The organism is Amycolatopsis sp. CA-161197 (assembly GCF_050942255.1).
Lineage (GTDB): Bacteria > Actinomycetota > Actinomycetes > Mycobacteriales > Pseudonocardiaceae > Amycolatopsis.
The window spans coordinates 6,535,623-6,590,458 of sequence record NZ_CP192059.1 but is presented as its reverse complement, the minus strand read 5'-3'; the positions used below and the strand labels follow the sequence as shown (position 1 = coordinate 6,590,458).

56 protein-coding genes and 1 pseudogene (1 of these 57 only partly in view) are annotated in these 54,836 nt (G+C 70.0%); 16 read left to right on the top strand and 41 right to left on the bottom strand.

The window, feature by feature from the left end; translation table 11 throughout:
* The first annotated feature begins 121 nt into the window (after positions 1-121).
* The 4 genes from ACQPXB_RS30740 (at position 122) to ACQPXB_RS30725 (ending at position 3,735) form a co-directional block, all read left to right on the top strand.
* The gene (locus ACQPXB_RS30740) at positions 122-784 is read left to right on the top strand and encodes a Type 1 glutamine amidotransferase-like domain-containing protein (protein WP_366581285.1); all 663 of its coding nucleotides are present in this window, start codon (positions 122-124) and stop codon (positions 782-784) included.
* Between the two features lie 278 nt (positions 785-1,062).
* Complete coding sequence (locus ACQPXB_RS30735) at positions 1,063-2,055, top strand: hypothetical protein (protein ID WP_432845346.1); 993 nt, start codon at positions 1,063-1,065, stop codon at positions 2,053-2,055.
* 106 nt (positions 2,056-2,161) lie between these two features.
* Positions 2,162-2,977 (top strand): ABC transporter ATP-binding protein, encoded by an 816-nt coding sequence (locus ACQPXB_RS30730; RefSeq protein WP_432845345.1) that lies wholly within the window; start codon positions 2,162-2,164, stop codon positions 2,975-2,977.
* Entirely contained in the window at positions 2,974-3,735 is a 762-nt protein-coding gene (locus ACQPXB_RS30725) for an ABC transporter permease (protein WP_432845344.1), read from the top strand. Before ACQPXB_RS30730 ends, ACQPXB_RS30725 begins: the two co-directional genes overlap by 4 nt.
* Before the next feature lie 26 nt (positions 3,736-3,761).
* Here ACQPXB_RS30725 and ACQPXB_RS30720 read toward each other — a convergent pair whose 3' ends face one another.
* The gene (locus ACQPXB_RS30720) at positions 3,762-4,733 is read right to left on the bottom strand and encodes a response regulator transcription factor (protein ID WP_432845343.1); all 972 of its coding nucleotides are present in this window, start codon (positions 4,731-4,733) and stop codon (positions 3,762-3,764) included.
* A 127-nt stretch (positions 4,734-4,860) separates the two neighbouring features.
* Here ACQPXB_RS30720 and ACQPXB_RS30715 point away from each other — a divergent pair, with 127 nt between their 5' ends.
* Positions 4,861-6,294, top strand: a complete 1,434-nt coding sequence (locus tag ACQPXB_RS30715) for an amidase (protein WP_432845341.1) — start codon at positions 4,861-4,863, stop codon at positions 6,292-6,294.
* 81 nt (positions 6,295-6,375) lie between these two features.
* Here ACQPXB_RS30715 and ACQPXB_RS30710 read toward each other — a convergent pair whose 3' ends face one another.
* The 4 genes from ACQPXB_RS30710 to ACQPXB_RS30695 all read right to left on the bottom strand — a co-directional run bounded on the left by ACQPXB_RS30710 (position 6,376) and on the right by ACQPXB_RS30695 (position 10,142).
* A complete protein-coding gene (locus ACQPXB_RS30710; RefSeq protein WP_432845340.1) occupies positions 6,376-7,824 on the bottom strand; it encodes a PP2C family protein-serine/threonine phosphatase in 1,449 nt (482 codons plus the stop codon).
* Positions 7,821-8,543 (bottom strand): GAF domain-containing protein, encoded by a 723-nt coding sequence (locus ACQPXB_RS30705; RefSeq protein WP_432845339.1) that lies wholly within the window; start codon positions 8,541-8,543, stop codon positions 7,821-7,823. The genes ACQPXB_RS30710 and ACQPXB_RS30705 overlap by 4 nt, the downstream gene beginning before the upstream one ends.
* 173 nt (positions 8,544-8,716) lie before the next feature.
* Complete coding sequence (locus ACQPXB_RS30700; protein WP_432845338.1) at positions 8,717-9,382, bottom strand: HAD family hydrolase; 666 nt, start codon at positions 9,380-9,382, stop codon at positions 8,717-8,719.
* Between the two features lie 154 nt (positions 9,383-9,536).
* The gene (locus ACQPXB_RS30695) at positions 9,537-10,142 is read right to left on the bottom strand and encodes an HSP18 transcriptional regulator (protein ID WP_386949821.1); all 606 of its coding nucleotides are present in this window, start codon (positions 10,140-10,142) and stop codon (positions 9,537-9,539) included.
* Between the two features lie 103 nt (positions 10,143-10,245).
* On the opposite strand from ACQPXB_RS30695, the gene ACQPXB_RS30690 reads away from it, so the two are divergent.
* The 4 genes from ACQPXB_RS30690 to ACQPXB_RS30675 all read left to right on the top strand — a co-directional run bounded on the left by ACQPXB_RS30690 (position 10,246) and on the right by ACQPXB_RS30675 (position 12,062).
* Positions 10,246-10,695 carry an Hsp20/alpha crystallin family protein gene (locus ACQPXB_RS30690; RefSeq protein WP_386949818.1) on the top strand — a complete coding sequence of 150 codons (450 nt, stop codon included), beginning with the start codon at positions 10,246-10,248 and terminating at the stop codon, positions 10,693-10,695.
* A 78-nt stretch (positions 10,696-10,773) separates the two neighbouring features.
* Positions 10,774-11,199 (top strand): DUF6292 family protein, encoded by a 426-nt coding sequence (locus tag ACQPXB_RS30685; RefSeq protein ID WP_432845337.1) that lies wholly within the window; start codon positions 10,774-10,776, stop codon positions 11,197-11,199.
* The gene (locus ACQPXB_RS30680; protein WP_432845336.1) at positions 11,199-11,645 is read left to right on the top strand and encodes a hypothetical protein; all 447 of its coding nucleotides are present in this window, start codon (positions 11,199-11,201) and stop codon (positions 11,643-11,645) included. Before ACQPXB_RS30685 ends, ACQPXB_RS30680 begins: the two co-directional genes overlap by 1 nt.
* Before the next feature lie 135 nt (positions 11,646-11,780).
* On the top strand, positions 11,781-12,062 hold the full coding sequence (locus ACQPXB_RS30675) for an ANTAR domain-containing protein (RefSeq protein ID WP_432845335.1): 282 nt from the start codon (positions 11,781-11,783) through the stop codon (positions 12,060-12,062).
* 39 nt (positions 12,063-12,101) lie between these two features.
* On the opposite strand, the gene ACQPXB_RS30670 is transcribed toward ACQPXB_RS30675, so the two are convergent.
* A complete protein-coding gene (locus ACQPXB_RS30670; RefSeq protein ID WP_386949809.1) occupies positions 12,102-12,419 on the bottom strand; it encodes a cytochrome P450 in 318 nt (105 codons plus the stop codon).
* Between the two features lie 94 nt (positions 12,420-12,513).
* On the opposite strand from ACQPXB_RS30670, the gene ACQPXB_RS30665 reads away from it, so the two are divergent.
* A complete protein-coding gene (locus tag ACQPXB_RS30665) occupies positions 12,514-12,864 on the top strand; it encodes a hypothetical protein (RefSeq protein ID WP_432845334.1) in 351 nt (116 codons plus the stop codon).
* Positions 12,865-13,056: 192 nt separating this feature from the next.
* Here the strand turns inward: ACQPXB_RS30665 and ACQPXB_RS30660 are convergent, their stop codons facing one another.
* From ACQPXB_RS30660 to ACQPXB_RS30640, 5 genes are all read right to left on the bottom strand, one after another.
* Positions 13,057-13,743, bottom strand: coding sequence for a glycosyltransferase (locus ACQPXB_RS30660; RefSeq protein ID WP_432845333.1), 687 nt, complete (start codon positions 13,741-13,743; stop codon positions 13,057-13,059).
* On the bottom strand, positions 13,740-15,017 hold the full coding sequence (locus ACQPXB_RS30655; RefSeq protein WP_432845332.1) for a bifunctional PIG-L family deacetylase/class I SAM-dependent methyltransferase: 1,278 nt from the start codon (positions 15,015-15,017) through the stop codon (positions 13,740-13,742). Before ACQPXB_RS30655 ends, ACQPXB_RS30660 begins: the two co-directional genes overlap by 4 nt.
* Complete coding sequence (locus tag ACQPXB_RS30650; protein ID WP_432845331.1) at positions 15,014-15,979, bottom strand: acyl-CoA dehydrogenase family protein; 966 nt, start codon at positions 15,977-15,979, stop codon at positions 15,014-15,016. Before ACQPXB_RS30650 ends, ACQPXB_RS30655 begins: the two co-directional genes overlap by 4 nt.
* A gap of 33 nt (positions 15,980-16,012) precedes the next feature.
* On the bottom strand, positions 16,013-16,867 hold the full coding sequence (locus tag ACQPXB_RS30645) for an SDR family oxidoreductase (protein WP_366581321.1): 855 nt from the start codon (positions 16,865-16,867) through the stop codon (positions 16,013-16,015).
* A 127-nt stretch (positions 16,868-16,994) separates the two neighbouring features.
* The gene (locus ACQPXB_RS30640; protein WP_432856852.1) at positions 16,995-17,795 is read right to left on the bottom strand and encodes an FAD-dependent oxidoreductase; all 801 of its coding nucleotides are present in this window, start codon (positions 17,793-17,795) and stop codon (positions 16,995-16,997) included.
* Between the two features lie 248 nt (positions 17,796-18,043).
* Between ACQPXB_RS30640 and ACQPXB_RS30635 the strand changes: the two genes are divergently transcribed.
* Positions 18,044-18,688 carry a phosphate signaling complex PhoU family protein gene (locus ACQPXB_RS30635; RefSeq protein WP_432845330.1) on the top strand — a complete coding sequence of 215 codons (645 nt, stop codon included), beginning with the start codon at positions 18,044-18,046 and terminating at the stop codon, positions 18,686-18,688.
* Between the two features lie 15 nt (positions 18,689-18,703).
* Here the strand turns inward: ACQPXB_RS30635 and ACQPXB_RS30630 are convergent, their stop codons facing one another.
* The 12 genes from ACQPXB_RS30630 to ACQPXB_RS30575 all read right to left on the bottom strand — a co-directional run bounded on the left by ACQPXB_RS30630 (position 18,704) and on the right by ACQPXB_RS30575 (position 25,907).
* Positions 18,704-19,207 (bottom strand): DUF2231 domain-containing protein, encoded by a 504-nt coding sequence (locus ACQPXB_RS30630; protein ID WP_366581327.1) that lies wholly within the window; start codon positions 19,205-19,207, stop codon positions 18,704-18,706.
* 505 nt (positions 19,208-19,712) lie between these two features.
* Complete coding sequence (locus ACQPXB_RS30625) at positions 19,713-20,558, bottom strand: mechanosensitive ion channel family protein (RefSeq protein ID WP_366581330.1); 846 nt, start codon at positions 20,556-20,558, stop codon at positions 19,713-19,715.
* A 220-nt stretch (positions 20,559-20,778) separates the two neighbouring features.
* Complete coding sequence (locus ACQPXB_RS30620; protein WP_366581332.1) at positions 20,779-21,066, bottom strand: gas vesicle protein K; 288 nt, start codon at positions 21,064-21,066, stop codon at positions 20,779-20,781.
* Positions 21,059-21,244 carry a gas vesicle protein gene (locus ACQPXB_RS30615; RefSeq protein ID WP_366581333.1) on the bottom strand — a complete coding sequence of 62 codons (186 nt, stop codon included), beginning with the start codon at positions 21,242-21,244 and terminating at the stop codon, positions 21,059-21,061. The genes ACQPXB_RS30620 and ACQPXB_RS30615 overlap by 8 nt, the downstream gene beginning before the upstream one ends.
* Entirely contained in the window at positions 21,241-22,011 is a 771-nt protein-coding gene (locus ACQPXB_RS30610) for a GvpL/GvpF family gas vesicle protein (protein WP_366581334.1), read from the bottom strand. The genes ACQPXB_RS30615 and ACQPXB_RS30610 overlap by 4 nt, the downstream gene beginning before the upstream one ends.
* Entirely contained in the window at positions 21,998-22,354 is a 357-nt protein-coding gene (locus ACQPXB_RS30605; protein WP_432845329.1) for a gas vesicle protein, read from the bottom strand. The genes ACQPXB_RS30610 and ACQPXB_RS30605 overlap by 14 nt, the downstream gene beginning before the upstream one ends.
* Positions 22,355-22,357: 3 nt before the next feature.
* Complete coding sequence (gene gvpO / locus ACQPXB_RS30600) at positions 22,358-22,687, bottom strand: gas vesicle protein GvpO (RefSeq protein WP_366581337.1); 330 nt, start codon at positions 22,685-22,687, stop codon at positions 22,358-22,360.
* 6 nt (positions 22,688-22,693) lie between these two features.
* Positions 22,694-22,960, bottom strand: coding sequence for a gas vesicle protein GvpG (locus tag ACQPXB_RS30595; protein ID WP_366581338.1), 267 nt, complete (start codon positions 22,958-22,960; stop codon positions 22,694-22,696).
* A gap of 4 nt (positions 22,961-22,964) precedes the next feature.
* Positions 22,965-23,744, bottom strand: coding sequence for a GvpL/GvpF family gas vesicle protein (locus ACQPXB_RS30590; protein WP_432845328.1), 780 nt, complete (start codon positions 23,742-23,744; stop codon positions 22,965-22,967).
* A 5-nt stretch (positions 23,745-23,749) separates the two neighbouring features.
* Positions 23,750-24,142 carry a gas vesicle protein GvpJ gene (gene gvpJ / locus ACQPXB_RS30585; RefSeq protein WP_366581342.1) on the bottom strand — a complete coding sequence of 131 codons (393 nt, stop codon included), beginning with the start codon at positions 24,140-24,142 and terminating at the stop codon, positions 23,750-23,752.
* Positions 24,139-25,278 carry an SRPBCC family protein gene (locus ACQPXB_RS30580; protein ID WP_432845327.1) on the bottom strand — a complete coding sequence of 380 codons (1,140 nt, stop codon included), beginning with the start codon at positions 25,276-25,278 and terminating at the stop codon, positions 24,139-24,141. The genes gvpJ and ACQPXB_RS30580 overlap by 4 nt, the downstream gene beginning before the upstream one ends.
* Complete coding sequence (locus ACQPXB_RS30575) at positions 25,275-25,907, bottom strand: hypothetical protein (protein ID WP_432845326.1); 633 nt, start codon at positions 25,905-25,907, stop codon at positions 25,275-25,277. Before ACQPXB_RS30575 ends, ACQPXB_RS30580 begins: the two co-directional genes overlap by 4 nt.
* Before the next feature lie 268 nt (positions 25,908-26,175).
* On the opposite strand from ACQPXB_RS30575, the pseudogene ACQPXB_RS30570 reads away from it, so the two are divergent.
* Positions 26,176-26,394, top strand: a pseudogene (locus tag ACQPXB_RS30570) (hypothetical protein); the annotation flags it as partial.
* A gap of 92 nt (positions 26,395-26,486) precedes the next feature.
* Positions 26,487-26,729, top strand: a complete 243-nt coding sequence (locus ACQPXB_RS30565; RefSeq protein WP_432845325.1) for a DUF6766 family protein — start codon at positions 26,487-26,489, stop codon at positions 26,727-26,729.
* 352 nt (positions 26,730-27,081) lie between these two features.
* On the opposite strand, the gene ACQPXB_RS30560 is transcribed toward ACQPXB_RS30565, so the two are convergent.
* Positions 27,082-28,581, bottom strand: coding sequence for an FAD-dependent oxidoreductase (locus ACQPXB_RS30560; RefSeq protein WP_432845324.1), 1,500 nt, complete (start codon positions 28,579-28,581; stop codon positions 27,082-27,084).
* Positions 28,582-28,952: 371 nt separating this feature from the next.
* Between ACQPXB_RS30560 and ACQPXB_RS30555 the strand changes: the two genes are divergently transcribed.
* Positions 28,953-30,200: a serine hydrolase domain-containing protein gene (locus ACQPXB_RS30555; protein ID WP_432845323.1), complete on the top strand. Its 1,248-nt coding sequence runs from the start codon at positions 28,953-28,955 to the stop codon at positions 30,198-30,200.
* Positions 30,201-30,253: 53 nt separating this feature from the next.
* Here ACQPXB_RS30555 and ACQPXB_RS30550 read toward each other — a convergent pair whose 3' ends face one another.
* The 4 genes from ACQPXB_RS30550 to ACQPXB_RS30535 all read right to left on the bottom strand — a co-directional run bounded on the left by ACQPXB_RS30550 (position 30,254) and on the right by ACQPXB_RS30535 (position 36,338).
* On the bottom strand, positions 30,254-30,541 hold the full coding sequence (locus ACQPXB_RS30550; protein WP_366581354.1) for an acyl carrier protein: 288 nt from the start codon (positions 30,539-30,541) through the stop codon (positions 30,254-30,256).
* Between the two features lie 141 nt (positions 30,542-30,682).
* Complete coding sequence (locus tag ACQPXB_RS30545; protein ID WP_432845322.1) at positions 30,683-32,278, bottom strand: acyl-CoA ligase (AMP-forming), exosortase A system-associated; 1,596 nt, start codon at positions 32,276-32,278, stop codon at positions 30,683-30,685.
* Positions 32,279-32,446: 168 nt separating this feature from the next.
* Positions 32,447-33,451 (bottom strand): TauD/TfdA family dioxygenase, encoded by a 1,005-nt coding sequence (locus tag ACQPXB_RS30540; protein WP_366581357.1) that lies wholly within the window; start codon positions 33,449-33,451, stop codon positions 32,447-32,449.
* Positions 33,452-33,521: 70 nt separating this feature from the next.
* Positions 33,522-36,338: a Pls/PosA family non-ribosomal peptide synthetase gene (locus ACQPXB_RS30535; RefSeq protein WP_432845320.1), complete on the bottom strand. Its 2,817-nt coding sequence runs from the start codon at positions 36,336-36,338 to the stop codon at positions 33,522-33,524.
* Positions 36,339-37,487: 1,149 nt separating this feature from the next.
* On the opposite strand from ACQPXB_RS30535, the gene ACQPXB_RS30530 reads away from it, so the two are divergent.
* Positions 37,488-37,868: a twin-arginine translocase TatA/TatE family subunit gene (locus ACQPXB_RS30530; RefSeq protein ID WP_432845318.1), complete on the top strand. Its 381-nt coding sequence runs from the start codon at positions 37,488-37,490 to the stop codon at positions 37,866-37,868.
* A 69-nt stretch (positions 37,869-37,937) separates the two neighbouring features.
* Here ACQPXB_RS30530 and ACQPXB_RS30525 read toward each other — a convergent pair whose 3' ends face one another.
* On the bottom strand, positions 37,938-39,938 hold the full coding sequence (locus ACQPXB_RS30525; RefSeq protein ID WP_432845317.1) for an APC family permease: 2,001 nt from the start codon (positions 39,936-39,938) through the stop codon (positions 37,938-37,940).
* Between the two features lie 213 nt (positions 39,939-40,151).
* Positions 40,152-40,802 carry an RNA polymerase sigma factor gene (locus ACQPXB_RS30520; RefSeq protein ID WP_432845316.1) on the bottom strand — a complete coding sequence of 217 codons (651 nt, stop codon included), beginning with the start codon at positions 40,800-40,802 and terminating at the stop codon, positions 40,152-40,154.
* Positions 40,803-40,895: 93 nt separating this feature from the next.
* Between ACQPXB_RS30520 and ACQPXB_RS30515 the strand changes: the two genes are divergently transcribed.
* Positions 40,896-41,339 carry a hypothetical protein gene (locus tag ACQPXB_RS30515; protein ID WP_366581369.1) on the top strand — a complete coding sequence of 148 codons (444 nt, stop codon included), beginning with the start codon at positions 40,896-40,898 and terminating at the stop codon, positions 41,337-41,339.
* A 378-nt stretch (positions 41,340-41,717) separates the two neighbouring features.
* Here the strand turns inward: ACQPXB_RS30515 and ACQPXB_RS30510 are convergent, their stop codons facing one another.
* The 11 genes from ACQPXB_RS30510 to ACQPXB_RS30460 all read right to left on the bottom strand — a co-directional run.
* A complete protein-coding gene (locus tag ACQPXB_RS30510) occupies positions 41,718-41,936 on the bottom strand; it encodes a hypothetical protein (RefSeq protein WP_366581371.1) in 219 nt (72 codons plus the stop codon).
* Entirely contained in the window at positions 41,933-43,780 is a 1,848-nt protein-coding gene (locus ACQPXB_RS30505) for a hypothetical protein (RefSeq protein ID WP_432845315.1), read from the bottom strand. The genes ACQPXB_RS30510 and ACQPXB_RS30505 overlap by 4 nt, the downstream gene beginning before the upstream one ends.
* A complete protein-coding gene (locus ACQPXB_RS30500) occupies positions 43,777-44,130 on the bottom strand; it encodes a hypothetical protein (RefSeq protein ID WP_432845314.1) in 354 nt (117 codons plus the stop codon). Before ACQPXB_RS30500 ends, ACQPXB_RS30505 begins: the two co-directional genes overlap by 4 nt.
* Positions 44,127-46,289, bottom strand: coding sequence for a glycosyltransferase (locus ACQPXB_RS30495; protein WP_432845313.1), 2,163 nt, complete (start codon positions 46,287-46,289; stop codon positions 44,127-44,129). The genes ACQPXB_RS30500 and ACQPXB_RS30495 overlap by 4 nt, the downstream gene beginning before the upstream one ends.
* Positions 46,289-47,071, bottom strand: coding sequence for a glycosyltransferase family 2 protein (locus tag ACQPXB_RS30490; RefSeq protein WP_366581378.1), 783 nt, complete (start codon positions 47,069-47,071; stop codon positions 46,289-46,291). The genes ACQPXB_RS30495 and ACQPXB_RS30490 overlap by 1 nt, the downstream gene beginning before the upstream one ends.
* Before the next feature lie 400 nt (positions 47,072-47,471).
* Positions 47,472-48,740, bottom strand: coding sequence for a hypothetical protein (locus ACQPXB_RS30485; protein ID WP_432845312.1), 1,269 nt, complete (start codon positions 48,738-48,740; stop codon positions 47,472-47,474).
* Positions 48,737-49,555: a polysaccharide deacetylase family protein gene (locus tag ACQPXB_RS30480; RefSeq protein ID WP_366581382.1), complete on the bottom strand. Its 819-nt coding sequence runs from the start codon at positions 49,553-49,555 to the stop codon at positions 48,737-48,739. The genes ACQPXB_RS30485 and ACQPXB_RS30480 overlap by 4 nt, the downstream gene beginning before the upstream one ends.
* Complete coding sequence (locus ACQPXB_RS30475; protein ID WP_432845311.1) at positions 49,539-50,480, bottom strand: alkaline phosphatase family protein; 942 nt, start codon at positions 50,478-50,480, stop codon at positions 49,539-49,541. Before ACQPXB_RS30475 ends, ACQPXB_RS30480 begins: the two co-directional genes overlap by 17 nt.
* Positions 50,438-51,748: a lipopolysaccharide biosynthesis protein gene (locus tag ACQPXB_RS30470; protein ID WP_432845310.1), complete on the bottom strand. Its 1,311-nt coding sequence runs from the start codon at positions 51,746-51,748 to the stop codon at positions 50,438-50,440. Before ACQPXB_RS30470 ends, ACQPXB_RS30475 begins: the two co-directional genes overlap by 43 nt.
* Positions 51,745-53,952 (bottom strand): phosphotransferase, encoded by a 2,208-nt coding sequence (locus tag ACQPXB_RS30465; protein WP_432845309.1) that lies wholly within the window; start codon positions 53,950-53,952, stop codon positions 51,745-51,747. The genes ACQPXB_RS30470 and ACQPXB_RS30465 overlap by 4 nt, the downstream gene beginning before the upstream one ends.
* Positions 53,953-54,017: 65 nt before the next feature.
* Positions 54,018-54,836 carry the 3' portion of an HAD family hydrolase gene (locus ACQPXB_RS30460; RefSeq protein WP_432845308.1) on the bottom strand. The gene runs 1,839 nt beyond the window's last position, so 819 of the gene's 2,658 nt are visible here — the last part of the coding sequence; the start codon falls outside the window, past its right edge; it ends in the stop codon at positions 54,018-54,020.

The following is a 54,836-nucleotide window of genomic DNA, read 5'->3' as shown; positions in this document are numbered from 1 at the left end:
TGTAAGCCGCTGGTCCCGCGGCCGAGTTCTCCGACGAGGCCGGCGAACCGGACGCGCGGACTACGATCTGTTCCTGATCTTCAGGGACATCCACCTTCCGCGCGCGAATCCGGAGGCACCGTTGAAGTTCTTGCTCACCTCAGGCGGCGTCACGAACCCGAGCATCCGCTCGGCGCTCGTGCAGCTTCTCGGCAAGCCGATCTCCGAGTGTCACGCCCTCTGCGTCCCGACCGCGCAGTGGGGGCATCCGATGTGCGGTCCGACCTCGGTGCGGGGGTTCGTCGCCGCCGAGCCCACCTGGCAGCATTTCTCCGGCCTGGGCTGGGCGTCGCTCGGGGTCCTCGAGCTCACCGCGCTGCCCACCATCGGCGCGGAGCGATGGGTGCCCTGGGTCCGGGAGGCGGACGTGCTCCTGGTCGAAGGCGGCGACGCGACGTACCTGTGTCACTGGATGCGGGAGTCCGGGCTGGCCGATCTGCTGCCTTCGCTGCCCGACACGGTCTGGGTGGGCGTCAGCGCCGGAAGCATGGTGCTGACGCCGCGGATCGGCTCGTACTTCGTCGAGTGGCGGTCCGCGCCGGACGACCGCACTCTGGGCGTCGTCGACTTCTCGATCTTCCCGCACCTGGACCTCTTTCCCACCAACACCCTGGCCGACGCCCAGCGGTGGGCCGCCGAAATCGGCGTCCCGGCCTACGCCATCGACGAGCAGACGGCCATCAAGGTCCTCGACGGCTCAGTCGAGGTGATCTCCGAAGGGCGATGGACGAAGCTGGGGTCGTAGCCGGACAACCCTTGCGGCAGCCCGGCGGCCTCACCTCGACGGGGTGATGCACGAGCGCGGCGAGCCCTGTGATGGTGCAGGCGCATCGCCACGCTCCCCAGGGAGGGTTTGCCATGAGCACACCCGGAGGCGCACAGGACCCGGACCAGCGCGCAGCCCACGCGGACGCACCGCCGGCGCACTCGGAAGCCCCGACAGCCCCTGCACCCCAACACGCGCGGCAGGAAGCATAAGCTCGCCGGCCGGACGGGGCCGCGACGGAGGCGAGGGCCCCGCAGGTGCGGAAGGTGCTCGTCGGCCTGCTGATCGCCCTGGTGATGGGCACGATCATGGTGACCACCTACGTCTCGGCGAACCACGGTGTCGTCGCCCGCAACCTGCCCTGGGGCGTGACCGGATCCTCGGCGCTGACCAGCGCGGTGCAGCAGGACGTCAGCATGAAGATCTACCCCTACGCCGACCAGGCCGACCTGGAGAACGCGGCCGGCCAGACCACCATCTACGGCGGTTTCAACGCCCAGACGAACACGGTGGTGATCTCGGAGGCGGCGAGCCTGTGGGCGCCCGGGGTCATGCCCGCGGAATACCTCAAGGCGAGCCGGGTGCTTGGGCAGCCGGTCCACTTCAGCGTGATCAACACGCTGCCGCAAGAGGATCCCGAAGGCGTGGTTCCCGGACTGGTGGTGTTCGTGCTGATGGTGGCCGGCTACCTCGGGTCCACGATGGCGATGCAGCGCACGGGGAAGGCCGCCGCGCACCTCCGGGTCACCATCATGGCCGGGTACGCCGTCGTCGCGAGCCTGGTGTTCAACCTGATCGTCGGCCCGGGGCTGCACGCCTACCCGGAGGTGGGAGCCAACTTCTGGCCGTTGTGGGGCGAATTCGCCCTGGTCCTGCTCGCGGTGGCGATGCTGACCGGGACACTGCAGAGCCTGATCGGGCCGCTGGGCACGCTGCTGACGGTGGTCCTGGTCGTGTTCCTCGGCAACCCCTCCACCGGCGGCGTGAACGGGACGGCGTACCTGCCCGCGTTCTGGCAGTTCATCGGCCCGATCCTGCCACCGTGGAACGGCGTCACCCTGATCCGCAACACCCTGTACTTCCACGGGAACTCGATCACCCAGCAGCTCATCGTGCTGAGCCTCTACGTCGTCGTCGGGGCGATCCTGATGACCGTGTTCGGCTGGGGGCGGGTGCTGTGGTGGCGCGGCCCGAAGAACACGATCGACCGCGCCGAAGAGACCGGAATCGCCGCAATACCACCAGGGTGACCGCCCGTCAGAGCCGTGTCAGCCGGATGTCAGCTCCGTGGGGAATCGTGGCCGCCGACGCCACGAAATCCGCATCCACCACGGAGCTGAGAGAACGGACACCGGGATGACAGCCGATCAGGGGCACCGGCCTGCGATCCGCGTGCAAGGCCTGAAGAAGTCCTACAAGAGCCTGGAGGTGCTGCGCGGGGTCGACTTCGACGTGGCGCGCGGCAGCATCTTCGCCCTGCTCGGTTCCAACGGGGCGGGCAAGACCACGATCGTGAAGATCCTCTCCACGTTGCTCAAAGCCGACGCGGGGACCGCCGACGTCAACGGCTTCGACGTCGCCACGAAGGCGGCGAACGTGCGGGAATCCATCAGCCTCACCGGGCAGTTCGCGGCCGTCGACGAAATCCTGAGTGGACGGGAGAACCTGGTGCTGGTCGCCCGGTTGCGGCACCTGAACAACCCGGGCGGGATCGCCGACGACCTGCTCCGGCGGTTCTCGCTGACCGACGCGGCAGCGCGGAAGGTCTCCACGTACTCCGGTGGCATGCGCCGCCGGCTCGACATCGCGATGAGCCTCATCGGGAACCCGGACGTCATCTTCCTCGACGAGCCGACGACCGGGCTCGACCCGCAGGCGCGCATCGAGGTGTGGCAGGCCGTCAAGACTCTCGCCGAGCACGGGACGACCGTGCTGCTCACCACGCAGTACCTGGACGAAGCCGAACAGCTCGCCGACCGGATCGCGATCCTGCACGAGGGCCGGATCATCGTGAACGGCACGCTGTCCGAGCTCAAGCAGCTGCTCCCACCCGCCAAGGTCGAATACGTCGAAAAGCAGCCGACCCTCGAAGACGTCTTCTTCGCGATCGTCGGCCAGAACGGCACCGCAGACGACGCGGCGCCGGCCCGGATCGGTGAGGAACGACGATGACCCGACACTTCTTCGGTGACACCACTGTCCTGCTGGGACGGTCGCTGCGCCACATCACGCGCAGCGTGGACACCATCATCACGACCACGATCATGCCGATCGCGTTCATGCTGCTGTTCGTCTACGTGTTCGGCGGCGCGATCAAGACCGGCTCGGGCTCGTACGTGAACTACCTGCTGCCCGGCATTCTCCTCATCACGATCGCCTCGGGCGTCTCCTACACCGCGTTCCGGCTCTTCCTGGACATGAAGAGCGGCATCTTCGAACGCTTCCAGTCCATGCCGATCGCCCGTTCGTCCGTGCTGTGGGCCCACGTGCTGACCTCGCTGGTCGCCAACCTGATCTCGGTCGTGGTCGTGGTGCTCGTCGCCCTCGTGATGGGCTTCCGCTCGGGCGCGGGTGTGCTGGCGTGGCTCGCGATCGCCGGCATGCTGATCCTGTTCACCCTGGCGCTGACCTGGATCGCCGTGATCCCCGGCCTTTCCGCGAAATCCGCGGACGGCGCGAGCGCGTTCGCCTACCCGCTGATCTTCCTGCCGTTCATCAGCTCGGCCTTCGTCCCGACCGACACGATGCCCGGCCCGGTGCGTGCCTTCGCCGAGCACCAGCCGGTGACGTCGATCGTCAACGCCATCCGCGACCTGTTCACCGGGCAACCGGTCGGCAGCGACATCTGGGTCGCGCTGGCCTGGTGCGTCGGCATCCTCGTCGTGGCTTACTTCTTCGCCATCCTGGCGTACCGCCGCAAGATCTCCTGACCGGCGACGGCAGGAGCTGCAGTGCGTCAGCGGTTCGGCGTGACCAGCAGTCCCCACCGAGAGGCCAGCCGGGCGGCCTCGATGCGGTTGCGGCAGCCCGTCTTCGCGAGGATGTGCTCGACGTGGGTGGCCACCGTGCGGGAGCTGACGCAGTGCGCGGCGGCGATCTCCCCGTTGCTGAGGCCCTCGGCCACGTCGGCGAGCACGTGCAGCTCGCGCTGGGTCAGGCCGGCGGGCGGTGGGGTTTCCCGGTGCAGGACCACGACCGCGGGCGGCGACGGGTGCAGTTCGACGGCGACCACGCTGTCGTTGAGGACGACGTGCAGCACCGGGGCCGAGGGCGGCAGGCCGGCGCGGACCTGCGCCACCGCGGCGTGCAGGGGCGAGGGCGGGGTGAGCAGGTCCGGCCGCGCCCCGGGGGAGAGCGGCGTGATCGCGCCGCCCGGGCCGACGACGAACCCGTCCAGTTCTCCGTCGGCCAGCCGGGCGGTGGCCGGGCGTGGCGCCGGGACCGGGTCCAGAGCGGCGCCGAGGTCGGGGGCCAGCAGTTCGAGCAGGGCGACCGTGTCGTCACCGGCGTGATCGACGTCGAGCGAGCTCGCGTTCAGCATGCCGACGTAGCGCCCGTCTGTCGCGAACAGGCACTGGGTGAAGCCTTCCCGGAAGCCCAGCGGGGTGATGACCTGCTCGAAGGTCCGGCCGTTGCGCAGCGGGGGAGCGAGGTCCCGGATTCGGACGAGCGTCCGCCCGGCCTGCACGAAGGTGAAGACCGGATCGGTGTGCATGAGGGCGTCGAGGAAGGTCGTGGCCACCGGCGGGTACGACGAGGCGAGCGATCGGTGGTGCCGGGCCACGGGGTCCCAGACCGACAGCGCCGAGCACTCGGAGGGCACCACGGCGTGCAGCCCGTCGAGGGCTGCCGTCGCCGCGCCGGGGGAGCGGCTGCCGTTTCGGCGCAGGAATGAGCGCAGCTCACGGGCCGCGCTGAGGGCGGTCACCCGCGCAAGCTACCCCGGCGGCGGGCTCTCGAACAGCCGACGACGGTGACGAAACATCCGTCAACCTACCGATGTTTTCTTGAACGCCCGCTCCTACGGTCGCGCCTTCGACACATCGGAGGACGCCATGAAGCCCCACGAATACGCCGATTTCGACGCCACCTCCCTCGCAGAGCTGATCCGGTCCGGCGAGGTGACCACGGACGAGGTCCACGCCGCCGCGACGGCGGCGCTCGATGCCGTTCAGCCGACGGTGAACGGGCTGGTCGGCGAGCGTTTCGCCGCACCGCTGGACTATGCCGCCGACGGGCCGTTCGCCGGCGTCCCCTTCGCCATCAAGGACCTCATCCTGCACGCCGAGGGCGTCACGCAGGCCGCCGGCACTCGGCTGCTCGGCGAGGGTGTGCCGATGCCGTCCGACACCCACCTGATGGCGCGCTTTCGGCGTGCCGGCCTGGCCACCTTCGCCCGCACGGCCACGCCGGAGCTCGGCTTCAACGCCAACACCGAGCCGCTGACGTCCGGTTCCGTCCGCAACCCGTGGGACCTGACGCGCAGCGCGGGTGGTTCGAGCGGCGGGTCTTCCGCCATGGTCGCGGCCCGCGCGCTGCCGGTCGCGCACGCGAACGACGGCGGCGGGTCCATCCGCATCCCGGCCGCGGCCTGCGGACTGGTGGGCCTCAAGCCCAGCCGCGGGCGGGTGTCGGTGGGTCCTGACTACGCCGACCCGCTCATGGGCCTGGGCGTCGAGTTCGCGGTGACCCGGACGGTGCGGGACTGCGCGGGTCTGCTCGACGCGGTGCACGGGTACGAGCCCGGCGACCGGTACCAGCTGCCGGGTCTGCCGCGCAGCTACGTGGACGAGGCCCGGTCGGGTTGCCGGCCGCTGCGGATCGCGCTGACCACCACACCGTTCTGTGGCAACGGTGCCGTCGACTCGCGCTGTGTCGCGGCAACGGAGAAGGTGGGCCGCGCACTGGAGGCGCTGGGGCACACGGTCGAGCCGGCCGCGCCCGGGATCGCCAAGGCGGAGCTCGACGACGCCAACTTCGTCGCCTGGACCAGTTTCCTCGCCGACGGCGTCGACGGGTTGTGCGCCGCCCTGGGCGTGTCGGCCGGACCCGAGCACCTCGAGGCCACCACCCGGGCGTGCGTCGAACACGGGCGGACGCTGCGGGCGGCGGACCTCTACGGCGCCGAGCGGGTGTTCAACGCGACCGCCCGCGCGATCGCGGCCTTCCACCAGCACTACGACGTCGTGCTGTCGCCGACCATGAACGTGCCGAACACCGCCCTGGGCCACCTGAACGCCGATGACGACTCGCTCACCGCCCGCGGCTGGTACGACCACCTCTTCGCCTCAGCCGGTTTCACCGCACTGGCCAACGTCACCGGCAACCCGGCGATCTCGCTCCCGCTCGGCCGGACCGACGAGGGCTGGCCGGTCGGCGTGCAGCTCATGGCACCCTACGCCGACGAAGCGACCCTCCTCGCCCTCGCCGGCGACCTGGAGCAGGCGATGCCCTGGGCCGCCCACCGGCCGCCGACCGTCGTCGGCTGACCCGTGGCGTCGGTGACGCTGAGCGGGCAGAACGGATTGCTCGGCGGGAAAGCCGAATCCGACCTTCACCCGGAAAGAGCGTCACCTTCCCGGATCGAGGTCGCGAGGGTTGGTCCACCGCGCGAGCAGGACGGTGGCGTCGTCCTGCAAGGTGCCGTCGTGGTGGGCGAGCACGGCCTGGATCAGGCGCCGCACGGTCTCCGGTGGTGGGTAACCGGTCGACGCCTCGCGGCGCAGGAAGTCCGCCAGCCGTGCCTCGCCGAAGAACTCACCTTCGCTGTTGCGGGCCTCGGTGATGCCGTCGGTGTAGAGGACCAGCCAGTCGTCGGGCTGCAGCCGTTCCTCGCCGACCACCAGCTCGCCCGAGCCGAGCCCCAGCGCGGCCCGTCTGCCGCCGGTCAGCTGTTTCACGACTTTGCCGCCGCGCATCAGCAGCGGCTCCGGGTGGCCGGCGTTGATGTATCGCATCCGCCCGGTCGCGAGGTCGATCTCGGCGAGCACGGCCGTGGCGAAGGAGGCGTTGCCGAACGCCGCGCCGATCGTCTCGTCGATCTGCCGGGCCTGTTCGAAGAGCCCGTAGCCGGCGCGGCGGGCGCTGCGGTGGGTGGCCAGTGCGGTGGCGGCGATGTGGCCGCTGCGCAGGTCGTGCCCGACGGCGTCGACGATGAACAGCACGGCGGTGGTGTCCGAGAGCGAGTAGTCGAAGGCGTCCCCGGCGACGGCGTGCCGCGGTTCGAGCACGCCGGTGACGACGAAGCCGTCGACACCCGCGGTCAGCGGCGGCAGCAGGGACCAGATCAGTTCGCCGGGGATCGTCCGGTCCCTGCGGCGGCGGACCGCGTCGAGGCCGTCGCCGTACTGCGTCATCAACACGACGAGGTGCCCGACGAGCAGGGCTACCCACTGGCACTGCGCACGCAGCCCGGGGTCCTCGAGCGTGTCCTCGTCGGGCACGTCGGCTCGCAGGACGCCGATCCGTTCGGCCCCGTCGACGAGGGGTATCCACAGGCACGGCCGGCCACCCGAATCCGCGGGCAGCATCTCCAGACTGCGGAAGGCGCGCCCGGCCAGGGTGCTGTCGATCGGCAGCGGTGGCCCGGAATCCGCGACGGCGGACACCGGGTGCAGATACTGCTGGGCGTAATCGGCGAGGTAGGCGCTGAACCCGATCCCGATCAGCTCGCCCGCCGCTTCGACGAGGCCGGGAAGGCGATCGGGCGGTGCCAGTTCCGCGCCTTCGAGCAGGTGCACGAGGGCGGCCAGCGTGTCGTCGTGCGGCCGGCGGGGGCGGAGGGTGCGGCTGTAGGGGGCGCGGCGGGTCCAGGCGATCTCGTCGAGACACTCGTTCACCGCGTGGGCCAGCACGTCGCGTTGGTTTGGCGGCAGTCCGGCGACACCGTCGAGGTAGGCCTCGACCTCCATCAGGTCCTGGCTGCCGCCGAGGGCGAAGTACCGCGTCCAGAGTTGTTCCGCGGTCAGGTCGGCGTGCCGGCAGGCGAGGACGATCTCGCGACGCTGGTCCCCGTTCATCGGCGTGGGCGGGCGACCGCGCGCAGCATCGCCTCGGCGTTGTCCCGCAACGGTTTGCCGGCCCGCGCGGCCTCGTCCGCCAGCACGAGGAACGCCGTCTCCTCGGGGACGTGGTCGCGGGCCATCACGATTCCCTTGGCCATGCTGACGATGTCCCGGGTACGCAGCGCCGACCGCAGCTCGGTGCTGAGCCGTTCGGCGGCTTCGGCCGACCTCGCGTTCGCCACCAGCACCGCGGCCTGGGACGCGAACATCGTGAGCAGCGTCCGGTCCCGCTCGCCGAACGCGTGCGGACGGTCGGAGTACACCTTCACGGCGCCGACACTGCGGCAGCCGGCGACCATCGGCGCGCTCAGCGCGGAGCGCAGGCCGAGGCGCGCGGCCGACGCCGCCCACTCCGGCCAGCGGTCGTCGTCGTGCATGTCGCCGACGTCGATCACCGAACGCTCCTGCCACGCCGTCAGACACGGGCCGGCTCCCAGCTCGTACTGCAGCCGGTCCGCCCGTTCGACCTCTTCGCCGGTGGCCGCCCAGGTCACCGGCGCGCCCTGGTCGCCGGCGGCCGTCACCCCCGCCCCGAGCGCCGAGGGGAACACCTCCCGGGCGGCCGCGATGATCAGTTTCAGCAGCGACCGCACCGTTTCGGCGGTGAGCAGCAGGCCGGACAGTCGGGCGAACACGGCGGCGAGCTCGTCGGCCAGGGGCAGCTCGGGTTCCATCGGGTCCTTCTTCCCCGCAATGCGGCGTTGCAGGGGCGGCTACCCGGCGGGGGCCGGGTCCAATCGGGGCGCTGCGGCGAGAATCCGAACCCGGGTCATCGCCGGAGGTGGCTCGCGGATCGTCGCTTGGCCACCCTCGCGGCCTCCCGGGGGTCGAGGCCTAACGGCCGGGGTCAGGCGAGGGGGGTGTCGTCCAGAGCGTCCAGGAGATCCCCTGGGGTGTCATAGATCGCGACAGCCCCGGCTTCCCGCAGCTCGTCGTCGCCGAAGCCGCCGGAGCGCACGACGATCGCCGGCATGCCCGCGTTCTTCGCCGCCTCGACGTCCCACACCGAGTCGCCCACCATGACGCTGCGCGCGTCGGGCGGTGCGCCCAGCTTTTTCAGCGCCACCTGCAGCAGGTCCGGTGCCGGTTTGGAGGCCTCGACGTCGGCGCTGGTGGTCCAGCCTTCGGCGATGTCGCGGGCGTGCAGCTTGTCCAGGTAGACGTCCACGTGACGCTGCTGACCGGAACTGGCCAGCACCAGCCGGTGCCCGCGTTTCCTGATCGCCACGAGCAGGTCGTGGGCCCCGGGCAGCGGCGCCATCTCCTCGAGCAGGGCGTCGACCTCCTTGCCCTGCTGCTCCCGGAGCCGGTCGCCCACCCGGCGCTCGAGGTCCTCGCCTCCCAGCGCCGTGGGCAGCTTGTCCCCGCCCATGCCGATCAGCCGGTGCAGCCGCCACACCGGGTAGGTCTCGCCCACCGAGCGCAGCGCCCGGTACCAGGCCAGCGCGTGCTGGTAGTTGGAGTCGACGAGCGTCCCGTCGACGTCGAGGACGGCGATGGTGGAGTCGGTCACGGTCGGCGGCTACCCGACATCCCGGTTTTTCAACCCCGCTGCCCCGGCTTGTCGTTCCTTCGGTTGCGGCCACCGTTCGCCAGACCCGAGCGTGCGCCGCGGTCGCCGCGCGCCGGCGCCTGCTCCACGAGCTCGAGGCGACCGTGCGGGGCGGTCAGCTGTTCGTCCGGCGCCGGCGATCGGAGATCGCCTCGTCGCGCACACGGCCGCTCTCCGCGTCGACGTCGCCGACCCGGCCGGCGAGATCGGCGTGGCCGGCCACGAGGTGGCGCCGCGTCGCGGCGAGTGGTTCGAGCAGCGCCGACGCGTCGTCCGCGGCCAGGGCTCGCGCGACACCCGCTGCGGCCCGCCGGCCCGCGGCGGACATGCCTTCCGCCGCGGTGACGTGTGCGGCGAGCTGGCGCAGGACCGCGGCGTTGCGCCGCGCCCATTCCGACACCGCGCGGTCGCCGGCCCGGCGGTCGCGCTGGGCGTCGATGCGGCCCTCGCCGGTCTCCTCTCCGGTGGCGGAGGGCTGAAGCCGCAGGTAGCGCCGTTCGGCGGCCTGCCGGCTCGTGACGCCGAGCGACGGTGCGAGGGCCGCCCAGCTCACGCCGGCCACGCGCGCCGCGGTGATGAGCTCCGGCTCCCACTCGGCGAGGCTCGCCCGCAGCGCGTGCAGGGCACTCAGCGCCGCGAGCAGCTGCTCTCCGTCGGCGGCGCCGGCCCGAGCGTCGGTCACGGCTTGACCTACGAGGGCCATGACATCGGCTTCGTCCATCCTGTCAACCTTCCGATGACTTTCGGCTTGTCAACGTTCCGATGACATGTTAGAACAGTTCTGCGCGTTGACAAGCCCGATACGACTCCAGGAGGTGGAACAGATGTTGATGCGCACCGATCCGTTCCGCGAGTTCGACCGGCTCACGCAGCAGCTGCTGGGCAGCGCGTCGCCCGGAACGTGGTCGCGGCCCGCCGCGATGCCGATGGACGCCTACCGTGCCGGCGACGAGTTCGTCGCCTGCTTCGACCTCCCCGGCGTCGATCCCGACGCGGTCGAGCTCGAAGTCGAACGCAACGTCCTGACCGTGAAGGCCGAGCGCCGCCCGCTGCCCACCGGCGACGATGCGCGGCTGCAGGTCTCCGAGCGGCCGTACGGCGTGTTCTCCCGGCAACTGCTGCTGGGCGATGGGCTCGACACCACCCGGATCTCCGCCGCGTACGAAGCCGGCGTGCTGACCGTGCGGATCCCGGTCGCCGAAACCGCGCAGCCGCGCCGGATCGCGGTCTCCACCGGAACTTCCGGTGCGGACCGCAAGGAGATCACTTCCTGACGACGTCGTGCCGTTTCCGAGGGCCGGGCCGGCTCGCCCCGGCCCGGCCCTCCCGCACGAGAGAGGAGATCGGCTCCCGTGACCTCATCGATCGACATCCCGACCGACCACCACGCCGCCGCCGCTTTGACCGCGTACCTGCGAGCCGTGACAGCCGAACTGGGCATCGGCCTCGAGTCGTGCACGCTCGACCATGCTTCGCCGCTGTCGGCCTACGTCGCGCTGGACCAGCGGCACCCGGCGTACCCGGACCGCGACTTCGCGCTGTTGTGGGACGAGGAGCGTGGCTGGGCCGCAGCCGTCGAGACCCACTCCGGTGAAGACCTCATCGTCGTCCGCTACTTGGGCGGCACCGTCGCACCGACGCCGGAGCAGGTGGCTCGCTTCACCGAAGCCGTGCTGGCCGACGACCACACGATCGGAACACCCGATCCGCCCCGCCTCCGGACCGCGGGCCGCGCCGAGGAACTTGTCGCTCTGCTCGGCGAGAGGGTGCGGCCGTGATGACGCTGCCGCTGCCCGAGAGCTTCGCGCTCACACTGCGCGGCTACGACCGCGAGCAAGTCGACGACCGGCTCGCCGAGCTCCACGAGGAACTGCGCCTGCTCACCCTCGACCGCGATGCCGCGCATTCCCAGGCTGAACTCCTCGCCGACCGGCTCACCCAAGCCCGCGCCGAGATCACCGCGCTGCGTGACCAGCTCGACCGCTTCTGCCGCGCCCCGGCGGACCCGGCCGCGGTCGGTGCGAAGGTGAGCCGTTTGCTCGCGCTGGCCCGGTCGGAAGCCGACGACCTCGTTCTGACGGCGCAGCGCCGCGCGGCCGCCCTGCGTGCGGAAGCCGCGGGCACCATCCGCCGCACCCAAGCGCAGCTGCGTGCGATCGACGCAGTTCTCGCCGAAGCGGAATCAGCTCTGGAAGAAGGAGCCATGCCGCAGGTGGCTGCGTGATCGAACCAGCGGACGTCCGATGTGGACAGTTCTGGGGAAAACGGCCGAGCGGAACAGCTTGTCGTCACAGCATTGAATCGGGACGGGTGTGAGGACTCTCGAGTGAACCCTCAAGCGGATCGTGTCGAGCAGTCCATGAAGGTGAAGCAGCTGGAGGACGCGCTCGCGACGCGGCCGGTGATCGAGCAGGCCAAGGGCATGCTCATGGTGCTGCGGAGCTGGTCGGCGGACGACGCGTTCACGGCGTTGCGCGAGGTTTCGCAGCACACGAACGTGAAACTGCACGACGTCGCCGCGGTGGTGGTCGCGGCCGGCACCCGGCGTACGGCGGCGGTGCCGCAGGAGACGACCGCCGCCGTGCTCGCCGAGCTCAAGTCCGCCGGAATCTGGAGCGCGGAACGCACCGACCATCGTTGAACGACACGAAGCGACCCCCGGCGTCGTCTTCTCCTGGCATCAACGTGCGGTGACCTCGAAGCGGAGCCCGAAGTTGTCGAGCGTCAGGGGCAGGTCGCCCGGCGTGAGGGTGGCGCCGTGCTGCTGGACCAGGTTGGCGAGCACCGCGGACGTCGTGAAGAACACCAGGTCGCGGCCCGGGCAGGCGGCAGGACCACCGCTGAACGGGACGAGCGCCGGGCTGGCCGCGGCGCGGCCGTCGAGCCAGAGGGCCGGCTCGAAGGTGTTCGCGCAGGGCACCTGGTCGGGGCCGCGCTGGAAGTACGGCGTGCGGCTTTCGCGTAGCAACGCCGGGTGATCGGCCAGAGGCTTACCCACTCGAAGGTGCAGACCGACGTGCGCTCGAAGTTCGCCGGACGGAAAGCCGGGGTGGTGCGCGTGCGGCCCAGGCGAGGTGGTCGTCGTAGGGGCGGTGCTGATCTTCGGGAACAAAGGCGCGTTGGTAGATGCCCTGCGATCGTCCAACAGACAGAATGGCGGGCAGCTCACCGATGCCCAGATCGATCAGGCGGTCAACGTCGGAATGGTCGTCGCCGTGGTGATCGCGTTGCTCTGTCTCCTTTTTGCTTTCAAGCTGCGGGCCGGGCGCAACCGGGCGCGGATCGTGCTCACTGTCATCACCGCACTGCAGCTGATTTCGTTGCTCGTGGGTCAGTGCACCGTCCTGGGGTACATCAGTGTCCTGGCCGCGGTCGTCGGCGTTGCGCTCTCCTTCACCAATCCGTCCAACAAGTTCATCAACGGCGCGAAAACCCTTCGATGAACATCGGGGTGCCGGCGGGCACCCTGGACTGGTCCTGACAACGCTTCCCTGGCGCGATGCGGAAACGGCTTCTCGCTTCTTGCTCCGGTCTCCACGACGCGACGAGCAGCCCAAGCATTGTGGGCTCCCTTCCTGCCGCCGGGTTTCCACCCAGGCCGCGGCGTGGATCGGCCAGGTCAAGCCTGGGGCGGCTCAGCCCCCTGCGCCGAGTTCCCTCAGCAGCGAAGCGAGCCCGCCCGGTGCGCGGCCCTGCCGGCGGGCGCTCGTGAACACCTGGGCCGCCGGTTCGTGGCAGCGGCGGAACCCGGCCCGGCCGAGGCGCTGCCAGAGCGCGTGATCCTCCCCGGTCGCGATCGGGCCGAATCCGCCGATGGCGCGGTAGGCGTCGGCGCGGACGGCCAGGTTGGCGCCGTAGACGTTGGGGCTGTCCAGGGCCACGATGCCGCGGTAGCGGGCGGCGGCGTCGCTGCTGCCCGGGAACGGCTCGGACAGCAGCGCCGGGCCGGCCGACGCGTGCCACCCGCGGCGTGCCCGAGCCAGGTGGCGGGCTGCCCACGCTCTCGCGACTTCGGTGTCGGCGTCGGTGTTGAGCAGCAGCACCTCGGAGGCCGGATATCCGGGGAGCGCTCGCAGCGCCGTGCCGCAGCCGAGGTCGCGCACGGCGCCGATGGTGGTGAGCCGGGTGTTCGTCGTGACGCGCGCTCCGTGGCGGTGGGCGAGCGCGGCGGTGGCGTCGGTGCAGCGGTCGGCGACGACGACCACGGTGCGGGTGATCCCGGCCGGCAGCTGGGCCAGGGCACGGCGGATGGCGTCGAGACAGCGGGGCAGGGTCGCGGCTTCGTCCCGGGCGGGGACGACCACTGCGGCGGCGTCGATCACCGGCGCCTCAGCACGTGCAGCAGGAACTCCTCGTCGACGTGCTCCACCACGGTCTCGAGCCCGGGGTGCCCGGCCAGCCGCCGGTGGGCCTCCTGGCCGTCGTGCGGCGCCTCCGGTGCCCAGTGGCGCCAGTGCACGGCCGCGATCTCGCCGCCGGGCGCGAGCGAGGCCACGGTCCGGTCGATGGTGGCGGTGAGGTCGGCGTCGTCCAGGTAGTAGAGCAGCTCGCCGAACACGACGAGGTCCACCGGGCCCGCGGGCAGCACGTCCGGCACGGCGCCCTCGTGGACGTCCGTTGTGGACAGTCCGGCCGTGGCTTCCCGGGTGCGTCGCACAGCATGCGGCACCGGGTCGGAGGCCAGGAGCCGGTCACACCGGGCCGCGAGTTCGCGTGTCAGCGCCCCGGTGCCGCAGGCCGGTTCGACGACGGTGCCGTAGCGCTCGCGGGGCAGCGCGGCGAGCAGCAGCCCGCGTTTGCGGCGTTCGTACCAGCTGGTGGCGACCTGCCACGGGTCGGCCGCGCGGTCGTAGAGCTCGGCGAACCGGCCGACGGGCGCCGAGCGGGTCGGCGGCACGCGCAGGAAAGTCTCGTGCGGCCGGTCGAAATGGGCCAGCACCTCGGGCGGCAGGATGGGGTCTTCGCCGCGGGGGCCGGGTTTGAGCTGTGAGGTGAACTCGCGCACGGCGGCGGCCTTGGCCGCCCGCTCGGCGCCGCTGAGCGAGTACGCGCGGGCGAGGTGCCACGGGACGTCCGGCGAGTCCGGCCGGCCCCAGTGCCACAGCCAGATCGGGTAGGCCCAGCAGTGTGCGGTCACGGGCGCGGCGACCACCGTGGCCCGCCCCGCCGCCCGGTGATCCGGGTGCGGGTCATCCGGCCACGGCATCAGGCACAGGTCGCGGTCGGCAGCGTGCTCGCGCAATGCGTCCGTGAGCTCCGTGGTGTGCCCGGCCAGGCCCGAGTCGGGCAGGCCGAGCCAGATCGGTTCCACTTCGGACAGTCCTTGGGCCGCGAGCGCCCGCGCGAGCTCCTCGCGGCGGGCCCGTCCCAGCCGGCGGCGTTCGTCGGTGCCGGCGGCGGGGAACGCGGCTTCGCCGTCGGTGGCGACGACGAGCGTCACCGCCGCGCCGGCGGCGTGCAGGTGCTGCACCAGCCCACCGGCGCCGAGCGTTTCGTCGTCGGGGTGCGCGGCGACCACGAGCACGCGCCGGAAGCCGTCGTCCGGCCACGGCTCGAACTCCCGCGTCCACTCGTTCTCCGGGACGAACGGTTTCACTGCGTCACCTCCAGCACGCGGCGGCCCAGCGCGGCGAGGTCCCGCTCGCCGTGGTGCTGGCGGACGAAGACCTGCAGGTCGGCCAGGCGCTGGGCGAACCCGCGGTCGCGGCACATCGGCGCGGGGCCGGTGATGCGGGGCGCGCGGTCGAGCACCTCACGGGCGGCCTGCTCCACGCTCGCGCGGCAGGTGTCGTTGAGCAGCCCGGGATCCGGCGCGTCCTCGAGCACGCCGGCGGTCGCCGCGAGCAGGGCGTCGGCCGCGGCGATCGCGGTGTGCAGCGCACCGAAATGCGCGAGCTGGTGGTCGTCGGCGTTCCCCCGCAGCACTTCGCGGACCCCGTCGAAGACACCGGCGGCACCGCCCAGCCACACGGCCGCGACGCCCGTGCCACCGAAGACGAACCCGGGCCGCTCGACATACCAGCCCGGGGGACCGATGACCGAGTCGGACGCGACGGGAACGGAGTCGAAGACGACGTCGCCGCTGTCGGAGGCGTCCATCCCCAGTGCCTGCCACGCTTCGGGGTGGCGTACCACGCCCGCAGCGGTGAGGTCGACCTCCACGAGTCGGCTCCCGGCGGCCACGAGTGCGCGGTCGAGCGTGGTCAGCCCGGAGCAGAACCGGATCGTCCCGGAGAGCCGGCCGCCGTCGAGGACCGCGCCGGTCCCCCCGGACTTCGCGGCCCAGACCCCGTACAGCGCACCGGTTTCCGGCTTGCGGCCCGCCTCGGCGAGGATCGCCACGGCGTCGGTGTGCCCTTCGGCCAGCCGCGCCAACGCGAGGTCTCGCCGCCCCCACGCGGCAAGCGCCCTCCAGCGCCGCGCGAGCCCGTGGCCGGGCACGGGCAGCTCCATGGCGCCGTTTGCCAGCAGCGCACGCAGTTCGGCCGCCACCCATTCGACGGTCCGCCGCACCGGAAGCGGTTCCGCGGGCGGCTCGGCACTCAGCAACGAGGTCATCACGAGGTTCCTGTCTGCCGATCGGTCGGGGGTTCAGCCGGGGGTGGTCTCGCCACCCAGGGCGGCGAGGACTTCGCCGCTGTAGTACGAGGAAAGGCGGTCGGCGGCGAGGAAGACGTAGGACGGTGCCAGCTCGTCGGGGTGCGCAGCGCGGCCGAAGGGCACCTGCGAGCCGAACGTCTCGACCTTCTCCGGCGGGAACGTCGAAGGGATCAGCGGTGTCCACACCGGACCCGGCGCCACGCAGTTCACGCGGATCCCGCGCTCGGCCAGCGCCTGGGCCATCGAGTACGTCCACGCGTGGATCGCGCCCTTGGTGGCCGAGTAGTCGATGAGGGACTTGTTGCCGCGCAGGCCGTTCACCGAGCCGGTGTTGATGATCGACGAGCCCGCGCCCAGGTGGGGGAGCGCGGCGGCGGTCACGCGGAAGTAGCTGTGCATGTTGACGTCGAACGTACGCAGCCACTGTTCGTCGGTGAGGTTCTCCGGCGCGTCGACGGGCCACTGCACCGCCGCGTTGTTCACGAGCAGATCGAGACCACCGAGCTGCTCGACGGCGCGGGCCACCACGTCACGACAGTGCCGCGCGGCGGCCAGATCGCCGGGCAGCAGCACGCATTTGCGTCCTTCGGCTTCGACGCGGCTCGCAGTGTACTTCGCGTCGTCGTCCTCTTCGAGGTAGGCGATGGCGACGTCCGCGCCTTCCTTGGCGAACGCGATCGCCACGGCCCGTCCGATGCCCGAGTCGCCCCCGGTGACCAACGCGCGCCGGCCCGCGAGCAGCCCGTGGCCCTCGTAGCCGTCCATCGTGTCCCGCGGGCGCGGCTCCATCTCCTCGGTGACCCCGGGCGGCTCCTGCTCCTGGGGCGGACGTTGTCGGTCGGGCATGCGCTTCTCCTGTACAGTCAGGGTCCTTGCGCCCACCGGTTACCCCCGCGCGGGCGGTTCCAAAGCTGCCTGCGGCGCCGGCGTTCGGTTCCGGCGGCGGGCTACCGCGAAAAGGTCCGGTCCGGGCCTACTGCGAAGGAACCGGACGGTGCTCGTGGATCAGTTCGGCGCCCGGCTCGTAGTCGTCGTCGGCGTTGTGCGTGAGGACGCCGACGGCCACGCCCGCGGCGGACCGGCCGGCGACCTCACCCATGGCGAGGCCTTCGCTCCGGTGCTCTACGGCGAGCGCACGCCCAGCCGACGGGTTGTGGGCCAAGGCGACATCACCGGCCGCGTACACTTCGGGGCGGCTGGTGCGCAGGTGTTCCCGGTGGCCTTCGGTGATCGACCTGAGCCGGGTTTCGCGCAGCACGCTGACGCCTTCGGTCTTGAGCCAGCGCAGGATCAGCTCACCGGCATCCCGGCCCAGGCGCTTTTGCTGCGGCACCGAATCGGGACACAGGACTGTGACCTGCACGCCCGACCGGGCCAGTGAAACCGCGGCCTCACAACCGATGAATCCGGCGCCCACCACCACCGTGCTGCGCGCCGGCCCGGCCGCTGCTCGCAGCTCGCGGGAGCTGGTCAGTGAACGCAGGCAGCGAACGTCCGGATGATCGGCGCCCGGCACGGGCGGGCGAACCGGTTCCGCACCCGTGGCGAGCACACACCGCGTGAAGGGGTGCGTGAGCGTTCTCCACTCGCGCGTAGCTCGAAGAAGAGGACGAGTGGAGCCGGGTCGCCAAACGATCGACGTCAGGGCGCGTGCGCCGAAAGACCGCTGGAGCTGAGTAGCGCGGCCCGCCTGATCGACTGCGCGGTCGGTGCCCGGAATTCCGCTCGTGCTGTGGCTGGTGGGCGTCGCGGCGGAGGCAATGGTCCGGCGCACCTTGCGGTGGCAGCCGGCTGGCTGTTCAACCGGCTGCCACCTGCGTCGTGGGTTCCCGCAAACCCGGCCGTTACACCGGGCGGCCCCTGGCGTCTCCGCTCGCACAACGGCGTGCCGGCGGCGAAAGCTTCACGCCGGCGCGACCGTGAACGAGAAGTTTCCCCGGCTTCCGTCCGGGGGTACCCCGGAAACCGAGGAAGACTCCCGAGACGCGGTCGTCGGAGCCGTGCGAGAGGGTAGTGGTCGGTATGCGACAGGCATTCCATCAGGAGCTGGCTCGGCTCGGTACCGAGATGACCGAAATGTGCGTCGTCTGCGCGCAGGCGATGCGCCAGGCCACGACGGCGTTGCTCACCGCGAACGTGGGGCTGGCCGAGCAGGTGCTCGGGAGCGACATCGAGCTGGATCTCCAGCGCGCCGAGTGCGAAGAACACGCTGAGGCGCTGCTGGCGTTGCAGGCCCCGGTCGCCCATGAGCTGCGACTCGTGCTGGCCGCGGTGTACTGCGCCGACAGGCTCGAGCGCATGGGGGATCTGGCCGCGCACATCGCCGGCACTGCGCGCCTTCAGCATCCGGGCCGGTTCGAGTCCGCGGAGTTGGCGGAGGGGTTTCGCCGCCTCGGCGAGCTCACCGCGAGCATGGCCGACCGGCTCGCGGATCTGATCGCCGCGCCCTTCGCCGGGATGTTCGCCGAATTGGACGACGCCGACCAAGCGGTGGACGATCTGCACGCTCGGATACTCGAGCTGGTCACGAGTCAGGACTGGAAAGGCAGCGCCGCCGCGGCGGCCAACGCCGCTCTGCTGGCCCGGTTCTACGAACGCTTCGGCGACCAGTGCGTGTCGGTGGCCAGGCGCCTCGAATTCACCGTGACCGGTGCCTTGCCCGTCTGACTGCGGCCGCGGAGGTCACCGGCCGTCGAGCCCGACGGGAGGCGGCTCCCAGCGGAAGACGCCGGCGCCCTGGGCGTAGGACAGGTGCCCACCGAGCGCACCCCCGACGCCGAGGACGAGCAGGCCGAGTGCGCCGAGCAGTTTGCCCCCGGCCGCGCCACGGCGACGCCGGCGGTACGAGGCGGCGAAGATCACGGTCGCGACGAGGTTGACCACGAGGTGGCAGAACCCGACCCGGCGCTGCCGTTCGCTGAGTTCGTGGTAGTCGGCAGCGCCGAGAACGGCGGCCGCCGGAGCTGCCATCAGCCCGATTCCGACCAGCCGGCGGGAAGCCGTTTCGTTGCCTGGCACCAGGTCGAGCAGAGACGAGCAGGCCCACGCGCCGATCGGGAGAGTGACCGCGATCGGGTGCAGTGGATGGCCGAGACTGCGGCCTCGCAGCTCTTCGCCGGCCTGGCCGCTGAAGAGCTTGTTCACCGGCCTCGCCACCGCGGCCGCGGGCTCGTCCAGTGCCTGCACGTTTTCCAAAGTGGACAACAGCCGGTGCGGCGGGGCCTCCGACGCAGTCCGGATTCTGTACCTGATGGCTGAGGGTGTGTTTTCGGTCATGACAGGGGCCTACCCCGACGGTCGAGCTCCAATCCTCACCGCAGACGCGAATTCTTGGCGTTCCCGCGTGGATTCCGGAAAACGGGCTGTGCGGAAGCGGTGGCAGGACGTCGGCTCGCCATTCGGACACGGCCGCCCATCACGGCCTCCCGTCCAGCGCATGGTGGATGACGTGCCAGACGTCCGACCCGGCTGCCTGGGGGCGGTGTGGTTCGCTGTCCGGTCCACAGACACAGCTGTCGGAGAATTCGTGCCACACAATGTCTTCGATGGGGACCAGGTGCACGACGGCGTCGTCGGTCCAGACGTTCGCTCAGGGGGCTTGCGGCTCGGTCGTCATCAGTCCGGCTCCTCGTGCTCCGTACTGCCGCCGGCGCGATGAGGCGTCGGCGGCAGCCCGGATCCCGCCCGGGTGTCAGGCTCGATGCGCGCCGTCGGCGGTGGCCCTGGTTTGGGTCTGCACGGGCGGCGGCTGCGCGGCCGGTGCGCTCTGCTCCTGGCCGCCCGGTTTCTGCTCGGCCCGGTGCTTGGCGTCGGCGGCGTCCTGCGCGGCGCGCTGCTTGCCGATCGCCACGTCGGACCTGATGGTGTCGTTCTGTTCCCTGGCCTTCTCGTATCCGGAGTTGACCAGCTTCGCGGCGGCTTCGCGGCCGCCGATGCCGAACGCCAGTGCCGCGGCCAGCGCGGCCGCACCGACCAGGGCGACGTAGGTGATCGTGACGATCACCGGCGAGATCCCCAGCTGGGTGAGGATCATGAACACCGCGATGCCCATGATCATGGCCGGGACGAGGGTGCGAACGATCTTGCCCGTCGGCGTGTCACCCATGGTGCGGTGCACCAGGCCGCCGACCGCGCCGGCGACCGCGGCCGCGACGATGAAGATCAGCAACGCGGCGATCACGTTGGGCAGGTAGCTCAGCACCTGGTTCATGAACCCGGTCAACGCCGGAATGCCCAGCGTCCCGATGGCCGAGGAGATCACGAATAGCATGATCACCCAGAACACGACCGTGCCGACGAGCTTGGCGGGGCTGCCCCGCGGGGAGAGTTTCTCGACGTAGTTCGCGCCGCCGCCGGTCTTCAGCCGGTCGTCGACCTTCGCCTTCTGCAGGCCTTTGGTGATGGCCTTGTCCAGCAGTTTGGCGATGACAAAGCCGATCAGCAGCACCAGGAGCGCGCCGATCACCTGCGGCAGGTACCCCACGAATGTCGTGAACGCACTCTGCAGACTTTGCAGGATGTTGAACCCTGTGTTCATTGATCTTGTCCTCTCATGGACGAAATGCATTGCAACTCACGCGAGTTGTTCTTGCCTCAACGCATGAGCGCGTTATCCGGTATTGAAAACCCCGATCAGGTTGTATTTCCCCTGCGTACCCCGTTGAAGGCAGGTCAAACGCGCCGTTGTCACTCCACGGCGTGTTTCGTTTCCCGGTCATTTTTTGACGAAAGGGGTTCCGGACAGCAAGCAGCGCGGGCTATTCGTCGGAAAGCAGAGACCCCAGCGGTCCGAGGTCGAGGTTCAGTTCCCGCCGGTCCAGCCCGAAGTGATCGCACAATTCGTCCATGCGCAGATCGAGGTACATCAACGTCTGCCCGATTTCTTCGACCTTGTCCTCGCCCAGATCCCCGTGGTCGACCCGGCGCAGTGCCTGGCGCTCCATGAGCTGGCGCAGCAGTTCCACCACCGTCAGCACCAGGCTGACGAGGCTGCGTTCCGCGGTCTCGGGGTCGGCGTTGATCCGGTTCTTCTGCTCGTCATTCATGATGGGGCTGCAATGCGGTGATCGACGTGATGAGGGTGCGCAGGGAAATGCGCACGAGATCGACATCGGCGATCGACAGGGTGATTTCGCCGCTCACCACGACCCCGCCCGCGAGCACGCGGTCGAGCAGGTCGATCAGCGCGACATTGCGGTTCCCGGCACGCGCCGGCACAGTCATGGTTCCTCCGGTGAAGAGAACGAATACGGGGGCCACGGCCCGGTCAAGGTCACGGTCAGCACGGCGCTGTCCCGGTCCCACGCGGCCACCGCCTCGGCGAACTGCTCGGCTCGATCGGCGTCGACGAGGTACGCGCCATTGAGCACCATCGGCCCGTCCTGATGGGTCAGCGCCCGGCTCTGCGGCGGGTGGGTGCAGGCGTCAGCCGCCAGGTCGGACAGCGTGGCGTGGATGTGACTCGCCTGGTCTGCCGCCTGCTGCTGACGGTCTTCACGGGACGCGAGTTCCCTGCGCCGCCGCGCGAGGTACGCGACTCCTGCACCTTCGCCGGCCGTCGCGGCCGTGGTGGGCTCCGGATCGTTCCGCAGGAATGCCTTCACCCCCCACTCGACCCGGCGTGAGACGTGTTCGAGCGTCCGTTCGAAGTCGGCCGAGCGTTCTTCGACGGCAGTGCGTACCGAGGCATCGTCGTGGTAGACGGTCGCCAGCCGGACGGGCGCCACGGGCCCCCGCTCGACCAGTGCCGCGATCACCGTGTCGTGCGCTCGCGCCACCGTGGCCAGCCAATCGAGGTCCTCCAGGTTGCGCCGCAAGGCCTCCTCGCCGAAGGAGCCCAACGGCACGTCGCCCACCACGGCGACCAGCCTGCCCGCGGTGACGACCCGCGGGCGTTCGGCTGCGACGCCCGTGAGGCCGCCGAGCGCGGACGCGCCGGCTTCAGGCGTCACGGCGTAGAGCCACACGCCGGTCTCCTCACTCGCGTTCATCGTCCTCTCCGCCCGCCTCGATGGACTCCGGCGCCGCTTCCAGTTCGGCGACGCGCGCCCGCAGCAGCCGGTTCTCCTCTTGCAGCTTCCCGTTGTCACCGGTCAGCCACGGATCGCTCTCCCACCAGTTGATGCCGACCTCGCGGGCCGTCTCCAGCGAGGCGATCACCAGCCGCAGCTTGATCGTCAGCAGTTCGATGTCGAGCAAGTTGACCTGGATGTCCCCGGCGATGACCAGCCCTTTGTCCAGGACCCGCTCGAGGATGTCGCCGAGGTTCGAGGACTGGCCGCTTGGCGCCCCGAGACCGCCTTGGGACCTGCTGACCGGTTGTCCCGATACCATCTCTCAGCTCCCCTCGTTACCGGTGCCGGACTTCCCGCGCGCGTACCGCTTCGTGCGGCGGAACGCGAGCAGGTCGCCTTCGTCGTCCAGCTCGATCTCGTACAGCGCCAGGATGTCGGCCGACGAGGGGATGCGATGCTCCTCGATCACCTCGACCTCCACGACCCAGCCGTCTTCGAGTGGCTCGACCGACGTGACGCCCACGGGTTCGTTCGTGATCAGCTCGTTCAGCTGACGCACCGCCGCGGCGGCCGCGGTCGAGGCGATCATGCCGTCCCGCTCCGATCGACGGCGGGCCGACGGGGCCCGGCCTTCACCTTTGGCGGTGGCCATCGGCCGTCACCCTTCCCTTTCGTCCCTTCGGCGCACGGGCCGGCTCGGCGGGGAGGCCGTGAGCCGGCTCAACGCCCGTTGCTGCACCTCGGCTTCTTCGTCGGCCGAAATCTCGCCGGCCGCCCGCGCCGCCTCCGCCGCCTCCAGCTCACGCCGGACCGACGCCGGGTCGTGCAGTTCTTCGTCGACCCGCCGCCGGATCAGCTCGCCCAAGGCGAGGACCCCGCGCACCGGTGCCAGCGGCAGGCCGAAGATTCCCGACAACAGACCCATGGCGTCACTCCGGCGTTCGCGTGACGACGAAGTCGTACGCTGCGAGCGGACCGAGCAGACGGACCCCGACACGGCCGTCCCATTCCTTCGCGAGCTCGCCGATCGCGGCTTCGAGGTCTTTCTCCCGGTCGGTCTCGGCCAGCACGGCCAGGTTCACGGCCTCCTCCTCGTGAGTCGGCTGCCGCGGCGCGAACTCCTCGACCAGCTCGGCCAAGGCGTCGGCCACCAGTTGCGTATCGACCGCCCGCTTCGCCTCGATCGCCTGGGTGATGTGCTCGCCCAGCGCCATGCGCTCGTTGCGGGTGGCCTCCTCCGGCTTGCCCCGGATCGCATTCGCGAGCCGTGCCATACCGTCGTTCTCGGACAGGATCTCCCGCAGGATGGCCTGCTCGTCGTAGCGCGCCCGGACGACGTACTCCGCCATGCCCTCCAGCTGTTCCAGCGCGGCGGTGAAGTCGTCGCGGTTCGCGTCGAGCAGCTCGTCGACCACGGCCCGCTCGTCCGCGACCACCGCGCCGAAGCGCAGCGGCAGCACCGGGACCTCGGCGGCCGCCGAGTCGAGCAGACTGGCGTGCGCCGAGAGGTCCTGAGGCCGGCCCAGCGGTGCGTCCTGGGGGATTTCGCTGACCAGCGCCGCGATCGGACCGCTGTGCACTGTGGTCACCTCGGCGGGTGGATCTCCCACTCCGCGCGCGTCGTCGTCGATCTCGACGTCAGCGGGCAGGATGCCGTAGACGTAGATCGCGGTCTCGGTCTCCGTCCCGATGTCTGTTTCGGCGGCCACCGGCCTCACCGTCCTTTCCGGCCGCGGCTCACGGGTTCCTCATCGTCGTCGCCGAGGATGTCGCGCAGCTTGTCGCCGGCCGCGTCGAGCGCACCGCGGGTCTTGGCCTTGGCGCCGCCGGAGGTCACGTCCTCCAAAAGGTCGGGCAGGCCCTTCTGCTCGGTGCCCGAGATGTCGAGCCGGTTCACCGCTTCCGCGAACCGCAGGTAGGTGTCGACACTGGCCACCACGATCCGGGCATCCACGGTCAGCAGTTCGATGCCCACCAGGGACACCCGCACGTACGCGTCGATCACGAGACCCTTGTCCAGGATCGTGTCGATCACGTCGGCGAGGCCGCTCGAACTCGGGCGGTCCAGGCCACCTCCCCCACCGGACGGCTGTACGGCTGTCGTCATCGCTTGCTCCCTCGGCCTCTGCCGGCGCCCGCACGGGCGCGGCCTCGGCGCGGCCGTTCTTCTTCGGGCTCCTCGTCGGTGTCTTCCTCGGTCTCGTCGGTGTCTGTCTCGTCGGTGTCTTCGGGTTCTTCTTCCTCCGGCTCTTCTTCGGGCTCGTCTTCCGGCTCCTCCTCGGACTCCATGTCCTCGTCCTCGTCGGAACCGGTGTCGGCGGATTCTTCGTCCTGGTCGGGCGAGCTCTCGTCGCGGTCGGTGTCCTCGTCCTCCCGCTCGACGACCTCCCCGTCGTGGATCTCGCCGTGCCACCCCTCGATGTCGTCGGGGTTCAGCAGGTCTTCCGTCATCACGTGCCGGCGGAAGTGCTTGAGTTCCAGCCGCGCCCGGCGGCCCTGGGCGCGCCAGATGTTGCCGGTGCGCTCGAACAGCCCCTGCGGGTGATAGGCGAGAACCAGCACGACCTTGGTGAGGTCGGGTGTGAGCTCGTGGAACGTCACGGCACCGTCGACGTGGCCCTTCGCTCCCTTGGAGCGCCAGACGATCCGCTCGTACGGCACCTGCTCCAGGATGTCGGCCTCCCAGGTGCGGTGCGACCAAAAGACCTGCGCCTTCCACTCGGTCTTCTCGTCGCTGACCTGTTCGACGTTGTTGACCTTCTTCATGAACGCCGGGAAGTCGGTGAACCTGGTCCACTGGTCGTAGACGAGGTCGATCGGCGCACCGATGTCGATCTCCTCGACGATGTTGGTGAGCTTGATCTTGTTTCCTTTGCCACCGCCGCCGCCCCCGCCGGTGAACGCGCCCTTCACCTTCTCCGCGATGCCGGACAGGCCACCTTTGAGCGCGCCCTTGATCGCCTGGCCTTTGATGCTGCCGCCCTTGCCGCCGGTTACCGCTTCCATCAGGCCACCGCCCCCGCCTCCGGCGAAGTCGGTCAGCCGCCCGGCTGTCGAGGACATCTTTTTCGTCAGCGCGCCGGTTGCCCGGCTCATCGCCGCCTGGCCCAGCCCGCGGATGGCGTCGGTCAGCTCATTCGAGTCCCCGCCGGTGGCCTTCGTGGCGGTGTCGGTGGCTTTGCCGGCTGTGTCCGTCGCTTTGTCTGCGGTCTTTTTCAAAGTCTTGGTGACCACTGCGTTCACTTCCTCGTCCGTCGGACGGGCGAGCGTTTGGTGGCAGTGCGTGCGCCGCCGGACCCTTCGCCGTCACCGGACGCCGCGGCCCGCCGGCCGGGCGACCGCCGCTGCCGCGGCCGTTCGCCATCGGTGTCGCTGTCGTCAGCGCTCGTGCGGCGGCTCGCCGCGCGGCGGCGCCGGGGCTTCTCGGGCTCCGGCTCTTCCTCGGGTTCCTCCTCGGATTCGGCTTCGTCCTCGTCGGCGACTTCGTCCTCGTCTTCGGTCTCTTCCTGGGCTTCGTCCTCACCGTTCGGCTCTTCGTCGTGCTCGTCGTCGGCTTTGGACTTCTTGCCGCGGGTGAGCGCGCCACCGTCCTGGAGGCGCTCGCTCAGCGACTCGATCCGCCCGCTGGCCGCCGTCACCGCCGCCGACTTCGCCGCGCTGAGCAGCTCGTCGCGCGCCAGCGACGTCAGCTGGCCGATCTCCGGGGACGTCCCCAGCTGCTTGAGGCCATCCTGGAGGAGCTTCGTCGGTGACACCCCGGCCTTGCCGCTCGCCCCGGCGGCCGCGATCATCAACGCGAGGCGCCCCTTCTTCGTCCGCCCCAGTAGATAACCGGCTGCGACGCCCAGCGCCATCCGTGTTCCTGCCTTCATTGCCGCTCCTCCTGACTCTTGCGGTTGCGAGGTCCCCACGCACAACCCGCACGCTGCCCCCGAAATCGACGCGAACAGGAATGTGACTTCGTCATCCAAATCAGCTACCCGCATCCTTCGGTGCGAAAACATGGGATCATGGAAAACGTGTTTCTTCCTTGCGTGGCAACGACAAAAAAGGCTCACGGAAGCGGTTTCGAAGATCGTTTCCCGTGATCTTCTTGGGCAAATCGCTTGAACAATTCAATGATTCACGGCCCTGGGAAAAATGTGTGAACCGATGCGGCCCGGCCCGATGTCCCGGCTTTTCAACGCACCGTCCGGCTCGACTGCCGACTGCCGACGGCTACGGAAACGGTTGCGGCGCCGATGCTCCCCAGGTGTTGCCCGTCGTTCGCTGCGGGCCGTGCAGGGACTGCGGACCTTCGTGCAGGCCTGGTCCGGCCTGGCGGATTTCAACGATCACCAGCCGGCCCACGGCGCCCAGACGGTCGGGCTGGGGGAGTACCTCACGTCGTCGTCGTTCGCGGTGGACGTCGCCGAGACTGACAGTCGGAGTATCTGTAGTTCTTCCTCTACGTGTTCGCGACGGTGTGGCTGGTGCAACGCGGTTCGCCGGAGTCGAAGCCCGCTGAGCAGGATCGGCCTGGAGAGCGACCGCGACCAGGTGCCGGGCCCCACGTGCGACCCTGCCAGAACTGGCAGTCGAGGTTCCTCGCCATCGGCTGCGTGGCCATCTTCTGCGTCTGCCTCCGCCGGCGCGGCTCGCCCGAGCCGAAACCGGTCGGAACCGAACACCACGTCACGGACGAGTCAGGCTGATGGGGCGGCGAAGTCTTGCCGCCGGGGTCGGCGACCTGCGGCGTGATCGTCCCGAGGTGGGCACCCGCGAAGCGTCCGGCGAGAGCTACGAGTGCGCGCGACCGCAAAGTCCTCGCGCCGTCGACGACGAACCTTGACGATGCGGGCGTAGTGCTGCGGCCGGGTGCCGGAACGGGCCCGGCGTCGTTGCCAGGGGAAGCCGCCGGGCCCGCGGCGTCGATCTGATCCGGTGCCGATGAGGACGCTGCGTTGCAGCCGCGTCTTGCCCGGGAAAGATCCTCGGCGGCCACCGGAACCACGCCTCGGGGTGGGTGTCCGTCGCGTCCGTGTCCCCGAGGTGACCCGCGGCGGCTCAGCGCTGATGGCGGCGCAACGGCCGGACGGCGGGGCCCTGGACGACGGCGCCGCCGGGGTCGAAGCGGGAGCCGTGGCACGGGCAGTCCCAGGTGTGTTCCGCGTCGTTGAAGGTCACCAGGCAGCCGAGGTGCGTGCAGTGCGCCTCGACGGTGTGCAGGTCGCCGTTTTCGGCGCGGTAGGCGGCGACGAGCTCGGCGCCCACCCGGACCACGGCGCCCTGGCCAGGCCGCACCTGGTTCAGGGAGCGGCCCTGCTGCAGCACGGACACGTGGTCGCCGACGAGGTGGCGGCCGACCTCGAAGGCGTCTTCGGCGAGGCTGAGCACCGAGCGCGCGTCGAAGCGGTTGGGGTCGAACAGGGCGGCGGCGGGGTGGTCCTCGCCGAGGATGCGGGCGGCGACGACCTGACCCGCGGCCGTGCCTCCGGTCATACCCCATTGTCCGAAGCCCGCGGCGACCCACAGCGGGACCGCGGCGGGCAGATAGCGGCCGGCGTACGGCAGGCCGTCCAAAGTGGACAGGTCGTGCGCGGACCAGCGGTGGGTCACGCGGTGCAGGCCCGCGTGTTCACCGGCCCAGGCGGCGAGGCGTTCGTAGCGCGCCTCGATGTGCGATTCGGAGCCCACGCGGTAGTGCTCGCCGCCGGCGACGACGGTCGGGGTGCCCTCGGCGGTGTAGGCGCGCACCGAGTGGTGGGTGTCGGCGTCGAGGTACATCCCCTCCGGCGCCCTGTCGCCGGCCGCCGGTCCCGCGACGACCAGGTCGCGCACCGGGTCCAGCCGCGCGAAGTAAAGCCCTCGGTCGAACACGGGGTAGTGCGTGGCGACCACGACCTCGTCGGCCTCGACGTCGCCCTCGGACGTCCGCACGACCCGGCCGCGCAAGTCGAGGCCCAGCGCGCGCGTGTGCTCCAGGACGGTGCCGCCCGCGCGTTCGACCTCGGCGGCGAGCCCGAGCAGCCAACGGCGGGGGTGGAAATGCGCCTGCCCGGCCACGCGCACGGCACCGAGGGCGGGCACGTCCAGTTCGACGTCTTTCACGTACGCCGCCGGGAGCCCGGCTTTCGTGGCCGCGTCGGCTTCCTTCTTGAGCTTGTCGACGGTCCCCGCCTGCGTCGTGTAGACGTAGCTGGGCGCGCGGGTGAACGCGCAGTCGATCCCCGCTTCGGCTGCGATCCACTCCAGCGCCGCGGACTGCGCCCCGGCGTAGGTCTTCGCGGCGTCCGCACCGTGGCGGGCCTCGAGCTCGGCGTACTTCAGCCCGTGCTGGGCGCTCACCTTCGCCGTCGTGTGCCCGGATACGCCGCTCGCCACCCGGTCGGCCTCCAGCACGACCACCGACTTCCCGGCCCGCGCCAGCAGCACCGCCGTGGTCAGGCCCGCGATCCCGGCCCCGAGCACGACCACCTCGGCCCACGCCGGCGGCGGCCCCGAGCCGCGTTCCGGCGCGGGCGCGGTGTCGATCCACAACGACAGCGGGGCGGGCAAGTCCGTCATCCCCGGGTGGTTCCCCCGTGGCGTGAGCCCAAACCCCGGCGTCGGGCCGGCGGCCAGGCCGTCACCACCGACGGGCTCGCCGCGCCGTGAGACGGCGGGCTCGTCGTGGTGCCCGGCTTCGGCGCACCGGCCATGATTTCACCGGGGATTGAGTGCGGAAAGCTTGGCTTGATAGGCTTTTCGGCTTCTAATGACGGCCATCGTCCGGTGCCGGCAGCACCGGCGCGGTAGTCGAGTCCGGGGCTGAGGCGGTGATACCCACGATGAGGGTATGCCGAGTGCATCCGGCCGGGGGCCGGCGTGACACAGGAATTCGCTGGAGGAAGCGGCGATCCTGGCGCGTAGCCGGGCTCGCGTCCGCTGTTGTGTTGATGATCGCGGGGTGCACTCCGTCCGCACCGACGCCGCCGCCCGGCACGTCGGCGGCACCGGGGACCACAACCGGTTCCGCATCGGCGCAGTCCGCGCTGAAGCCCATCGACCCGGCCGCGTTCCGGGCGACCGTGGCGGCCGCTGCCAAGGAGCTGCTGGTTCCCGGGGCGGTGGTGCGGCTGCGCACGCCGCAGGGCACCTACACGGCGGGAGTGGGTACCACGCAACTGGGCACCACCACGCCTCCCGATGCGGACACCCACTTCCGCGTCGCCTCCAACACCAAGACCATGACGTCGGCGCTGATCGTGCTCCTCGCGCAAGACGGCAAGCTCCGGTTCAGCGACCCGGTGTCGCGCTACGTCTCCGGTGTGCCCAACGGCGACAACATCACCCTGGCGCAGCTGCTGACGATGCGTAGCGGCCTGTACGACTACACGGAAGCACCCGAGCTGGCGGCGGCTCTGGACGCCGATCCGGCGAAGGTCTACACGCCTCAGGACGTGCTGGCCATCGCCTTCCGGCGCCCGCCGGAGTTCCCGCCCGGCACGGCGTACCAGTACAACAACACCAACTACGCGCTGCTGGGCCTGGTGGCCGAGAAGGTCGACGGACGGCCCTTGGCCCAGCAGATGCAGCAGCGCCTGTTCGGCCCGTTCGGCCTCCGGCAGACTTCGCTGCCCGCGGCCACCGACACCTCCATCCCGGACCGCTACTCCCACGGTTACATGTACGGCGGGACCGCTTACGCGCTCGTCGACCTGACGTACCCGCCCGACCTGCAGGCCGCCGCCCGGGCCGGAACACTGCAGCCCAACGACTACACCCGGCAGAACCCCTCGTACGCCACCGCTGCGGGAGGAGTCATCTCCACCTCGGACGACTTGGCGACGTGGATCCGGGCGCTGGTCTCGGGCAAGGTCTTCAACGCCGACTTCCAGCGGCAATGGCAAGGCAGCCTGCAAGCCGAGGACCCGAACGCGCCCGACGGGCAGAAGTACGGGTACGGCATCTCCTACCAGCGTTTCGCGCCGAACGCCGCGATGTGGTACCACGGCGGTGAATGTCCCGGGTTCAACTCGTTCATGGGATACGACCCGGCCAACGACGTCACGCTCACCATCTGGGCCGACTTGACCTTGGCCCCGGACGGCCGGACCACGGCGGTCGCCTTGCTGCCCACCGTGCTCAACCAGATCTACACCGGACTGTCGTTGCCGCCGGCGCCGGTGCCGATCCCGACGTGAAGCAGGTGATGGGTCGGCGCCGGACGGTGGATTCAGCGTTTCCGGCGCTGGACTCAACTGCGCGGCCGCCGGTACACCCTGGACTCCACGAACGCCGCGAGCCGCCCGAGTGTGTCGAAGATTTCACACGCGATCTCGTCGATCTCTATTTCGATCCCGAACCGTTTCCGCAAGGCGATAATGAGCTTGACGACGGTGAGCGAATCGAGCTCGGGAAGATTGCCGTACAGTCCCGTCTCCGGCCCGAGGTCATCGGCCTGGTCCTCGATGTCCAGCGTGCCCACCACGACGGCCTTGACGTCCTCGAAAATCGCTTGCGAGATCTCTGGCGAGCGAGGCATGCGGATCCTCCTCATTGGGCACACAGGCCCGACGGCCTGCGATCTGCATCAACAGTTCCCCGGTGCCGGACGTCCGGGAACGCGATAAGCCGTCGGCGTTTGCGAACGAGCTGATCGTGGGGCGCGCGCGGGCGACGGCGGTCATGCGGGCTCCTGAGGGCGGGAGGCGGCGAGCTCGCGGCGAAGGACTGCCCGGTCGAACTTGCCGTTCGGCGATCGGGGCAGGGCGCTGCGGACCACCACCTCGGCGGGCACCATGTAGCCGGGCAGTTCCTGCCGCAAGCGCGCGGTCACCGCGGCCGGGTCGAAGCCGGCGGGGTCGCGGGGGGTCACGACGAGGACGACCCGGTGGCCGAGCGCCTCGTCCTCGAGGCCGAGCGCTACGGCATCGTGGACGAGCCCGGTCTCGTAGGCCACTTCCTCGATCTCCTGGGGGCTGACCCGATACCCCGATGTCTTGATCATGTCGTCGCGCCGGCCGACGAAGTACAGGAAGCCCTCCTCGTCGCGGACGACGACGTCGCCGGACCAGACCGCCAGCTCAGGTGTACACAGCTCGATTGCACGGTTCGGTGCCGGCCGGAACCGCTCGGCCGTCCGCTGCGCGTCGTTCCAATAACCCAAGGCGACGAGCGGACCTCGGTGCACCAGCTCACCCGGCTCGCCCGGGCCACACAGGCCGCCGTCCTCACGGACCACGAGGATCTCGGCGTTCGGGATGGCCTGGCCGATCGAATCCGGCCGCCGGTCGACCTCCCGCGGATCGAGGTAGGTGGAGCGGAACGCTTCTGTGAGGCCGTACATCAGGTACGGCGCCGCAGTCGGGAAGATCGCTCGCAGTCGTTGCAGGGTGACGCGCGGGAGGCGCCCTCCGGTGTTCGCGAAGTAGCGCATCCCGGCTACGGCCTCGACTGGCCACGTCTGGGCCGCGAGCTGGATCCACAGCGGCGGTACACCGACCATCCCGCTGATGCGGTGCTCCGCGCACAGCCGGACGACATCTCCCGGCAGCAGGTAGTCGGCGAGCACCACGTTGGCACCAACGGAAAAGCCGGTCGTCAATTGGCTCAGTCCGGCGTCGAAGCTCAGCGGGAGAACTGCCAGGATGCGATCTTCTGCCGTGTTGTTCAGGTAGGTGCTGACACTCTCCGCGCCGACGACCAGGTTGCGGTGCGACAGCACGACGCCCTTCGGGGCCCCGGTGCTGCCTGACGTGTAGAGGATCGCGGCCACATCCGTGTCGACACCACCCGTCGGAGGACACACCGCCTGGGTTGCGCGCTCGGCGACCTCCGACCAGCAATGCACGCGGTAAGGGGCTTCCTCGTCCTCACCAGGCGAGTCGCCCACCACGAGGACGTGGGAGAGTGTCTTGCAGGCGGCGAGCTCGGCGCGCAGGGCCCGCAGCCGATCCGGGGACGTCACCAGTACCCGCACGGCGCAGTCATCGAGAATGTGCCTCACCTGCCTGGGCCGCAGCACGGGATTCACCGGGATGAACACGCCACCGGCCCGCGAGCAGGCGAGCAGCGCCACGACGGTCTCGATCCTCTTGTCCAGGAAGACCGCGACGCGCTCACCACCATCGAGCCCGAGATCGTGCAGGCCGGCGGCCGCTCGCTCCGTCCGCTCCAACAGATCCGCGTAGGAGATCGTGCTCCTTCGCGTGGTCAGGGCGGGCGTGTCGGGGGCGCGTCGGGCGGACCTGGCAACGAGGTCCGGCAACCGCATGATCATCTCGGAAGGTTCCCTTCTGTTCGGTTCGCCTGGCCGCGGGCGAGGCTCAGCCCCCTCCCGCGCCGGCTCGGCCCGGAGGACAGGGCCGGGATCGCCCGGGTGCCGGACACCGGAAGTCGGCAACACCTCGGTGCGCATCCGACCGGCCGGCGCGCAGTGCCGACGTGGTCATCCGACGTCGATCTCGACGGTCGGCGAGCAGTCGGCCAGGTGAACCGGGTCCGCCATCCCGACCAGGACTTCGCGCGGTCCGGTGAAGGGCTCCCTGCTGTGCGCGCTGCGGATGTTGTCGACGAGCATCAGATCGCCCGCCTGCCAGGGCTCCCGCATGGTGTTGGCCTCGTACACCTCGTTGAGCAGCTGCACGACGTCCTCGCCTATCGGGTCGCCGCCGCCGAAGCGGGTGGTGAACGGCAGCCCGTCGGTGCCGTAGGTGTCGACCAGGAACTCGCGCACCTCGGGGTCGAGCGTCCACTCGTTGAGGAAGGCGATCTGGTTGAACCAGCAGCGCCGGCCGGTGACCGGGTGCCGCACCACCGCGCTGCGGCGCTGCCAGGTGCGCAGCCCGCCGTCGGGCTGCCACTCGAACTCGATGGCATTGGCGCGGCAGTAGCTCTCGACAGCGCCGCGGTCCTCGGTGCCGAGCGCCTCGGCGAGCGACGCGCCGATCTCCTCGTTGTAGTTGCGGACGAGCATCCAGCCCTCCCGCTCGAGCCGTTCGACGAGGTCACCGGGCAGCGCGTCGAGCACGGCGGTCGAGTCCGCCACCCCGGTTGCCCCGCCCTCGGCGGGCGCGGACAGGCACGCGAACAGCATCAGGCCGGGAAACTCGAGGCGGTAGCTCAGTTCGTGGTGCATGCACATCGGCTGGTTCGGTGGCCACTTCGACGAGGAGTACACGCCGTCGGCGTAGGTCTGCCGCTCCGCGAACGCCTCTCTCTCGGTCATCAGGCCCGCGGTGGCCAGCCCGCGGAACACCTCGGTGACCTCGGCCGCATCGCGCAGCCCGAGACCGCGGACCAGGACCGCACCGTGCTCGGCGACGACGGCGCGCAAGGCGTCGCGGTGCCCGGCCGCCCAGTTCGGTCCGTCGCCGGTGGTCCCGGCTCGCAGCATCGGCACCCTGCCGGGCTGCAGATCCACGTCCAGCAGCAATGATGACGAGGACGACATCTCGATCTCCCTTCAGTTCCGACCGGAGGACGACTTCAGCTGTCCGGGCGTGGTGGCTCGGCAATGTCCTTTAAGGACACCGCGCGACTACGGCGGTGCCGTTGTCCTCGCTGGTCTTTCGGACCTGTGGATCGCCCGGTTGCTCGTGCATCTCTGTGGCGGGGTTTCCGCCCCACCGTGTGTTCGGTGGCATTTCCTCGCCCTTCATGAGGAAGGAGCCGGTGGCGAGCACGGCGCCGTCGCCGGTCGTCACGCCATAGTGGACGAAGGCGCCGACCTCGAGGGTGCAGTCGGCACCGATCGTGGTGCGGTCCGACTTGAATCCGCCGTCCTCCTGCGAGTGGGTTTGGACGATGGTGTCCGCGTTGAGGGTGCAGTCGTCACCGATCGTGGTGAACGTCCGCTCGGGCACGCGGAGGCCGTCGTCGAAGACCCGGCGGCCGACCCGCATGCCCAGCAACCGCCAGATCACGTTCTTGAACGGGGTGCCGTTGAAGGCGAGGACATAGGTGAGGGAACTGACTTTCCAGAAACGTTCGTGCCGCCAGAAGGCGCGGTCGTAGATCGAGCAGCCCTGCGGCACCAAGGCCTGCAGCGGCCGGAACAGCCGGTCGATCACGACGTTGTAGGCGACCGTGAAAACGATGATCACCGCGGTGGCCAGTGCGACCGCGAGTGCGAGCGAACCCACGAAGTGCAGGAGGTTGACCGCGGCCAGGTAGACCACCACGACGGACACGAAGAAGGTCCAGCGCACCAGCAGGAACAGCGCCATGCTGATGGTGTTGTAGACGGTCTTGGCCCTGAGGCCGCGGCGCAGCTCGTCTGCGCTGCTCACGTCGAGATCCCTGTCGCGCTTGACCGATCGTGGGATCTCGAAGCTGGGCGAGCCGAGCAGGCCCACGCCTTTCCGCACCTGTCCGTCGAGGGGCACCATGACCTTCGTCGCGAGGAGGCAGTTGTCGCCCGCCTTGCTCTGCGGGGGGTAGGCGATCATGTTTCCCAGGAAGTTGTCCGGCCCGATCGACGCCTGGGACAGGCGGAAGGAGGTGCTCGAGAAATCGGCGTTGATGATGGAAAGCCCGTCCGCGACCATCGTTCCGCTGCCGGCCGCGCTGAGGAACGGGGTGTCGTGCTTCACCATTTCGCCGAAGTTCGAACCGGTTTGCCGCACCCCGCGGAGGCGGTAGCCCAGCCAGCGCAGGTAGTAGATGATGTAGGAAGTTCCGCCGAAGAGAGTCGTGTAGAACCTGATGTTGGTCGTGCGGGTGATCGCGCGTTGAACCCAGTAGTGGAATCCGTACAGCGGATAGACCTTGTCCGGCTTGATGAACAGGTTCAGCACGCGCGGAACCGTTCCCACCAGCACGAGGCCGACGAGCATGGCGCCGAAGAAGAGCACGGCGGAGACGACCAGCGCGTCACGGAAGAACGTCCAGGTCGTGAGCGACACCGGTGCCGAGTCCAGCAGCGGGCCGAACTCCGGGACCCGCGGGATCGCGAAGTCCGCGATGCCGAACGTCAGCGGCAGGCCCAGCAGGAGCAGGTTCGCCAGCTGCACGGCCGAGAAGACCACCCGTCGTCCTGCGCCCACGTCGCGTGTTGTGACCGTCATCTGGGTCGTCTTCACGGCCCGCTGCGCGGGTGAGCCGATCCAGCGCTCCCCGGTGGGTATTGCCTGACCCACGTGCAGAGCGGACGAGTGCCCGAGCTGGGCCCCGTCACCCATCGAGGTCCGGATGTCGAGCACCGTCGCCTCGCCGACGAGCGCGTCCTTGCCGATGCTCACTGCACCCGTCTGGATGACGCCGTCGTGAGCTCGGTAGCCGTTGAAGAACGAGTCTTTCCGGATCACCGCGCCGTCGCCGATGCTGAGCAGGTCGGTGCACGCGGGCAGGTTCCTGGAGAAGATGACGGCACCGCGCCCGATCTTCGCGCCCAGCGCTCTCAGGTAGAGCGCGTAGAGGGGCGAACCGACGAACAACATCATCGGGTTCCGCTGGATCAGCGTTTTGACGAGCCAAAAGCGGACGTACGCCAGGCTCCAGACGCGGATCTCCTGAGGCTTCCACCGGCCGATGAGCACCCACTTGACGAGGATCGGGACGGTGCACAGGCCGAAGAACATCGCACCGCCGAACGCGACGGAACGCAGGTAGACGTCGACCAGGTTGGGGCTGGCCGAGACCCAGGAGAAGCCCGTCACCCAGAGGGCCGCGGTGAGGGCGGGATAGCCGAGAAGGAACAGGAGTTGCAGCGCCCCGCAGAGGACGAACTTGCCCTTGCGAGCGGATCTCGGTGGGTCAAGGGAAACTGCCGGAGTTGCCGGCTGCGAGGCAGGTGCGGGTTCGGTGCCGGTTGTCGTGGTGAGGGCCGATGCAAGAGTCTGAATTGTCGGGTGCTGGTAGATGTCCGGCATCGATACCGAGGGAAGTTCGGGGCGTTTGCGTACTCGTGCGCAGAAGCGGGCCATGAGCATGGAGTCGGCGCCGAGGTCGTCGAAGAAGTTGCTGTCGGCCGCGATGTGGTCGGTGTCCACGATCCCGGCGAGTATCTCGGCGTAGAGCCGCTCGCATTCGGCGAGCGTGGTTGCCGGCCGCGAGGCAGGCGTGGTGGTGAGGGCCGCTGCGAGGGACCGAATTGTCGGGTGCTGGTAGATGTCCGGCATCGATACCGAGGGAAGTTCGGGGCGTTTGCGTACTCGTGCGCAGAAGCGGGCCATGAGCATGGAGTCGGCGCCGAGGTCGTCGAAGAAGTTGCTGTCGGCCGCTACGTGGTCGGTGTCCACGATGCCGGTGAGTATCTCGGCGTAGAGCCGCTCGCATTCGGCGAGCGTGGTCGGATTGTGCGCCGGCTCAGCGGTCAGGACGCCGTGGGAGTTTCCCATTTGGTGAACCTCTTGAATCAGCAGGAATCAGAGCGGTCTGCGCGACAAGCCGGCCTGACTCATGCGCGCGATCCGCACTGGCCTGGACTGCTGTCGGAGCGGGGGAGGGAACACGGGTAGCCGTACACCGGCGCGGGCCGCGGCAGCAGGGACGGTGAAGTGGCCGGCTGTGGAACTCGCGTCATCGGCACAGCGGTGTGATCGCCGGATGCAGGTACGCATCGTGCGACACCGGCGGCGGTCCCGTGCTCGTCCGTACGATGCGGAACCGGGCCCGTGGCGGGGAGCCGGCGCCGAGATCGTGGAAGGAGCGGCGGCAAGTCGAGACGCCGGCGCCGCCGGGTGTCGGGCGGCGCGCTCGGGCTCGATGGCCGGCGCATTGCGCTGGGCCGTGCCGTGAAAGCTGTCGCGCGCTCTCGGGCGGCGCTGGCGTCGCCCGAGTCTTCGCGGTGCCGAACCGTGTCTCATGTGACTGAACCCCCCGCCAACCCAGAAATTCCTGCGAAGACGTTCTTGATATGTCCCCCGCGCGATGCGGGAGATCGGAGCCGGCTGCTCAAGAAGATCTGTTTTGATATCCGGAATCCAGACTAGTGGTGAGCGACGCCTGGCTGTCAAGCCTTCGATAATTTACCGGGCGGCGCCCCTCGCGCGCGGGAGACATCGCGACATTGGGCCAGGCTTTGTGCCGCCGCTTGCGCCGATTGGATCTTCGATTTTGCTGTCTACGCCTGGGAGTGCCGCCACCCGCGACGTGACCGGGCTGCCGCGGCGCCGCCCCGGTGATCCGGCCGGCGCGTGCCGATCAAACGCATTGCCCGGCGAATGTGAACCGATTTCGCCGTCTGCCCAGGCAAACGAACAGTCCGCTCAGGTTAGTGCCAGGCAAAATGATCGCGCTTCACCCCGGAATCGGGAAACGCGGATATTCTCGGGCACGGCCGAGTCCTTGTCGTCGACGACGACCGCGCTATCGGTCAGGTTCTGCGCACGAGCCTGACCCGGCACGGACACGAGGTCGCGTGATGCCACCACGCAAGGCATGTAACCGGTCTCATTCGCAGTATCTGCGAATGATCACAGGAATTCCACAGCATCCCCCTTACCATGGCGGGCAACAGCACCGCGGCGGGTGTGAGGGAGCGTGGCATGTTCGGTCTCAGCCTGGAGCACCTGTCGGTCCTGTTGATCGCCGCGCTGTTCATCCTCGGCCCCGAACGGCTGCCGGAGACAGCCCGCTGGCTCGCTCGGACGATCCACAAGATCCGCAGTTTCGCCACGGGCGCCCAAGACCAGCTCCGTGCTGAACTGGGCCCGGAGCTCCAGCAGCTGCGTAAACCGCTGCAGGAGCTGCAAGCGCTGCGCACATTCGACCCGAAGACCGCGCTCGGGCGTTACCTGCTCGACGACGCGTTCACCGAGCCACACTCAGCGGCTGCCACCAACACCGCGCCCGCGGGCCCGGTGGCCACCGCCAGATCGCCGTTGAAGCCGGGTGAACGGCCCCCGGTCGACCCGGACGCCACCTGACCTCGCACCCCACACCGGCTCGGCAGCGAGCTGGCGGTGATCGCCCGATGCGAAGTCGCGTCGTCCTTGTCAGCGGCGCTGCGGGGTGATGCCGCGGCGGGTGTCGCCGGGGAGGGTGCGGACGCGATGGAGGTCGCGGCGGCTGGTCGAGTGCAGCTGCCAGGGCACGCTGGTGACCATGACTCCGGGTTCGAACAGCAGCCGCCCCTTGAGCCGCAACGAGCTCTGGTTGTGCAGGATGTTCTCCCACCAGCGGCCGACCACGTATTCGGGAATGTAGACGCAGACGACGTCGCGCGGGCCGGCGCGGCGGAGGTTCTCGACGTAGGCGACCACCGGGCGAGTGATCTCGCGGTAGGGCGACTCGAGCACCTTGAGCGGGATCTTCATGCCCCGTTGCTCCCATTCCCGTTGCAACGTGCGGGTGTCGGCGTCGTCGACGTCCACCGTGATCGCGGTGACGGTGTCGGGTCGCGTCGCACGGGCGAAGGCGATCGCGCGCTGACTGGGTTTGTTCAAAGTGGACACCAGCACGATCGCCTGGACGCGGCTGGGCAACAACCCGCTCTCGTCGTCCGCCTGGAGCTCTTCGCGGACGTCGCGGTAGTGGCGGTGGATCGCGCGCATCATCACCCACAGCACCGGTATCGCGATGACGACCAGGTAGGCGCCGTGGGTGAACTTCGTGATCAGGACGACGACGAGCACGATCGCGGTCAGCGTCGCGCCGACGGCGTTGATCAGCCGCGAACGCTGGATCGCCCGGCGCTGCCGGGTCTCGGTCGCGGTGGCGAGTTCGCGGTTCCAATGCCGGACCATACCCGCCTGGCACAGCGTGAAGGAGGTGAAGACGCCGAGGATGTAGAGCTGGATCAGCCGGGTCGTCGAGCCGTCGAACGCGAAGATCAGCACCCCGGCGACCAGCGCGAGCGCGATGATGCCGTTGGAGAACGCGAGCCGATCGCCGCGGGTGTGCAACTGCCGGGGCAGGTGCCAGTCCTGGGCGAGGATCGAGGCCAGCGACGGGAATCCGTTGAACGCGGTGTTGGCCGCGAGGATCAGGATCAGCGCGGTGGCGGCCTGCAGGAAGTAGAACAGCACCGACTGGTCGCCGCCGAAGACGGCGGCGGCGATCTGGCTGATCACGGTTCGCTGCGGGTCGCTGACGCAGTTCCCCTGGAAGCCGATGAGGTCACAGGTGTTCTCGGCGACCCGGACGCGCGTGATCATCGCGAGCGCGGTGATGCCGCCGAACATGATGACGGCGATCGCACCCATCGCGGTCATCGTGCGGGCGGCGTTGGCGCTCTTGGGTTTGCGGAACGCGGGGACGCCGTTGGAGATGGCCTCGACGCCGGTGAGGGCCGTGCAGCCGGAGGAGAAAGCACGCAGCAGAAGAAAGGCCAGCGCCAGGCCGGTCAGGCCTGTTTGTTCGGGGCGGATGCCGTAGCCGGCGCTTGGGGCCACCGGGGCGTGCCCGGTGAGCAGCTGCGTGAACCCGAGCACGATCATCAGCACGACCCCGCCGACGAACAGGTAGGTCGGGATGGCGAACGTGCGGCCGGATTCGCGGATTCCGCGCAGATTCATTGCCGCCAGCAGCACGATGAAGCCGATGTCCAGGCCGATGCGGTAGTTGTTGAGCGCGGGAACGGCGGAGATGACGTTGTCGACGCCGGAGGCCACCGAGACCGCGACGGTCATGATGTAGTCGACCATCAGCGCCCCCGCCACGACGAGCCCGGCGGAGCTGCCCAGGTTCTTCGACGCCACTTCATAGGACCCGCCGCCGGTGGGGTAGGCGCGCACGACCTGCCGGTAGGACACGACCACGACGGTCAGGAGCACGGCGACGGCCAGGCCGATCCACGGCGCCGAACTCAGGTAGGCCAGGCCGCCGATGCTGAGGATGAGCAGGATCTGCTGGGTCGCGTAGGCCACCGAGGACAGCGGGTCGCTGGCGAAGATCGGCAGGGCGAGCCACTTGGGCAGCAGGGTCTCGCCGAGGGTGTCGCTCCGGAACGGCCGTCCGAGCACCAACCTTTTGAGCCATGACGCGGGTGCTGACACCTACCGGAGCGTGCATCGCTGTCTTGACTACCAGGGTAAGGAAAGTATCAACATCCGTGGCTCGGCGTAGGGATTTCGTCAAGACACCTCAACCCTGGTCCTCAGGTGCGTGGCACAGCGTCCGATTGCGCGCCCGGCCACGAACCCGATGACCGGTTCGGCAGTCCCGCCGGCAGGTCCAGGGCGAGTTCCGGGCCGAGGGCGCACCGGAGTTCAGCCGTGGTCGACTCGTTCGGCGGCCAGCGAGCCCCGCAGCTTGCGCATCGCGGACCGGATGCGGGTTTTCGCCGTGCCCAGAGGGATGTGTTCGGTGTCGGCGATCTGTTGGGCGGTCATGCCGTAGATGCCGGCCATGACCACCGCGCGCGCCTGCGGCACGGGCAGGGCGGTCAACCCGGTCTGCAACGCCGAAGCGTCTTCGTGCGCCGCCGCCAGCCGCTCGGGGCTGTCCACCACAGCCGTGAACTGCGCGGCGAGATCGCCCGGGTCCAGCGGGGTCGGTTGATGGGCGCGCACCATGTCGATGGCCAGGTTGTGCGCGATGGCGGTCAGCCAGGTGCGCACCGAGCCACGACGGGCGTCGTAGATCTCGGCGTGGCGCCACGCTCGTTCAAAAGTGAGCTGCGCGACGTCCTCGGCCAGCCTGCTGTCCCCGAGCACGGCGATCCCTACGCCGTAGACCGTCCGCTGGAAACGGCGCACGAACGCCACGGCGATCTCGGCCTCACCGGTGGCGAGGCCGGCGAGCAGCGTCTCGTCAGGAAGCAGCTCGACCGGAATGCCGATCCTGCCCACATCTTCTCCTCCGAGCGGCGGGATTGCCCGGCAGGCGCTCGGGCGTGCCAGTTCGGCCTCCCGAGGCATGTCTGTCGACTGTATTCCGCATTCGCGCAATCCCGCACGAGCGCGCGCTCGTATCTCTTGCGACGACCCGTTGCACCGAGCTTGGAGGTAAGCATGCGGAACACCGGCACGCGCCGCGTCGGCAGGGTTGTCCTGCCGTTCGGCCTGGTGATGACTGCGGCATTGGCAACCGCATGCGGGGGCGGTGGCTCGCCCGGACCGGTGAGCACGATCAGCCGGCCCCCCTCTGCACCGCACTCGGCGACCGCGCCGGCGGGCACGACTGTGACCGCGACTCTGACCGACTTCCACATCGCCCTGTCCACTCAAAACCTCCATCCCGGCACCTACACCTTCCACGCCGTCAACGCGGGCCAAACAGCGCACTCACTCGAGATCGACGGCCCAGGCGTTTCCGATCAGACCTTGCCCAGTGCCTTGAATACCGGCCAGTCGGGTGATCTGACTGTCACCCTGCAGCCCGGTAGTTACGAGATCTACTGTCCGGTGGACGCCCACAAAGAAGCCGGCATGGACCTCAAGCTCACCGTCAGCTGACCGCCGGCGGAGGCGAGGTGTCCGGTGCGAGCGCACCGAACGCGGCCGGCGGTGCGCGGCCCGGATCGACGCTGAAGTCGTCGTGAAGTCAGGCGACTGCGCGTCTCAGGTTCGGCCGGGGACGGTATGCGTACGAGTTGCGCGTACCCGGAGGAGTCAGCCGCGCGAGCGGAGCCGATGAAGGATATTCGCGAACAGCCCCGGCGGGCGGAAGCGGTTGCACTCGCCAGGAGGGCACAGCGCACATTCGGTTCCGCCACGATGATGGGTGTGCGCGTCACGATGGTGACCGCAGCGGCACTGGTCGCGCCCAGGGGTGGGGAAACTGATGGCGACCCTCCAGGTAGCCCGGGTTGATCGCCAGCATAGCCGACGCGATCAGAGCACAGTGTTGACGACGCGGAACAGGACCGCGGCGATGACGAGCACGGTGACCGTCACGCCGGCCCGGTCGAGCCAGAGCACGAGCGGCGTTCGTTCGTGGGATCTGCCGCGTTCTCCCGCGGCGCGCTCCGCCAGCACCGTGCGGGTGAGGACGATGGCACCGAATGCGCCTGCCGGCGCGAGGGTGAGGATCACCAGAAGGGTGTCGTTCATCGCGCCTCGTCTCCTGCTCGGGCCAGGAGACGGCTCCCGCCTTCGTCGAAGACCACGTGATACGTCCCGGCGCGAACGAGGTCGGCGACGAGCCGGTCGGTCCAGCCTGCCTGGAGCCCGTAGTTGATCTGCCCGTAGTTGTCCTGTGAGGGGGTTACCACGAAGTAGTCCGGCGCCGCGTCCTGAACGCAGGTGGCGACTCGGAAATACCGCGGGCAGGTGTCTTCGATCGAGGTCTGCGACACCACCCCGATCTTGTCGAAGCCCAGGGGCGTGGCGTCGGCGCTGAGGCCGCTGATCGTCTGGCCCGGTTTGGCCAGCCGGTAGGCGTCCGCCACCGCGGCGACGTCGCTGCGGCTGTAGCTGAGGTAGGCGTCGCCGCCGCCCCGGGCGGTGATCGTCGCGAGGCCGAGCAACGTCAGCGTGAGCCCGACGACGACCGGCCGCACGTGGGGGAGCCGGCGTTCCACTCTCGTCGTCGCGGCCATCGCTCCCGGCGCCGCACGCGCGCCGAGTACCGCGTCGAGACCGGCCGCGGCGAGCAACGCGGCGAACGGCAGCGCGAACAGGTAGCAGCGGACGAAGACCTCACCTCCGTACGACTGGAGCGCGACCATCGCGAGCGGGGCGGCCGCGAGCAAGACCAGCGGGAGCGAGTGGAGACCCCGGCGGTGCCGCACCCACCAGCCGCCCAGGGCCAGCGCGCCGACGACGCCGGTCAGCCCGACGCGCACGAACAGGATGGCCGTGCGTTCGGCATCGCCGGTGAACCGGCCCGTGATGCCCTGGTCCACGGAGTTGCCCACCTGTCCGAAGTCGCCGACCACCATGTGCAGCTGGCCCTGCCAGAAGTCCTTGGCACCCAGCGAAAACCACACCAGCGCGGGTATCAGCACCAGCCAGGGCAGCCAGCTCGACCACAGCCGCCGCGTCAGCACCATCACGAGAAGCAGCCCCGCCAGCACGAAAGGGGTCAGCTGGTGAGTGGGCGCGAGTGCCAGGGCGAAGACCACGATCAGTCCGTGTGCGACCAAGCGCTCGCGCGGCAGATTCGCGGGTGGCCGACGGCGAGCCCACCTCGACCGCGCAGGGCTCGCCAGGCCGGGGCGCAGCAGGTATCGCACGGTCAGCGCGAGCGCGGCGAGCATGATCAGGTAGCTGCCGGCCTGCGGCGACAGGTAGTCCTGCTCGGTCCACTCGGCAAGAAGGAAGACCCAGGTCGCGAGCCACCCCGCGCGCCCATTGCCGAAGACCGCCGCCGCGAGGGCGCGCATCCCCAGTACGGCGACCCCTGCGAAGACTGTCGGCGCCCACTGCAACAGAGGCGACGCGTCCGGCTGGCCGCTGGCCTTGGTGAGGAACGCGATCAACGAGAAGAACCCCGGCCACGAGAACCGCGCGTCGTAGCCCTGCAGCGCGTGCCCGTTCTCCGCTATGTAGCGCGCGAACCCGGTGTGCAGATAGGAGACTGTCAGCCGGGCCGTCTGCTCGCTCGCCGGCTGAACGCCGTAGACCAGCACGACGCCGAGCGTGGTGAAACACGCCAGCAGGCGCGGGCGCGGTCGGCGCCGGACCAGTTCGAGCACGACCGCGGCCAGGAGCACCGGGTAGGCCGCCAGCAACACCGGCGACAGCGCGGTGATCAGGCCGAGGCCGTCGAGCTGTGTGGGCAGGACAGGGCGCAGTCCCAGAAGCCACAGCAGCGCGGCGACGAGGGCGAGCAGCGAACTCAGCACGTCGCGCCACTGCCGGCCGGGGAGACCGGCGTCGGCGACTCGCGGCGGTGCTCCGAGGTCGCTTCTGGACAGCCGCAGCCGGGGAAGCGCGAGGGCGAGTCTCGTCACGGCACCGTCCCCGCGGTACGGGGTGCGATGAGCTGCCAGAGCAGCGCGAGCGACGTGACCACGGCGACCGCCACGAATCCCGCCGTCGGATGCCACCAATGGGTCGAGACGATGACCTGCGCGACCAGCAACGTCCCCGAGATGCCGATCGCGATCGCCGTGATCCACTCCAAGGCCCGGGTGGCGAGCCGCAAGTGGACGACGATCGCCCACCCCGGGGCAAGGAGCACGAACGCGGTATTCACGTAAAGGCGCACCGCGCTGGTGACCTCCCAGGCAGCCAGCAGCAGCACGGTGACGGTCAGGCCGAGCAGGAGGGCGGCCACGGCTCGCCGCTCGTTCAGGCTCATCGCGGCCACCTCGACCTCGTGCGCCAGGCGCTGCGGGCGAGCGCTGCCGGACCCGAGACCAGGCCGGTGAGCTGGTCCAGCAGCAGCCGAGTTCCCGGGCCGGTCGAGCCGCTGTCCTGCGGCGATGAGCGCGTCCGGAGGATCCGGCCGGCGCGGTCGGGTACCACCGCGGCGACCCGCCGGAGGTCCTCGGGCCGGCGCAGCAGGTGCCGGACGAACATCGCCGACAACCCGACGCTGTAGGCGTGCACGCGCTCGCGCAGCTGTGCCCATTCCGCACTGTGCTCGTGCCAGGCCACCGCGTGCGGTGTGTACACGATGGACCCGCCGGCGCGAGCGAGCCGCAGGAACAGTTCGAGATCCTCGCCCGCGCGGGTGGGGGTTCCCGGTCCGAGCAGTGGATCGAACCCGCCGAGGCCGGCCAGGGTGGAGCGGCGCCAGAGCGCGCAACCGCCCGGACCGAACCGGCCCGGGGCGAAGGGGTACATCGCGTCGTCGCCGGCGAGCTGGGGACCGAACACCTGGCGGCGCACACCTTGCCCGAACCCCTTCAGCTGCTCGAACGTTCGCTGAGCCGGAGTGTCCAGTGAACTGGGCAGCACCAGGCTGGTCGCGCAGTCGACGGCCTCGTCGGCGAGTTCGGCCACCAGGTTGGCGAGCCACCAGCGGTCGACCTCGATGTCGTCGTCGACGAAGGCGACCAGCTGCCCGCTCGCCGCGGCCAGGCCGGTATTGCGGGCCCGGCTGACGCCGGGTTCGGGTTCGGCGAGGTAACGCGTGCGCGAATCCTCGGACGCGAGTTCGGCCAGCGCGGCGGCTTCGGCCGCCTGCGGCCGGTTGTCCACCAGCAGCAGTTCCAGGTCCGGGTAGCCGGTCGCCAGCAACGACTTCACGCACCGCCGAACCGCGTCGGCACGGTCGGCGGTCGGTACCACGACGCTCACCCTCGGGGTCCGAGAGTCCGGTTCGGGCCGTGCCGGGGGAGTGGCGAGGTGAAGGCCGCTGAGGTCCACGAGGGGACCGGTGACGGGCAACCGGAGCAGGTCCAAGGTCCAGCGCCCGTCACGCACGAGCACCTGCGCGTCTCGATAGACGAGTTCGGGGTTCGCCGGAACCGGCAGTGTCGCCGCCCCTCGGCGGACGTCGAGCTCGGTGACCGCCGTCGCGGGCGCGGGTTCGCCGGTGGCCGGCCCCGGCCCGCTTCGCCGAGCCGACTCGCGCACGAAGCCCCCGGCCGCGGCCAGCAGCGCGGTGGCGATCCCGATGAGCGCTTTGCCCGAGTCTGCCCGCCGGCTCCGTGCGGACCGGACCAGTTCGCGTCCCACGGCGGCCGGGAGCACGCGGGCGACGTAGCGGCGCTCGGTGGCGACTGCGCTGCCGGTACCGGCCAACCTGCTCACGACCGCTTTGGACACCCCTTCGGACCAGCTGCGGCGGCGCAGGTATGACCAGCTCAAGCGGTCGGCGCTGACCTGGTGCGCGACCACCGCACGCGGCTCGAACAGGATTCGTGCCCGGGGCAGCCGTTGGCGGGCCCGGATGCACAACTCGGTCTCCTCGCACCCGAGGGGGAGCGCGCCCAGGCGGCCCACCCGGGTGGAGAAACCGCCGATCTCGTCGAACACTGTGCGGCGAAAGGACATGGCGCAACCCATGACGTTGCGCACTTCGGCGCGTGCGGTCGGCAAGCCCGCGTAGGTGCAGCCGACCACCCAGTCCAGCACCCCGTCGGAGGGAAGCCAGCCGGGACGGCCGGACCCCGGCGGCCACTGTGGCCGAGCCGCACCACCCACGGCGACGACATCGGGATCCGTGTAGGGCGCGAGCAGCTGCGCCAGCCAGCCGGGCAGGGCCGCGGCGTCGTCGTCGAGGAAGGCGATGACGTCACCGGTGCTGTGCGCGATCCCGGTGTTTCGGGCGCCGGACAGGCCTCGAGGCCCTTCGTTGTCGAGGACTTCGATCCCGGACAGTTCGGCGCGGGCGCGACGAGCCAGCTCCGGGTTGTGGTCGACAACCAGCAGAATCTCCAGCGGAGCCGGGATCTGCCCGGCGGCGGAGGCGAGCGCGGCGCGGATCGTGTCCCACCGTGCGGTCGTGTAGGCACAGACGACGACCGAGGTCGCGGGCGTGCGCTCGCCGCCTTCCGCTTCGGGCACCATCACGCGATCTCCTGTGCGGCGACCTCGCCGGTCTCGGCCGGGCTTGGTTTCAGGCGAGCGCGATAGTGCCGGTGTTCCGCGACGATGGTGCGCAGGATCCGGGCGCCGTCGGCGAATGTGCGCAGGTTCGTCTCACCGTAGATGCGGGGTCGTTCGAAGCTCGGTACCTCGGCGACCTCCAGCCCCGCGGCGACCACCCGGCAGCTCAGCACGGTCTCGATTTCGAACCCGTCACCCCAAAAGCCTCCCGCGGCGGGAGTGGTCGCGATGGTCGGTGGCAACTTGAGCTGAGGCACGATGTCTCGCCAGAACGCGTTGTAGCCGTAGCAAAGATCGGTGAACCTCGTGCGGTACAGGACGTTGGCCAACCTGTTGAGCGTGGCGTTGCCGGCTCGGCGCAACGCGGTGATGTCGTCGCTGCCGCCGTTGCGGCGGAACCGGGACCCCTTCGCGAAGTCGGCTCCCTGCACCAAAGTCTCCACGAACGCAGGAATCTCCGCCGGATCGGCTGATCCGTCGGCGTCGAACATCACGACGATGTCCCCGCCGGCGGCCTCGAAACCGCACGCCAGTGCGTTTCCCTTGCCGCGGCGGGTCTGCGTCAGCGTCACGATCGATGGCAGCACTTTGCGCGCAACCTCGACGGTCTGGTCCACCGAATGTCCGTCCACCAGCACGACCTCGTCGACTTCGGGCAGTTCCGGAAGGATCACCTCGAGGTTGCGTGCTTCATTGCGCGCGGGAATCACAATACTGATCTTCGGATTCGCGCACCGTCTCATCGAGCGCACCCTCTCCCTGATTCATGCGGCGCTGATCCACTGAGTTCCGCTACAAGTCACCCAAATTTAAGTTGATATCAAGGTCGTCGTGCACCGATAGGTGGTCGTTACGTTGAAAAAGAAATCGGGCCGCCGCGGGTGGTGATTCACAGGAAGCCTGACGGTGCTCGTGCAAGGATCACGATCCGGTGACGATCGGGCACGCGGGCACTGGTCAGGTCCAATATTTCGGTGAATGCTCCGGACTTCGGCCTCGAGATTACGTCACTCAGCGTTGTCGAGACGACTAAGCGTGCGGGAGAACTGGGCACAGATGACCGAATCTGCCAGGCGTGAAGTTTATCAGTTCGTAACCTGAATGTGTGCGGGTTTTTCAGCTTCATGTGCCGGCGGTGGGTGATCAGTGGCGGGGAGTGATTCGAATTCCATAAGCTGACAGTGGCGCGCTTTGGTTCGGCGGGATCAATTCGTCGGCGGTGAGGTTGATCGTGAGCACTTCCCGTTCCGCGGTGATCTCCAGAATCGTGCCGGCCGGTGAATAAGAGATCGTGGTGCGGGTGTTGACATTGGCTGCGAGCCAGGTCCAGGGCACGGCGAGGGGCAGTGGCTCGGCGTTGGTGCTCGCGGTGGGCGTGGTCCACAGCGCTGCGCTGGGCAGGTCGGCAGAGGCTTGCGGCTGCCACAGCAACATCCGGTCGGCCCCGCCGCGCAGCGCCTGGGCGACCGCGGCCACGGTCAATGCGGCCGCGGCAGGGCTTTCCGGCGACCAGGCCGGTCCGCCGGGCTGTGTGGGGTAGAACTCCGACCACCACACCGGAAGCCCGACCCGGGCGCGAAGCCAGGTGCTGACGGTGTCGAACATCGCCGTCGCGCGGAACACGTCGGTGGTCAGACCGGCGTCCCGGGTGCCGCTGGACCCGTCGACGACGAGGAAATCGGCGCCGTGCTTGTGCGTGTTCCAGTAGTCGATCACGTCGAGCGCGCGCTGGTCGACCACGCCCCACGGGCCGGACAGAGCCGAGGGCGCCGGAGTTCCCGCTGCTGACCAGGTGTCGAGAACCACGTAGGGACCGCCGACCAGAGCATCCGGGCGCACCTTTTTCACGGCGTCGTAGACCGCGTTGTACAGCTCGGTGTAGCCCTCGTAGTCCCATCGGTTCGCGGCTTCGTCGTACAGGCCTTTCAGCTCGCTCCACACCTGGAAGTACCGCACCTGCGGGTAGCGGGCCGCCGCGGCCGCGGCGAGTGCCGCGAAGTCCCGGTAGTGCGCCCGGGTGGGCGCGGTGTTCAGCCGGCTCCAGTCCGTGGTGCCGGGCGAACCGCCCTTCATCCAATCCGGGGCGCCGGCGAGGGTGAGCACGGGTATCCCGCGGGTTTGTCCGATGAGGTCCATCCGCTGGTCCAAAGAGGACCAGTCGAACACGCCCGGCGCGGGTTCCGGGTTGTCCGCACCCCATCCCATCAGGTACTGGTTCTGCACCATCGGATGCCGGGCGAGGGTCGTCGTCGCGGCGGCCACTTGCGCCGCCGGGTAGTCGTCCGCGCTGTCCTGGGTGTGGGTGACGCCCACGACGGGCACCGGCGCCGCGTTGCCGGACGAAGGAGAGCAGCCGGTCAGCACCGCGGCGAGCAGAACCGCGACCGCGCCGGCAATCCGGCCGCGGTTCATCGGAGGAACCACGGCACGGTCCGGGCTTCGCCCGTCGCCAGGGCGTCGGACAGCGATCGTCCTCGCAGCCCGCGTTCGTCGAGGCCGGTCAGCACGCGCCGGACGAGGTCGCCGCGGTCGAACCCGGGCCGCGGACCGTCGTCCGCACCGTCTTCCGGTCCCGCGTGGCCGTCGTGGGCCAGCAGTACGGCACCGCGCCCGAGTCCGCGCAAGGCCTGCGCGGCAAGCAGTTCGGGCGGCCGGTCGAGCCAGTCCCAGGCGCAGGGACCCCAGAGGACGGAGGTGAGTCCCTGCCGGCGCGCCGCGCGCCACACCGCCGGGGTCTGCGCACCGTAGGGAGGTCGGAACCAGCGGATCGGCGTGCCCAGGAGATCCTCCAGCTGTGCCGTGGCGGAGGCGAGCAGTGTGCGCACGGTGGCGGACGGTAGCCGCGAGAGCCTTCGGTGGTCCATTCCGTGCAGGCCGATCTCGTGCCCGGCGGCGAGCACTTCCCGCACCAATGCGCGATGCCGTCGGGCGCGGTCGACGAGCACGAAGAACGTGGCGGTGGCGGCGTGGTCCGACAACGCCGAGAGCACGCGGTCGGTGCCGCCGGGCTCGGGCCCGTCGTCGAAGGTCAGCACCACTTCCGGTGCCTGCGTGCGGACGGCGATCAGCGACCCGATGGGACGGGTCAGCGGCCCGGCGAGCGCGAGTGCGCGCCGGCGTGCCGTGGCGAGAGAGCCACCGGCTTCGGGGATCGCCGGTTTCCGGTTTCCCTGAGAACGGTCGCGGGGGTCGCCGCGGCCGTTCCCCGGGTCAGGTGCGCCAGACATCGGTGATCGGTTTCGCGTCTGCGGCGTTTCCCAGTGCGGGCAAGCCGTACATGGCTTCGAGCGTCCGCAGCAACCGGTAGTGGTCGACCGGCTCCGCGTAGGTGCCCGGCCGGATCATGGGGCCGGTCAAGCTCAGCGGTATCCCGTTCGTCGCCGAGGCGTCTTCGGCTTCGTCGAACGTCACCACGAGCAGGCTGTTGTGTGTGGCGGCCCAGTCTGCGTAGTCACCCAGGTGGGCCCGCAGCCAGGAATCGCCGGTGGTGATGTCGCAGTCGTGCATGTCGTGGCACATGTCGGGGATCACGAACGACAAAGTCGGCAGCCGGGTGTAGTTCGGTCCGAACGCGGTGAACGGCTGGTTCACCACGGCCGGAACGGTGGTGAAGTCCACCCAGGGCGCGTGCCAGCGCACGTAGTCGCCGAAGCGGCAGCCGGGGTATCCGGGACCGGGAAGATCTTCGGCGAACGCCCCGAAGCGGTAACCCGCGTCGATCAGCTGGCGGGCCAAGTTCGGACCACTGAACGTGTGCGGGCAGGAGTCGTCGGTGACTCCCTGCGGGTCGCCGGAGAACAGCGCGAGGTAGTTCGGCTGGCTCGGGTGGGTGATGGCGGTGGCATCGGTGAAGCGGGCGCCCGCGGCGGCGAGCTCGTTGAGATACGGGGCTTGGCTGTTGCCCGACACCTGTTCGGTCCCGTGGTTCTCCAAGATCACCACGACCACGTGACTGGGTCGCGGCACTGCCGAGTTCACCGTGGTGCTCTCGGCGGGTGCCGTCGTCGGCGTCGGCTTTCGCAGACCGTCCGGTGTGGACGGCGCACACGCGGCGGCCGTGAGCGTCGCCGCGAGGATCAGTCCCACCGCCATCACGCGGCCGCAGGCCGTCACGTGAGCGCCTCTCTCGATCTCGTCGCTCGATTCCGCCATCGCCACAGCACACCGAGGGCGCAGACGGCGACCAGGCATTGCACCAGGAGGAAGCCCACCCCGACCAGGTTCATGTGCGTTATGGGCACGACGGCGACCACGCCGATCACCCCGAGTGCGCTGCCGGCTTCCAACCCCGCGACCATCGGCCCACGCCCGTGGGCGATCCCGGCCGCGACCACGAGGGTGATGACGAGCCTCGGCAGGCACCCGAGCATGACCAAGCGCAGCAACCAGGCGCCCTGGTCGGCGTACGCCTGTCCGAACACCGACAGCAGCGGATGCGCGAGCGCGACCGCGAGCAGCAGCGCGGGGACGAACACCATCGCGAGCTTGCGGCATCCGATTCCGAAAAGTTCCCGGGTGCGGTGGGGTTCGTGCGCGATCCGCACGATGATCGACTGGGAAAAGCTGATCGCGGCGTAATCCACGGTGTTCCCGGCCATCCACACCAGGAAGAAGACCGCGCCCGTCTCGGGGCCGAACCGCCCGATCACCAGCAACGGCACGAGGTCGGTCAGCAAGCCGCCGGTCACCTTCGCCGGGTACGTCGGCGCGAGCAGCCGCACGACCTCCCGCCGGTCCGGGAGCACCGGTGTCCGCTGCGCCACTGCGGGTTCCGGGTCACGGGTGAGCACCCGGTACAGCACGAGGGAGATCACCAGCACCCCCGCGACGGCAGGAGCGATCCACGACAGGAGGATGCCGGTCGCGCCGAACGCGGGCCCGGCGAGCGCCAGGATGCCGACGCGCGCGAGGCCGATCGTGGCGTTCTCGTAGGGCACCCAGCGGGCCCGGCCCAACGAGACCAGCACGGCGTCCTGGAACTGGAACAGCGCCCAGGCCACGGCCGCGAACAGGAACGCGACGGCGCTGAACCGCGGCAGGCTCTCGGTGATCTCGTCGCCGGTGGGCAGCAGCAGCACGGCGCACGCCGCCAGCACGGAACCGGCAAGCACCAGGCCGTAGCAGCGGACGATGAGCCCGGTGCGGCGCACGCCCGCACGGGGAACCCAGCGCATCAGGGCGGCGCCCAGCCCCAGATCGCCGAGGCCGGCCACCAGGAGGAACCCGGAGACGAACGCGGAGGCGTGCCCGACCTGCTCCTGGGGCAGCAGGCGGGCCGCCACGACCCAGGCCGCGACACCGACGAGCGAGGTCAGCACCGCGCCGACGACCAGCGACGCGCCGTCGCGGACCATCGTCTGCTCGGAGTTGCGGCCGGCTCGCCGGCTCGCCGAGGTGCCGAACGCGGAACCGCCGCTCACGGGACCTCCCGCGGGAGCGCGCGCAGGACCGAGACGAGGTTGCGGCGCAACCAGATCGGGTTCGCGCCGTAGCGCGACGACTTGGCGAGATTGGCCGAGACCATGTGCAGCCACCCCAGCAGCACGAGCGTGCGAACGGGTACCGGATCGCCGCCCAGCGTGCTCCGGTCCCGCAACACCTCTGCCAGCGCGGGCGCCGAGCCCGGCGCGAGCCAGGTGGTGACCACGGCGCCGAGTTCCTGCCCGGTCACCGCCATGTCGGTGGCCAGCACGAGGCTTGCCACGTCGACGGCGACGAGCCCGCCGCTGATGGCCTGCCCCCAGTCGACAATGCCGGTGATGTGGTCGTCGGCGTCGACGAGCACGTTGTCGGCGCTGAAGTCTCCGTGGACCCATCCCACGGGCAGTCGCCGGTCGTGCAATCCGGCCGAGAGCTCGGCGACGACCCGATCGACCACGGCTGCCTCCCGAGGCGGAACCTCCGCCCGAACCAGTGCCGCCGGGGCGATGACGTGCTGTCGGAGCAGGCGGCCGTCGACCCTGGCCAGGCCCGCGGTGCGCCGGTGCAATTCGCCGATGGTGCTGAGGGCCGCGGTGGTGAACCGGGCCCGACCCACCGGATCGGCCACGCGGGCGCGCGCGTCCGTACCGGGCAGCAGTTCTTGCAGGCTGTAGGAGGCACCCAGCGCGTTCCCCACGTCGTACACGGCCGGCACCAGGTGCCGCCAGCCGTCCAGCCGGCGGTCTTCGCACAGGTGCAGCAGCGCCCTCACCTCGTGCAGGAGCGCTTCTCGTCCTTCTTCGGTGTCGGCGACCTTCAACAGCGCGGAGCCGCGGTCGTCGGGGCCGACGGTCGCGACCGCGGAGTCGGACCGGCCGCGCAACCGGTGCTGGAGGTGCCACGAACGGCTCCTGAGCGCGGTGGGGGCGATCCGGCGCAAGAGGCCCCAGCTGCGTACGCCCGCGAGCGGGCCGACGACGGGCCGCGGCGCCCAGTCGGCCCGCAGCCACAGGATCACGCCCGCGACGGCGGTTTGCCCGGCCAGCAGGGCCAGCCCGACCCCGGCGATGTCGAAAACCGGCATCAGCACCACGGCCAGGCTCACCACGAGCACCGAAAGGCTCCCGAGGAGCGTGGCCACCACGCCGGTCCGCCGGAGCGCTCGGGCCTGGCTCACCGCGGCGGCGACGACGACGTTGGGCAACGCCGACGCCGCCATCAGGGGCAGGACCCAACGGCCGGCATCGGCGTAGTCGGGGCCCAGCAGCCTCAGCACCCAGGGCGCTGCCAGGACGAGCACGACGACCGCAGGCAGGAGCACGATCAGCGAGCGTCGCTCGACCCCCGCCCGGGCCGCCGCCGCGTGCTCGGGATCGAGCGCCATGTGCGCCACCAGCGACTGCCCCATCGCCGCGGGGACGAGGTAGAGCGTGTAGGCGATCGTCCACGCCACGGCGAACGTCGCGGTCGGCCGCGCGCCGAGCGTGCCGAGCACCAGCACCGGCAACAGCTGGGTGCAGGCGAGCCAGCACGTCGCACCGAGGAAGTCGCCACCCAGGTATCCGGCAATCGCCCGCGGCGAAATCTGTTCGCCGGTGGTCGCCGCGGCCTCGTGCACGGGCAGTGCGCGCAGGAACAGGTATCCGGTGGTGGCGAGTACGACCAACCCCGTGGCGGCCATCCACGACACGGTGATCCCGCCGGTGGGCAAGGTCGCCGCGAGACCCGCGAGCAATCCCAGCTTCACCAGGGAGAACACCAGGTTCTCGACCGGGACCACCCTGGCCCGGCCGACGGCGGTCAGCACTCCGTCCTGCATCACGAAAAGCGCCCACACCGCGCAGGCGCCCGCGCACCCGGCGACCGCGACCGGACCGTGCAGGAGGCCCGCCAGGTCCGGCGACCACCAGAGGACGCCGAGCGCGAACACCAGACCGGCCAGGCCCGCCAGCCCGCCGCCGACCAGGTAGGCCATCGCCACCAACCGGCGCGCCCGAGGCCCGGCCACCGGGACGAACCGGATGAGCACGTTCATCAGGTTCAGCTGCGCCACCCCGGCCAGGAACATGATCGCGTAGACCAGCGCGGAATTGAGGCCGAGCACAGCCTGGTCGTAGCTGCGCGCGGCCACGATCCAGAACACCAGGCCGATCCCGGCCGTCAGCGCCGAACTCAGGACCAGCGCGTATCCGTGGCCGTACAAGGAGCGCCGGGGAAACGCCCTGCCCGGGGGCGTCGCTCGCTCCGGCTGTCCTCGCACCGCAGTCGTCATCGCGTGCGCACCGCCGCTCTCGCCAGGCACCGGGCAACCGCCGCGGGCAGCCCTCGCGCGCCCGCGTTCGAAGCGTCCAGCAGGGTGAGCAACGTCCGCGTCCGTGCGGTGGAGGCCGGCGGCCGGCACGTTCCGCAGGTGCCGGGACGGTGACCGATCAGCAACGCCACAGCCTGCGCGACCCCTGCCGCGTACTGACGCCGCAGCACCGGCACCTGGGACGCGCGCACTCGCGCGTCCGCGTTGCCGGGCGCGTAGGCGAGCCTCGCCGCTCGCAACATCGGCAGGTCCGCCGCGGTGTCCCCGACCGCCCACGACACCGAGTCGACCCCGAGCCGGGCCGTGAGCGCGTCCAGACCGGTGCCCTTGTCCACCGCCGCGGCGACGAAATCGGTCTGGCCATTGCCCACGATCGTGCGGATGTGCGCGGTCGCCGGTCCCAGGTGGTCCAGCACGCGCTCGACCACCGCGTCGGGGAGCGCGAGCCGGACCCCGTCGGAGCCGAGCCGGTAGGCACGGACGATGCGCTGGTAATCGTGATCCACGACGACGTCGGTCCGGGCTGCCAACGCATCCCGTACCCGGTCGAGTGCCTCGGCTCCCTTTGCGGGAACGAGATCGTGGGCAGCACCTTCGTGGAAGATCACCGATCCGTACTCGGCGACACCTCCCGCCAGTCCGTAGGCCGTGCACCGCTCGCGGAGCTCGTCCAAGCTGCGGCCGGTGACCAGGACGGGCCGGAAGCCGTGGGCGAGCAGCGCGCGCAGGCTGAGTGCGGCGGTCGGGGTGGCCATGGCAAACCCGAGTGCGTCCGA

Coding starts and splice junctions, on each gene's coding strand:
- ACQPXB_RS30710 (WP_432845340.1), bottom strand. CDS start 7,824: ATGAACGGGGACCAGCGTCGCGAGATCGTCCTCGCCTGCCGGCACGCC.
- ACQPXB_RS30705 (WP_432845339.1), bottom strand. CDS start 8,543: ATGGAACCCGAGCTGCCCCTGGCCGACGAGCTCGCCGCCGTGTTCGCC.
- gvpJ (WP_366581342.1), bottom strand. CDS start 24,142: ATGACGACAGCCGTACAGCCGTCCGGTGGGGGAGGTGGCCTGGACCGC.
- ACQPXB_RS30725 (WP_432845344.1), top strand. CDS start 2,974: ATGACCCGACACTTCTTCGGTGACACCACTGTCCTGCTGGGACGGTCG.
- ACQPXB_RS30520 (WP_432845316.1), bottom strand. CDS start 40,802: ATGCCTCGGGAGGCCGAACTGGCACGCCCGAGCGCCTGCCGGGCAATC.
- ACQPXB_RS30485 (WP_432845312.1), bottom strand. CDS start 48,740: ATGAACCGCGGCCGGATTGCCGGCGCGGTCGCGGTTCTGCTCGCCGCG.
- gvpO (WP_366581337.1), bottom strand. CDS start 22,687: ATGGCCACCGCCAAAGGTGAAGGCCGGGCCCCGTCGGCCCGCCGTCGA.
- ACQPXB_RS30515 (WP_366581369.1), top strand. CDS start 40,896: ATGCGGAACACCGGCACGCGCCGCGTCGGCAGGGTTGTCCTGCCGTTC.
- ACQPXB_RS30555 (WP_432845323.1), top strand. CDS start 28,953: ATGATCGCGGGGTGCACTCCGTCCGCACCGACGCCGCCGCCCGGCACG.
- ACQPXB_RS30540 (WP_366581357.1), bottom strand. CDS start 33,451: ATGTCGTCCTCGTCATCATTGCTGCTGGACGTGGATCTGCAGCCCGGC.
- ACQPXB_RS30475 (WP_432845311.1), bottom strand. CDS start 50,480: ATGGCGGAATCGAGCGACGAGATCGAGAGAGGCGCTCACGTGACGGCC.
- ACQPXB_RS30605 (WP_432845329.1), bottom strand. CDS start 22,354: ATGGTATCGGGACAACCGGTCAGCAGGTCCCAAGGCGGTCTCGGGGCG.
- ACQPXB_RS30615 (WP_366581333.1), bottom strand. CDS start 21,244: ATGACTGTGCCGGCGCGTGCCGGGAACCGCAATGTCGCGCTGATCGAC.
- ACQPXB_RS30680 (WP_432845336.1), top strand. CDS start 11,199: ATGACGCTGCCGCTGCCCGAGAGCTTCGCGCTCACACTGCGCGGCTAC.
- ACQPXB_RS30635 (WP_432845330.1), top strand. CDS start 18,044: ATGCGACAGGCATTCCATCAGGAGCTGGCTCGGCTCGGTACCGAGATG.
- ACQPXB_RS30545 (WP_432845322.1), bottom strand. CDS start 32,278: ATGATCATGCGGTTGCCGGACCTCGTTGCCAGGTCCGCCCGACGCGCC.
- ACQPXB_RS30690 (WP_386949818.1), top strand. CDS start 10,246: ATGTTGATGCGCACCGATCCGTTCCGCGAGTTCGACCGGCTCACGCAG.
- ACQPXB_RS30510 (WP_366581371.1), bottom strand. CDS start 41,936: ATGAACGACACCCTTCTGGTGATCCTCACCCTCGCGCCGGCAGGCGCA.
- ACQPXB_RS30625 (WP_366581330.1), bottom strand. CDS start 20,558: ATGAACACAGGGTTCAACATCCTGCAAAGTCTGCAGAGTGCGTTCACG.
- ACQPXB_RS30535 (WP_432845320.1), bottom strand. CDS start 36,338: ATGGGAAACTCCCACGGCGTCCTGACCGCTGAGCCGGCGCACAATCCG.
- ACQPXB_RS30560 (WP_432845324.1), bottom strand. CDS start 28,581: ATGACGGACTTGCCCGCCCCGCTGTCGTTGTGGATCGACACCGCGCCC.
- ACQPXB_RS30595 (WP_366581338.1), bottom strand. CDS start 22,960: ATGGGTCTGTTGTCGGGAATCTTCGGCCTGCCGCTGGCACCGGTGCGC.
- ACQPXB_RS30575 (WP_432845326.1), bottom strand. CDS start 25,907: ATGAAGGCAGGAACACGGATGGCGCTGGGCGTCGCAGCCGGTTATCTA.
- ACQPXB_RS30610 (WP_366581334.1), bottom strand. CDS start 22,011: ATGAACGCGAGTGAGGAGACCGGCGTGTGGCTCTACGCCGTGACGCCT.
- ACQPXB_RS30645 (WP_366581321.1), bottom strand. CDS start 16,867: ATGCCCGACCGACAACGTCCGCCCCAGGAGCAGGAGCCGCCCGGGGTC.
- ACQPXB_RS30480 (WP_366581382.1), bottom strand. CDS start 49,555: ATGTCTGGCGCACCTGACCCGGGGAACGGCCGCGGCGACCCCCGCGAC.
- ACQPXB_RS30490 (WP_366581378.1), bottom strand. CDS start 47,071: ATGAGACGGTGCGCGAATCCGAAGATCAGTATTGTGATTCCCGCGCGC.
- ACQPXB_RS30550 (WP_366581354.1), bottom strand. CDS start 30,541: ATGCCTCGCTCGCCAGAGATCTCGCAAGCGATTTTCGAGGACGTCAAG.
- ACQPXB_RS30715 (WP_432845341.1), top strand. CDS start 4,861: ATGAAGCCCCACGAATACGCCGATTTCGACGCCACCTCCCTCGCAGAG.
- ACQPXB_RS30620 (WP_366581332.1), bottom strand. CDS start 21,066: ATGAATGACGAGCAGAAGAACCGGATCAACGCCGACCCCGAGACCGCG.
- ACQPXB_RS30695 (WP_386949821.1), bottom strand. CDS start 10,142: ATGGACGAAGCCGATGTCATGGCCCTCGTAGGTCAAGCCGTGACCGAC.
- ACQPXB_RS30530 (WP_432845318.1), top strand. CDS start 37,488: ATGTTCGGTCTCAGCCTGGAGCACCTGTCGGTCCTGTTGATCGCCGCG.
- ACQPXB_RS30500 (WP_432845314.1), bottom strand. CDS start 44,130: ATGAGCCTGAACGAGCGGCGAGCCGTGGCCGCCCTCCTGCTCGGCCTG.
- ACQPXB_RS30675 (WP_432845335.1), top strand. CDS start 11,781: ATGAAGGTGAAGCAGCTGGAGGACGCGCTCGCGACGCGGCCGGTGATC.
- ACQPXB_RS30650 (WP_432845331.1), bottom strand. CDS start 15,979: ATGACCTCGTTGCTGAGTGCCGAGCCGCCCGCGGAACCGCTTCCGGTG.
- ACQPXB_RS30495 (WP_432845313.1), bottom strand. CDS start 46,289: ATGGTGCCCGAAGCGGAAGGCGGCGAGCGCACGCCCGCGACCTCGGTC.
- ACQPXB_RS30730 (WP_432845345.1), top strand. CDS start 2,162: ATGACAGCCGATCAGGGGCACCGGCCTGCGATCCGCGTGCAAGGCCTG.